Origin of the sequence: Bradyrhizobium sp. Rc2d (assembly GCF_900099855.1) — a bacterium.
Lineage (GTDB): Bacteria > Pseudomonadota > Alphaproteobacteria > Rhizobiales > Xanthobacteraceae > Bradyrhizobium.
Genome location: NZ_FNCU01000024.1, coordinates 57,672 through 115,342 on the forward strand (window position 1 = coordinate 57,672; position 57,671 = coordinate 115,342).

Here is a 57,671-nt window from a genome sequence, read left to right on the forward strand (position 1 = left end):
TCTCAATACGGGAAAGCGCTATTTTGAAATGTCTTCGGCCTGACAATTCGGTGACAAAGTTTTTCGGGCGGGTGCGGCGTCCATCTTTCGTCGGATGGCCGCCGAGGTGATCATGTTGCAGTGCAACAGAAGCGCGGAGTGACGAAACGGTGCGGCTGGCCTCTCCATCATGATTTCAGAGGATCATCTGAAGCGCATCGCCGCCTGGTCGCGCGAGCTCACGGAGGCCGAGATCGAGGTCGCACGCGCCGGAGTCAGCGAGCGGTCCTACGGCACCGGCGAGACCGTGTTCATGCGCGGCGACAGCTTCGACTATTGGGCCGGCATGGTCTTTGGCCTCGCCCGGATGGGCGGCGTGTCGCGCGACGGCAAGGAGACGAGTCTTGCCGGGCTGACGGCAGGCGCCTGGTTCGGCGAAGGCAGCGTGCTCAAGAACGAGCCGCGACGCTACGACGTGGTCGCGCTGCGCGACAGCCGGGTCGCACTGATGGAACGCAGCGCCTTCATGTGGCTGTTCGAGAACAGCGTCGGCTTCAATCGCTTCCTGGTCCGCCAGCTCAACGAGCGGCTTGGCCAGTTCATCGGCATGCTCGAGGTCAACCGCACGCTTGACGCCACCGCCCGCCTTGCCCGCAGTATCGCCTCGCTGTTCAACCCGATCCTCTATCCCGAATCGACTGCGCATCTGGAGATCACCCAGGAGGAGATCGGTGCGCTTTCCGGCATGTCCCGCCAGAACGCCAACCGCGCGCTGAACCGGCTGGAGAAAGAGGGGCTGCTGCGGCTGGAATATGGCGGCGTCACCATCCTCGCTATCGAGCGGCTGCGCAGTTACGGGGATTAGCGCGCGTTCGCGGGGGCGTGCACCGGCCAGAGGTCGGCGCGCCAGCGGACCGCGATCGCCAGCATCGCGATGATACCTGCGGCGGCATAAAGCGATCCCGTCGCGGAATAGCCGATGACATCGATCAGGCTGCCGGCCGCGAGCAATCCGAGCGGCAGGCCGTAGATCACCATCATGCGGACGCCCATGACGCGACCGCGCAGATGTGCGCTGGCCGTCCGCATCAGGATCACGGCTGCCGAGATCATCGACATGCTCTGCGCAATACCGGCGAGGACGAGGCAGGCCATCGCCACCGGCATGGTCCTGATCTCGACGAACACCAGCAGCATGGCGTACCAGGCCAGCGTCGCGCCGATCAGGAGCCGGGCAATGCGCAATCCGCCGACCAGGCTGAGCGTGATGGAGCCGGTCAGCGAGCCGACTGCGAAGCTCGCCGAGAGATAGCCGAGGCCGGTCTGGTCGGTCTGAAAGATCTCCCGCGCGATGTAGGGCAGCAATCCTCCGGTGAAAGGAAACGCGGTGAGATTGGCCAGGAAGGCGACGCATAGCGCGGCGCGCATTCCCGGGCCGTTCCAGGCGTAGACGATCCCCTCCTTGAGGTCGCCAAATAGTCGGGAAACGGCGTGGCTGTTGGCCGGGAGATCGCTCGTGGTGAGGGTCCTTTTCGGCCGGGTCAGGCAAAGCATGAGCAGCGCAGCCACGAGGTAGAGGCAGGCGATCGCCACATAAACGAGGCCGATGCCGAGGAGGGCGAACAGTCCGGCGCCCGTCAATGCTCCGGCGATGCGGGCGCTGTCCTGGGTGGTGCGCGCAACGCTGATGGCGCCGACCAGTTGCTCCGCCGGCATGATCTCGGCAAGCAGCGCCCCCCGGACGCCGAGATCGGAGGGACGAATCAGGCCCATGATCGCGACGATGATCATGACGCTCAGCGGCGACAAATGACCGGTCAACGCCAGAACCATGATGGTCGACGAGAGCACCGTGTAGGCAAGCCGCATCGCGACCAGCAGGTCGCGATGACCCATGCGGTCGCCGATCATACCGAATACCGGCGCGACCAGGGTCCCGACGAACTGGAGTGATGCCAGCACGGTGAGCAGCAGCACCGAGCCGGTCTCGACCAGGATGTACCAGCCGAGCACCAGCGTCTCGACCTCGAACGCCCAGGAGGTGAGCAGGTCGGACGGCCACTGGAAGCGATAGTTGCGGATGCGGAATGGCGCGAGCGCGGAAGGTCGTGCGGATGTGCTCAAGATGCGATGACGGGTTTCACGGCGATTCCCTGCCTTCTTTTATTTATTCTTCTGTTTGGAAGGGTAGCCCCGGCGATGGCCCTGTCAATTGATGCTACCGCATGCCACCATGCTTTGCCGACGACGTGCGGTGCGCCAGTGCGTCCGCAGCATTGCTTCGTCGCCCATGCTGAGAGGTAGACTACCGCCGCTTGCTCTTCAGGCGCGCAGAGCCCATTCTGGCCTGCATCCTGGGACCCATTCGGTAGGGGTCAGCAGATCACGCCATCGCGGCTTCCGCGAGGTCTTGAGCCATGAACTGCTCGGGTTGTGGTTTCGAGGTTCAGAGCGGCTTTGCCTTCTGCCCGAAGTGCGGCACGAAGCAGCCGAACGCGTGCCCCGGGTGCGGCTTTCCATGTGCACCGGATTTTGTCTACTGCCCGAAATGCGGCTCCCTCATCGGCGGGGCCACCAACGACGGCGGACAGGCATCGGCGCAGACGAGCCCGGCGACACTCCCAATCAGATCGTCTTCGCCACCGCTCCTGCAGACGGCTCAACACGCATTTCGACCGCAACCGGACAATGTCGATAGCGAAGCAAACCGCCGCACCATCACCGTGCTGTTTGCCGACCTCAGCGGCTTCACTGCGATGAGCGAGCGGCTCGATCCAGAGGTCATGCAGACGCTTCAGAACCAGTTGTTCGAGGAGTTGACGGCCGCGGTGCAGAGCTTTGGCGGCTTCGTGGACAAGTTCATCGGCGATGCGCTGCTCGCGCTGTTTGGTGCGCCGACTGCGCACGAAGACGACCCCGAGCGGGCGGTCCGCGCTGCCCTCGACATGATCAGCCGGACGGCGCGCCTCAGCGAGCGCGCGAAGGCCTATGCCGGTTCACCGTTGCAGCTCCATGTCGGCATCAACACCGGCCACGTCGTCGCGGGTGGGTTAGGCGTGGGCGTTGCCAAATCCTATTCGGTGACCGGCGATACCGTGAATACGGCGCAACGATTGCAGTCGATGGCGTCTCCGGACGAGGTGCTGGTCGGGCCGTTGACCCACCGTCTGACGCGGCATGCGTTCTCCTATGATTCGCTCGGAGAGATCTCGCTCAAGGGCAAGATGGGCAGCGTTCTGGTCCATCGTCTGAGGGGACCGCTCGATACGCCCCGCGCGGCACGCGGCCTCGACACGCTGGGCCTCGATGCACCACTGATCGGGCGCGACGCCGAGCTTGCGCGCGTGATCGGCAGCCTTGATCGCGCGTGCGGCGGAGCGGCTCAACTGGTGCGGCTGGTTGGCGAAGCGGGCATTGGGAAAACGCGACTGGTGAACGAATTCGTCGCCCGCATCCGCGATGAGGATCGTTTCGCAGGCGTGGCGATCCGACGGGCGGTCTGCTCGCCGCTCGGCGAACAGTCCTACGGGGCACTCGCCGCCGTGCTGCGTAGCGCCTATGGCATCGCACAGAAGGCCGGCGCCGCGGAGGCAGAGACGAAAGTTGCGGAAGCGCTATCGGAGCTCGGCCTCGCGGCCGAGGAGGCCGACCGCCTGATGCCTCTCTACTTGCACGTTCTTGGCCTTGGCGATCCCAACGCCGTGCTGAGGCACGTCGAACCGGAACAGCTCCGGCGGCAGATCTTTTTCGCGATCCGTACCGTCTTCGAACGCCGCCTCGCCTTGTCGCCGCTCCTGATCATCGTCGAGGATCTGCATTGGGCCGACGCGGTGTCGCTTGAAGCGTTGCGGTTCCTGATGGACCGGCTGGAGCGGACGCGGCTGATGCTGCTGTTTACACATCGGCCAGCGCTGGTGGATCAGTTCGGTTCGAGCAGGATCAGTCACACGACCATTCGGCTGCCTCCGCTTGGCGATGCTGACGGACGAAGGCTGCTCGCGGCGTATTTCAGTCACGGTTGGCGGGAACCGCCGGGACATTTGTTCACCCGAATCCTCGATCGCGCAGGCGGAAATCCGCTTTTCCTCGAGGAGATCATCCGCGGTCTCATCGAAGGCGGGGCCCTGGAGCGTGACGGCGCGCAGTGGCGGATGAAATCGGATGAGGTCGCTGCGGATATTCCAGCAAGCATTCAGGCGTTGTTGCTGGCGCGCCTCGACCGGTTGCCGCATCAGGTGCGCCAAGTGGCCCAGGAGGCTGCGGTGATCGGTCCGCGCTTTGATGCGGCTGTTCTCGGTGCGGCGGCAACCGAGCCGGCAAGGGTCGAAGCAGCGCTCGAACTTCTGTGCGACGCCGAACTCATCGAGGAGGTCGCGGGCTCGAGCTCGATGTCGCTGCGGACCTATCGCTTCACGCAGACCATGCTTCAGGACGTGATCTATCAAAATCTGCTTCTGCAGCGTCGGGTCGAGCTCCATGGACGGATTGGCGCCGCGCTGGAGCGGCTCTATGGCAAAGAGCCCGAGCAACTCGAAGATCTCATCTTGCTCGGACATCACTTCAGTCTGAGCGCGAGCAAGTCGAGAGGCGCGCGCTATTTGCGCGCGGCTGGCGATCGCGCACGTGCGAGCTATGCCAACGACGATGCCCTCCGTTTCTATCAGCAATCCCTCGCCGTGCTGTCGACCGCCGGCGAACGGGAGCCGGAACGCCTGATCCTGTACGAGCGCGTCGCGGACCTCTGTTGCGTGGCTGGCCGCCGACGCACCGCCGAGGAGCACTACCAGAGTGCGCTGGAGGGGCACCGCACGGCAGGGGACCGTATCGGCGAGGCGCGCATTCTTCGCAAGCTCGGCCGATTGTTGTGGGACGCCGGCAAGCGCGTCAGGGCAGAGACGCACTATGCCGAGGCGGCTGAACGGCTTGGCGGGACCAACGCGCCGATCGAATGGGCACACCTCTTGGAGTGGGCTCACCTCCAGCAAGAGCGCGGCCGTCTTGCGTTCCGCGTGGGCGATCACGTCGCCGCCGCGCGGTGGGCGGACGAAGCGCTCGGCTACGCGCGGTCGGTGCCGCCCGATGCCGGCGAGCAAGCCGGGTTCGAGGCGGCGCGCGCCATTGCGGAGGCGCTCAACACCAAGGCGGTTGCGCTGGCGCGGCTTGGGCGACACCAGGAGGCGGTGAACGAGGTGGAGCAAAGTGTCGCGGCAGCCGAGGCCGCCGGCCTCCTCAACGTGGCGTGCCGCGGCTACACCAACCTTGGCGTGCTCTACACGATCGTCGACCCGGCGCAAGCCATGGCGGTTTGCCGGCGCGGCCTCGATGTCGCGAATCGTATCGGCGATCTCGGCTTCCAGGCGCGCCTTCTGGCCAACCTTGCCGTCGCCTGTTGCACCTTCACGGACAGATGTACCGAGGAGGGGGTGCCGGCTGCCGAAAAGGCGATCGAGATCGACCGCGCGCTCGATCAGCGCGAGCATCTCCCGGTACCCTTGATCGTGCTCGGGCAGATCCATCAATGCCACTTCCGCCCCGACATGGCCGCGCGCTGCTACAACGAGGCCATCGAGGTGGCGAGCGAGACCGGCGAGCCGCAGCAGCTGTTTCCGTGCTATGATGGTCTTGCAACACTGAACCTTGATCGAGGCGACATGCCCGAGGCCGAGCGGTATTTCGCGCTGGCCCATGATGTCTGCGCCCGGCACGGGCTCGATCCCGCAGGGCTGATCGTACTGCCGTTCCTTGACTAGCCAATGTGAGGGAGTTCAACCATGTCAGACCGTCATGTAGATGGAACACTTCAGCCGGGCGATCGTGCACCGAACATCGTCCTGGACGCCATCACACGCGAAGGAAAGATCGCGCTCGAGGATTATCGCGGGCATAGTCCCATACTGGTGGGCCTGTTTCGTGGCCTGCACTGCCCGTTTTGCCGGCGCCATATCGCGGCGCAGGCGCAGCTTGATGGCGCGCTGCGCGGGAAGGGGATCGAAAGTCTCACGGTCGTCAACACGCCGATCGACCGGGCGCGGCTCTATTTCCGCTACCATCCATTGCCCAATCTGCTCGCCGCGTCCGACCCCGATCGGGTCTCGCACCGCGCATTCGGCCTGCCCAATATCGAGTTCACGGAGAACGAAACCGAGTGGCCACGCAAAGTGGGCATGGACGCGGTCATGAGCATGCAAGTGGATATGCCCGGCGAGTTGCCCAGCCCGATGAACCGGCCGGCAGCCGCGGAGTACCTGAACAAGAAGGACGGTTACGAGATGACCGAAGCCGACCAGCGTATGGCGGCAACAGGCACAGGGCAGCTGTTTGGCCAGTTCCTGCTCGACCGGGAAGGGATCGTGCGCTGGACGTTCACCGAGGTTCCCGGCGGCGGCCAACGCATGTTCGGAGCGCCGAGCCCACAGGAGCTGATGTCGGCCGCCTCACAGGTGGCAGGCTAGGCATCTTGGCGATTAACCTGCCACCCTCGGTCGTTTCTCGGCGAGCGCCGCAGCCATCGCCGAGATCAGCGGGCGCATGAAATAATGATCTTCCACCGGCGAGACGTCAGTGCGCAATCCGTGCGCGGCGAGCTCGCCCGAGACCGCCGGGCCGACTGAAGCAATCAGCGTCCGTTCGAGCCCAGCGCGTAGGCGCGCCTCGCTGCCATGCGCCTTCGCGGCCTCGAACAGTCGGCGGACCTGGCCGAGATTGGTCAGCGCGATGGAATCGATCCGCCCCTCGGCCATTTCGTCGATCGCGGCGACGATATTGGCATCTGCCGCCTTGGAATCGTAGACATAGGGCAGCACGGTATCGACCTCGGCGCCTTGCGCGGCGAGCGCGCCGGTCAGCGCGCTGTGGTCCTTGTCCGGATAGAGCTGGAGACCGAGACGGCGGCCCTTCAGGTCGAGCCTGCCCAGCATCTCGATCACGCCCTCGGTGGTCGGCTTCTCCGTGGTCTGCTGCGCATCGAGGCCAACCTCGCGCAGCGCCTTACCGGGCTTCGGGCCGCGGGTGAATTTTCGCGATTTGGCAAGCGCTGCCACGAGAGCCTGATCGAGCCCACGAGCGACGGCGAGCTTCATGATCCGACGCAGGCCTTCGCCGGTCATCAGCACGAGGTCATCGAACGGTTTGTCGATGGCGCGGCGGATCCAGGCTTCGACCGGCGCCGGGTCCGGCGCATCGTGGATGGTGAACATCGGGCACTGCACGACCTCGGCGCCTTGCTCGGCCAGAAGCTTCGCAAACTGCGCCTCCTCACGCGTTTCCAGGATCAGGATGCGGGTGCCGTTCAAGCGGTCGGCCATGGGCGTGCTCCGGTCAAAAATCGCAATGGTACGTTCATCCTGACTCTGCGCCCGGGATTGGCGCAAGAGTGGGTCAGTGCTAGAGCGGGGCGCAAATCGCGGGTCGTTCCGCCTCGTTTGCCCAAACCTTCATCAAGAGCCATGCCTTATCATCAATATGTCCTGACCCTGTCCTGTCCGGATCGTCCCGGCATCGTCTCGGCGGTGTCAACGTTCCTGGCCCACAACGGGCAGAACATTCTCGACGCCCAGCAGTTCGACGACGTCGAGACCAAGAAATTCTTCATGCGCGTGGTGTTCACCGCGGCTGATCTCGCCGTGGAACTGTCGGCGCTCCAGACCGGCTTTGCCGCGATCGCCGAACGTTTCGGCATGGAATGGCAGATGCGCGACCGCGACGCGCATCGCAAGGTGATGCTGCTGGTGTCGAAGTCCGACCACTGCCTGGTCGACATCCTCTATCGCTGGCGCACCGGCGAATTGCCGATGATCCCCACGGCGATCGTCTCCAACCATCCGCGCGAGGTCTATGCCGGGCTCGATTTCGGCGGCATTCCGTTCCACCACCTGCCTGTGACCAAGGAGACCAAGCGCGAGCAGGAAGCGCAGATCCTCGACCTCGTGGCCAGCACGGGCACCGATCTCGTCGTGCTCGCCCGCTACATGCAGATTCTGTCGGACGATCTGTCGGCGAAGCTTTCCGGCCGCTGCATCAACATCCACCATTCATTCCTGCCGGGGTTCAAGGGCGCAAAGCCGTATCACCAGGCCCATGAGCGCGGCGTCAAGCTGATCGGCGCCACCGCGCATTACGTCACGCGCGATCTCGACGAGGGCCCGATCATCGACCAGGACGTCGAGCGCATCAGCCATCGCGATACGCCGGAGGATCTGGTCCGCAAGGGCCGCGACATCGAGCGCCGCGTGCTCGCCCGCGCGATCCGCTACCATCTTAACGACCGCGTCATCCTCAACGGTCGCAAGACCGTGGTGTTCGTGGATTGAGTTGTTCACCTCTCCCCGCGTGCAGCAGGGCAATCGCATATTTGACCGATTTCGCCTGTGGCCATCCTTCGAGACGCCCGCCGTTGGCGGGCCCTCAGGATGACGACCAGGTGCGCGGCACTCGTTTCAATAAGCGCCTATGCCGCTTAGCCTCATTCTGAGGAGACCGTGAAGCGGTCGTCTCGAAGGACGAGGCGCGCGCTCAGGTCGCGCAAAGCGCCATATACGATTGCCCTGCCGCGTGCGGAAAGAGGGGGCGCACAATCTTAACGCACCGCGTTGCCCGACGTTGTCCCCGTCGCGCCCTTCTGGGCCTGCTCTTCCTTTTCGCGATCGGCTGCCGGCAGCAGCCGCTTGCGTTCGCGCTCCTTCATGTAGGCGTCGTATTGCGGCGTGCCCGGGCGCGGCGGGGCGTCGGCCGGCAGGCCACCGGCCCATTGCGGGACGTAGTCGCCCATGCCGGCGGAGAGCTTTTCGTTGACCGTGCCGCAGCCTGCAAGGTTCAAAGCCAGCAGAGCGACGACGGCAGCGATCGAAAGCGAACGGAAACGCATGAGCATCTTCTACTTCGTGCCCGATCGGGCACGTGTGATGGGACGCCGAACGGGCGCGAGCGGCGGACTGTAGTCCTCAATAAGCAAAATTGGCCTATTCGAAGACAGATTCTTTTGTATACACGAAGGTATTATAATAGGTTTACTTTGCGCCTTGAGAGGGCCATCCTAGCTGGTATGGTATACATAGCGTATTCACTAGCCGGGAGATCAGCCTGCATAACCGTGAGGGCTCAACGGCAAAAGCATTCGGGGATGTTCGAATTCTGCAAATGAGAGGCGGAATTCTCCATCACGCTGCCGTGGCGCCCTCTTAGAGCGCCGCATCAAATTCGCGGCAAACTGGCTTGAGCAACGAAGGGCTTTTTCGTTGACAAGACCATTTTATTTGTACAATCGTACAAATCTCCCTGCTGTCGTCGACGGGACCGCGCGCTTGCGCCGAATGGTCGCCCAACGTCCGATTGACAACGGGGTTGCAGAGGACGCCATGTGGCCGCACGGCATGGCTTGTCCGCGAGTTAAAGCGCGGCAAGGACCGGGCACTTGGTTCAGGGCACAAAGTCGGGAATTAAGGGGAGGGAGATCTGATGTTCGTACGCAAACCATTTTCTTGGGCCGCCGCGGTGGCTGCCATCTCGGGCCTCGCTGCCATCGCGCCTGCGAAGGCGCAGGACGCCGTCAAAGTCGGTCTGATCCTGCCGATGACGGGCGGCCAAGCCTCGACCGGCAAGCAGATTGAGAACGCGATCAAGCTCTACATGCAGCAGAAGGGCGACACCGTCGCCGGCAAGAAGGTCGAGATCATCCTCAAGGACGACGCCGCGATTCCCGACAAGACCAAGACCGCCGCGCAGGAGCTGATCGTCAACGACAAGGTCAACTTCATCGCCGGCTTCGGCGTGACGCCCGCCGCGCTCGCGGCCGCGCCGCTTGCAACGCAAGCCAAGATCCCGGAAGTCGTCATGGCGGCCGGCACCTCCATCATTACCGAGCGTTCGCCCTACATCGTGCGCACCAGCTTCACGCTGGCGCAGTCCTCCACCATCATCGGCGACTGGGCGGTGAAGAACGGGATCAAGAAGGTGGCGACGCTGACCTCGGACTACGCGCCGGGCAATGACGCGCTGAACTTCTTCAAGCAGCATTTCACCGCCGGCGGCGGCGAGGTGGTCGAAGAGGTCAAGGTGCCCTTGCAAAATCCTGATTTCGCGCCGTTCCTGCAGCGCATGAAGGACGCCAAGCCCGATGCGATCTTCGTGTTCGTGCCGGCGGGGCAGGGCGGCAACTTCATGAAGCAGTATGCCGAGCGCGGTCTCGACAAGGCCGGCATCAAGGTGATCGGACCCGGTGACGTCACCGACGACGACCTGCTCAACAACATGGGCGATGCTGTGCTAGGCACGGTCACCGCGCATCTGTACTCGGCGGCGCATCCTTCGCAGATGAACAAGGATTTTGTCGCCGCTTACAAGAAAGCGTTCGGCAACCGTCCGGGCTTCATGGCCGTGAGCGGCTATGACGGCATGCACCTGATCTACGAAGCGCTGAAGAAGACCGGTGGCGACACCAACGGCGATAAGCTGATCGAAGCCATGAAGGGTCAAAAGTGGGAGAGCCCGCGCGGCCCGATTTCGATCGACCCCGAGACCCGCGACATCGTGCAGAACATCTATATCCGCAAGGTCGAGAAGGTCGACGGCGAGCTCTACAATGTCGAGTTCGCGACCTTCGAGGCCGTCAAGGATCTCGGCAAGACCAAGAAGTGACGCGCGAAAGCGCGTCATCCTCGAGGCTCACCTCTCCCGCTTGCGGGAGAGGTCGGCGCAGAGCGCCGGGTGAGGGTTCTCTCCTCGTCGGGAGTCTCTCAGTGGAAAGACCCTCTCCCCAACCCTCTCCCGCAAGCGGGAGAGGGAGCGCAGCACGGCCCTTGGCCACACTTGAGATGACTTTCGACCCCCGATGACCGCAATCCTCACCAACCTGTTCGATGGCGTTGCCTACGGCATGCTGCTGTTCGTGCTCGCCTGCGGGCTCGCGGTCACGCTCGGCCTGATGAACTTCGTCAATCTCGCCCATGGCGCCTTCGCCATGGCCGGCGGCTATGTCTGCATGGTGTTGGTCAACCGGATGGGCTGGCCGTTCTTCGCCGCACTGCCGCTCGCCTTCGTCTCCGCAGCCGCGATCGGCATTGCGCTCGAACGCACGCTCTACCGCCACCTGTATGCGCGCAGCCATCTCGACCAGGTGCTGTTCACCATCGGCCTGACCTTCATGTCGGTGGCGGCCGTGGACTACATCCAGGGCTCCTCGCGCGTCTTCATCAATCTGCCCGCCGCGCTCCAGGGCCAGTTCGACGTGTTCGGCGTCGGCATCGGCCGCTACCGGCTGATGATCATCGTGATCTGCGGCCTGCTCACCATCGGCCTGCAGATGGTGCTGGCCAAGACCCGCTTCGGCAGCCGCCTTCGCGCCGCGGTCGATGATCCCCGCGCCGCGAGCGGCCTCGGCATCAACGTGCCGCAGGTGTTCGCCTTCACGTTCGCTTTTGGCTGCGGGCTCGCCGGCCTCGGCGGCGCGCTGAGCGCCGAGATCCTCGGCCTCGATCCGTATTTTCCGCTGAAATTCATGATCTACTTCCTGATCGTGGTCACCGTCGGCGGTTCGTCCTCGATCACCGGGCCGTTCCTGGCTTCCTTCCTGCTCGGCATCGGCGACGTCGCCGGAAAATATTACGTGCCGAAGATGGGCCCCTTCGTGATCTACACCATGATGATCGTGATCCTGATCTGGCGCCCGAACGGCCTGTTCGGCCGCACGGCCGCGCGTTGAGTTCACCGATGAGCGCTTCCTCCGACGTCGGTCATCACGCCCAACGCCAGGCTCGCTGGCACTATGGCGAAGTCGTCTTCTGGCTCATCGTGCTGGCCTGCGGCTTCGCCTTTCCCACGCGCTATCTGATCATGACCGACATTCTGCGGCTGGCGCTGTTCACGATGTCGCTCGATCTCATTCTCGGCTATGCCGGAATCGTGTCGCTCGGCCATGCCGCCTTCTTCGGCGTCGGCGCCTATGCGGCGGGACTTCTCGCGCTGCACGGCATCATCAAAGAGCCCGTGCTGGCGCTGATCGTTGCCGGCCTTGCCGCGATGGTGCTCGGCTTTGCCACCAGCTTCCTGGTGATCCGCGGCGTCGATCTGACCCGGCTGATGGTGACGCTTGGCATCGCCCTGCTGCTGGAAGCGCTGGCCGAACGCTTCTCCAACATCACCGGTGGCACCGACGGCCTTCAAGGCATCGAGATGCAGCCGATCTTCGGCGAGATCCCGTTCGACATGTTCGGTAAAGCCGGCTTCTTCTACTCGCTGGCCGTGCTGTTCCTCCTCTTCCTGCTCGCCCGCCGCGTCGTGCATTCGCCGTTCGGCCTGTCGCTGCGTGCGATCAAGAACAATCCGCTGCGGGCCGCCGCCATCGGCATCCCGGTCAACCGCCGCCTGATCGCGATCTACACGCTGGCGGCGTTCTATGCCGGCATCGCAGGCGCGCTGTTCACCCAGACCACCGCGATCGCCTCGCTCGACGTGTTCGCGTTCGAGCGCTCGGCCGATCTGATGCTGGTGCTGGTCATCGGCGGCACCGGCTATCTCTATGGCGGGCTGATCGGCGCGGTGGTGTTCCGCATGCTCCAGGAATTGTTTTCCACCATCACCCCGCAATACTGGCAGTTCTGGATCGGCCTCGTGCTGGTCGTGATCGTGCTGGTCGGCCGCCAGCGCCTGCACCGCTGGGTGCTCTATGTGCCCAACCTGATCATCAAGCAGGTGGCCGGGCGCAAGGCTGTCGTCGCCGTGCCGGAGAGCGACGCATGACCATCGCGCTCGAAACGAAGAATCTCGAAAAGCAGTTCGGCGGTCTGCGCGTCACCCGCGACCTGTCCTTGAAGATCGAGCAGGGCGCCCGCCATGCCCTGATCGGCCCGAACGGCGCCGGCAAGACCACGGTCATCAACCAGCTCACCGGCGTGCTGAAGCCAAACTCGGGGCGGATCCTGCTCGAAGGCCAGGACATCACGGATCTGCCCGTGCACAAGCGCGTGCTGCGCGGCCTGTCGCGCACGTTCCAGATCAATCAGCTCTACCCCGACCTGACCCCGCTCGAGACCATCGGCCTTGCCGTTTCCGAGCGCCTCGGCCATGGCGGCGACTGGTGGCGGCGGATGGGGACGCGCGGCGACGTCAACGGTGAGGTCGCCGATCTGCTGACGCGCTTCCATCTGCTCGACGTCATGAACGAGCAGACCGTGACGCTGCCTTACGGCAAGCAGCGTCTGCTCGAGATCGCGGTGGCGATCGCGGCCAAGCCCCGCGTGCTGCTGCTCGACGAGCCCGCCGCCGGCGTGCCCGAGAGCGAGCGCCACGACATTCTCGCAGTCGTTGGCGCACTGCCGCGCGACGTCACCGTGCTCCTCATCGAGCACGACATGGACCTCGTCTTCTCCTTTGCCGACCGCATCTCGGTGCTGGTCTCCGGCGCGCTGCTCACGGAGGGGCCGCCCGAACAGGTCGCGCGCGATCCGCAGGTCAAGGCGGTCTATCTCGGCGAGGAGGCGGTCAATGTCTGACCTGCTCGCGATCGACTCCCTTCGCGCCGGCTATGGCGAGGCGGTGGTGCTGCCCAACATGTCCTTGCGCCTCGCCGAAGGGCAGGTGCTGGCGCTGCTCGGCCGCAACGGCACCGGCAAGACCACGCTGATCAACTCCATCGTCGGGGTCACTCGCCGCTTCTCGGGTTCGGTCGCGCTTGACGGCGCGGATGTCACCTCGCTTCGGCCTGACCAGCGCGCGCGCGCCGGCATCGGCTGGGTGCCGCAGGAGCGCAATATCTTCCGCTCGCTGACCGTGGAAGAGAACATGACCGCGGTGGCGCAGCCCGGCCCCTGGACGGTCGAGAAGGTCTACGAGATGTTCCCGCGGCTGAAGGAGCGGCGGAGCAATTTTGGCAACCAGCTCTCCGGCGGCGAGCAGCAGATGCTAGCGATCGGCCGCGCGCTGACCCTCAATCCGAAAGTCCTGCTGCTGGACGAGCCGACCGAGGGCCTCGCCCCCATCATCGTCGAGGAGCTGCTCAAGGCGATCGGCACCATCACCCGGGCGGGCGGCATCTGCTCGATCATCGTCGAGCAGAATGCCCAAAAGGTTCTGGGGCTGGCCGACCGCGTTGTGATATTGGAGCGCGGAACAATCGTCCACGACGCCCCGAGCGCGGCGCTGAAGGCCGACCCATCCGTCCTGGAGCGCCACCTCGGCGTCGCCGGAGCGGCCGCCCATTAATCTTCGCCTCTCCCCGCAGGCGGGGAGAGGGAGTACAACTTGCGCCACTGAAAGTTCGGGAGAGATAACAATGCAGCGAACCAAAGCCCCCTTCCGCGCCGACGAGGTCGGCAGCCTCCTGCGTCCGGCCAAGATCAAGGAAGCCCGCAGCCGTCTGGAGAAGGGCGAGATCTCGGCCGACGATCTGCGCAAGATCGAGGACATGGAGATTGAGAAGGTCGTGCATAAGCAGGCCTCGATCGGGCTCAAGCTTGCGACCGACGGCGAATTCCGTCGCTCCTGGTGGCATTTCGACTTCCTGGCCAAGCTCACCGGCTGCGAGCTGTTCCATCCCGACACCGGCATCCAGTTCGCGGGCGTTCAGACCCGGCACGACGCGGTGCGCGTGATCGGCAAGCTCGACTTCCCCGACAACCACCCGATGCTGGATCACTTCCGCTTCCTGAAGAAGTATGCCGACCAGGCCCACGTCACCGCCAAGATGACGATCCCGTCGCCGGCCGTGCTGCATTTCCGCGGCGGCCGCAAGTCGATCTCCAAGGACGTCTATCCCGATCTCGACGCCTTCTACGAGGACCTCGGCAAGACCTATCGCAAGGCGGTGAAGGCGTTCTACGACGCCGGCTGCCGCTATCTCCAGTTCGACGACACCGTCTGGGCCTATCTCTGCTCGCAGGACGAATTGCAGAAGGCGCGCGAGCGCGGCGACAATCCCGAAGGCCTCCAGCAGATCTATGCCCGCATCATCAACTACGCGCTGGCCGAGAAGCCCGCCGACATGGTGGTGACGACCCACGTCTGTCGCGGCAATTTCCGCTCGACCTGGATCTCCTCGGGCGGCTACGAGCCGGTCGCCGAGACCCTGCTCGCCGGCACCAATTACGACGGCTATTTCCTCGAATACGACAGCGATCGCGCCGGCGGCTTCGAGCCGCTGCGCTTCCTGCCCAAGGGCAACAAGGTCGTCGTGGTCGGCGTCATCACCTCGAAGTTCGGCGAACTCGAGAAGAAGGACGACATCAAGCGCCGCCTGGAAGAAGCCGCCAAGTTCGCCCCGCCGGAGCAGCTAGCGCTGTCGCCGCAATGCGGCTTCGCTTCGACGGAAGAGGGCAACATCCTCTCTGAGGAAGAGCAGTGGGCCAAGCTCAGCCTTGCGGTGGAGATCGCGAAGGAAGTGTGGGGCAAGTAAGCTCCACGCAGCCTTGACGTGAGTGACGGAAGACCTCTCCACACTGTCACTGTCATTCCCCGCGAAAGCGGGGAATCCAGTACGCCGCGGCTTCTCGATAGGCCACGGACCTCTGACTGGCAGCGCCGCGTTCCAGACAGATGGCGGCGATCCCGCCCTCACTTCGCCGCCAGATAGACCTCACCCAGCAACGACGAATTCGACCACGGCACCTGCTTGTTCTTCGTGGTCGAGACCACCTCGGCCCGTACCGGTGTCAGCATCTGCTGCACCTCCAGCACGGGCGTGCCGATGTGGCGCGACAGCGCGGCGGAGAACGGCGAGTTCGCGCCTTCGCCGTCGAGCGCGACCTGGCCCGGCGCGGTCGCGTAGGCGATCAGCGTGCCGGCTCCCAACGTCGCGCCGGTGCCCAGGCTCGTTGGAGCTGCGAGGCCCGAGGCACCCTCGATGCCGCGATTGCCGCTGTTGGGCGCGACCTGCTGCGCCATCGGATTGTTGCGGCAGGCGTCGAAGATCAGGATGTTGGTGCGGACCTGGTCGTCGAGGCCGGCCATGATCGTATCAGTCTCGATCATCGCCTCCGTCATGTTCGCGCCCGGCTTGAGCGCGACGTCGACGGGAATGAGATAGTTGCGGCCGTCGACCTGCACACCATGGCCGGCATAGTAGACCATCGCGACCTGCGCCCGCGCTGCCTCGCGCAAGAAATCGCGCGTCACCTTCTGCATCGCGGCGCGGTCGAGGTCAATGCCCTCGGACACGGTGAAGCCGATGTCGCGCAGGCTCTTGGCGATGGCGCGCGCATCGTTGGGTGGATTGGGCAGCGCCTTGACATGTGCATAGGCGCCATTGCCAATCACCAGCGCCGTGCGCTTGCCGGGGGCGACCGGTGCGGGCGAGGGCGCCGCCTGCTGCGGAGCGGGGGTGGACGTCGGCTGCGTCGTCGGTGACGGCGCATCGCGCGGGATCGGCGCGCTCGCATCCGTCAGCAGCGACAGCCGCACCTTCGCGGTGGCCTGGTTGGTCTTGCTCCCGGCGTCCGAAGCCACGATCGCCAGCGTCGCCTTGTAGTCGTCCTTCGCGTGCGCATAGTCGCCCTTCGCCTCATAGGCGAGCGCGCGATGGATGTAGCCGGAGATCAGCACGCTGTTGGGCGGCGTCATGATGTTGACCGGCGGCCTTTCCTTGGCGAGCCGGATCGCTTCGCTGCCATCGGCGATGGCGCGATCGAGATCATCCTTGGCGCGCCAGATCGCGGTGCGGTTGATCAGCGGCTGCGGCAGCGTCGGATCCAGCCGGATCGCCTGATTGATGTCCGCAAGCGCGCCGTCGAGATCGCCGAGCGCCTCTTTCGAGATGCCGCGGTTCTGGAACGAGAACGCCGATTTCGGATCGGCCTTGATCGACATGTCGTAATCGGCAATGGCCTTGGCATAGTCGCGCTTGCCGCGCCAGGCATTGCCGCGATTGTGGAAGATGATGCCGCTGGGCGGGCCGAGCTTCAGCGCGTCGTCGAAATCCGCGATCGCGATCTCGTACTCGCCCTTGTCGTAATAGGCCGATCCCCGCAAGTTGTGGACCGCCTGGCTCGGCTGGGGCCGGATCGCTTCCGTGGCATCAGTGAGGACTTTGGCGTATTCGCCCTTCTTGTTCCACCCGACCGCACGCCAGAAGTAGACCGTTGCGAGCTGCTCGCCCCTAAACACTTTCAGCGCGATGATCCTAGTGCAGGCGTCGACCATCTGGTCTGCTGGCGTGGTCTCGGTGGTGCAGAGCGGGCCGAGCTGATTGCGGGCCTGGGCGAAGGCGGGCCCGGACCACGGCGCGACGATGAGCAGGCAGAGCGCGACGAGCAGGCGGCGCATGGCGATATCTCGTGAGAGGAGAAGCGCTTGTTTGTTGCCCGGCGGGGCGCAGGGGTTCACGGGCTCTCGCCCTGGCGCGCGCGGCCAACCGAGGCGCCTCGATCCGCTATTCCCTGAGTGGGCAGAATTTGCTAGGACACAGGACCCAATCCGTCTGCCCACCGCGTCCCACCGATGAAAAACGACGAAATCCTAAGCCAGATCACCGAGTTCTGCCGCAAGGCGGGCATGGCGGAATCGACCTTCGGTCGGCGCGCGGTGAACGATGGGAAGCTGGTGCATCGGCTGCGCGAGGGAAAGCGCATCACCATCGACACGCTGGAGCGGATCCAGGCCTATATGGCCGCATCGATGGCCAGCGGCGTGCCGCCGCCACGGGGACTTCAGGTGCCGCCGGAAAAGCGCGACCCGCGCGGCAATTTCCGCTTCTTCGAGAACCGCCAGAAGTACCTGCTGTTCGTCCACACCTGCAGCGAGAAACGGGTGATCGCAGATAGGGTCGCCTTGGAGCTAAGCTCCATCCATCCGCGCCCGCCGGCGCTGCGCCTGTTCGACGCCGGCGTCGGCGACGGCACCGTGCTGGCGCGGGTGCTGCGCGCAACGCACCAGCGCTTTCCCAACATGCCGTTCTATGTCGCGGGCAAGGAGCTCAGTCTCGAGGATCTGCGCCTGACGCTGGAGAAGGTGCCTGACCGCATTTTCGAGCATCCGGCGTCGGTGTTCGTCTTCACCAACATGTTCTACGCGGAAGCGCCCTGGCTCACGCCGGCATCGCCTGCGGCGGCGGCAGCCACCGTCTGGCACGAGGTGCCGCTCCGCGGCGCATCATCGGGCGAGTTCGAGCAGCAGATCGCGGAACTGCGGCCGTTTCTGGAGCAGAACTGGCGCGCCGCGATCAGCCCACGCACGGCTATGCCGCTCTATGAGCGGCCCGTCGTCCTCGTGCTCTATCGCGAAGACCACAGGTTCCTCTTGGATTCGACCATTCCGCGGCCGGGCCAGACCGAGGCCAATTTCGACCTCGTCATCGCATCGCAGCCCTACCGGGCCCTGTCCTCGGTCAATTTCCGGGCCAAGCGGATCATTGCACCCTTGGCGCGGGCGCTCCGGCCTGGCGGCAGGCTGATCGGAATCCACTCCCATGGCGAGGATCCGGGCATGGAATTGATCCAGGCGATCTGGCCTGGAGAAAATCCTTTCTCAGTCAGCCGTCATGAGCTACTGCGTGCGGTTAAGTATGAACTTGGATCGGTGGGCCGCGACTTAAATTTTAATGCTTACGCGGATAACCGTTCGATCTTCAGGTATGATATGGAAGCGCTGCCCAACGAGGTCACCGGCACCATCGGTACCTCGACGGCCTTTGCAGCGTGGAATGCGGCGGTGTATGTCGCTCAGATTGAGGACGACCGGTTGACAGAAATGACTCAAAACGGCCGCACTCTGGATGCCGCCAGGGACGTGCTGCGCAAGTACAATGGGCTCTGGTTTCTCGACGAATCCTACGTCATCTCGCGTCGGCGTGATTGACATCATCAAAAGTAAACATCGCAAACGCCCGCCGGCTAATGGCGGAACAAGGGGTTACTGATGCGCGCATCCTATCTCTTCACCAGCGAGTCCGTGTCCGAAGGCCATCCGGACAAGGTCTGTGACCGGATCTCCGATGAGATCGTCGACCTGTTCTATCGTGAAGGGCCGAAGGCGGGCGTCGATCCCTGGGCCATCCGCGCCGCCTGCGAGACGTTGGCGACCACCAACAAGGTGGTGATCGCTGGTGAGACCCGCGGTCCGAAGTCGGTGACCAACGAGCAGATCGAGAGCGTCGTCCGCGGCGCGATCAAGGACATCGGCTACGAGCAGGAAGGCTTCCACTGGAAGACCTGCGACATCGAGATCCTGCTGCATCCGCAGTCGGCCGACATCGCCCAGGGCGTCGATGCGCTGCAGCCGGGCGAGGTCAAGGAAGAAGGCGCGGGCGACCAGGGCATCATGTTCGGCTACGCCACCAACGAGACGCCCGACTTGATGCCGGCGCCGATCTTCTACGCCCACAAGATCCTCCGTCTCATCTCCGAAGCGCGCCACTCCGGCCGCGAGAAGGTGCTGGGCCCGGATTCCAAGAGCCAGGTCACCGTGCAATACGAGAACGGCAAACCGGTCGGCGTGCGCGAGATCGTGGTGTCGCATCAGCATCTGATCGAGGACCTCACCTCCAAGCAGGTGCGCGACATCGTCGAGCCCTATGTGCGCGAGGCGCTGCCGAAGGAGTGGATCACGCCGAAGACCATCTGGCACATCAACCCGACCGGCAAGTTCTACATCGGCGGTCCCGACGGCGATTCAGGCCTGACCGGCCGCAAGATCATCGTCGACACCTATGGCGGCGCGGCCCCGCATGGTGGCGGCGCGTTCTCCGGCAAGGATCCGACCAAGGTCGACCGCTCCGCGGCTTACGCGGCGCGCTACGTCGCCAAGAACGTCGTTGCCGCCGGTCTCGCCGATCGCTGCACGCTCCAGCTCGCTTACGCCATTGGCGTCGCGCGGCCGCTGTCGATCTACATCGACACCCACGGCACCGGTAAAGTGTCAGAGGATCAGCTCGAGAAGGCCGTCGCCAAGGCGATGGATCTCACGCCACGCGGCATCCGCACCCATCTCGACCTCAATCGTCCGATCTACGCACGCACCTCGGCCTACGGCCATTTCGGCCGCACGCCCGATAACGAGGGTGGCTTCTCCTGGGAGAAGACCGACCTTGTCGAGCCGCTCAAGCGCGCGCTCTAGTTTTAAGCGTCATCCCGGGGCGCGCGCGGTACGCGAGCGAACCCGGGATCCTTATCCATCACATCGAGATTCCGGGTTCGCCTCTTTTGGGCGGCCCGGAATGACGAGTTCAACAACAGGACACTCGCAATGAACGCGAAGCCCGGCTTCACCGATTACATCGTCAAGGACATTTCGCTCGCCGATTTCGGCCGCAAGGAGATCTCGCTCGCCGAGACCGAAATGCCCGGCCTGATGGCCACCCGCGAGGAGTACGGCCCGAAGCAGCCGCTGAAGGGCGCGCGCATCGCCGGCTCGCTGCATATGACGATCCAGACCGCGGTGCTGATCGAGACACTGGCCGCTCTCGGCGCCGACATCCGCTGGGTGTCCTGCAACATCTATTCGACGCAGGATCACGCCGCGGCTGCGATCGCGGCCGCCGGCATTCCCGTCTTCGCCGTCAAGGGCGAGACGCTGACTGAATATTGGGACTACACCGCAAAACTGTTCGACTGGCATGGCGGCGGCACGCCGAACATGATCCTCGATGACGGCGGCGATGCCACCATGCTGGTGCATGCCGGTGTCCGTGCCGAGAACGGCGACACTGCCTTCCTCGACAAGCCGGGCTCGGAGGAAGAGGAGATTTTCTACGCGCTGGTCAAGCGCCTCCTCAAGGAGAAGCCGAAGGGCTACTTCGGCGAGATCGCCAAGAACATCAAGGGCGTTTCGGAAGAGACGACGACAGGCGTGCATCGCCTCTACGAGATGGCCAACAAGGGCACGCTGCTGTTCCCGGCGATCAACGTCAACGACAGCGTCACCAAGTCGAAGTTCGACAACCTCTATGGCTGCCGTGAATCGCTGGTCGACGGCATCCGCCGCGGCACCGACGTGATGCTATCGGGCAAGGTCGCGATGGTCGCCGGCTTCGGCGACGTCGGCAAGGGCTCGGCGGCTTCGCTACGCCAGGCCGGCTGCCGCGTCATGGTCTCGGAAGTCGACCCGATCTGCGCGCTGCAGGCGGCGATGGAAGGCTATGAGGTCGTGACCATGGAAGACGCCGCGCCTCGCGCCGACATCTTCGTCACCGCGACCGGCAACAAGGACATCATCACCATCGAGCACATGCGCGCGATGAAGGATCGCGCCATCGTCTGCAACATCGGCCACTTCGACAATGAGATCCAGATCGCGTCTCTGCGCAATCTGAAGTGGACCAACATCAAGCCGCAGGTCGACGAGATCGAATTCCCCGACAAGCACCGCATCATCATGCTGTCGGAAGGCCGCCTCGTGAACCTCGGCAACGCCATGGGCCATCCGTCCTTCGTGATGTCGGCGTCCTTCACCAACCAGACGCTGGCGCAGATCGAACTGTTCGCCAACAACAAGAACGGTAAGTACGAGAAGAAGGTCTACGTGCTGCCCAAGACCCTCGACGAGAAGGTCGCCCGCCTGCACCTCGCCAAGATCGGCGTCAAGCTCACCGAACTGCGCAAGGACCAGGCCGACTATATCGGCGTGAAGCAGGAAGGTCCGTACAAGTCGGACCACTACCGGTACTGATCGCTTTCAGTTGCGACACAAGGCCCTGGAGCGATCCGGGGCCTTTTTTTGTTGGTCCGCCCTGTGATACGCTTTCAGGTGGAGCCGCAACAAGCGCGCCACCTTTTGCAGCGGGCGGCCTTTTTTCCACGTTCATTGTCAGAATGCATATGGAGGAATGCGATGTCCAGCGAAGCCAACGTTCAGCTGTTGAAGGAAGCTTATCGCCAGTGGAACGACAGCAAGGGGCAAAGCGTCGATCATTGGTTCGACAACGTCATCGGCCCGCAGATCAAGTTCGATTCGATTCCGCGGGGAGCCGAGCAGGTACCTTTCGCCAAGTATTATGACGACCGCACCGAGCTGCGCGGCTATTTCGATGGCCTGCTGGCTGAGTGGAGCATGCAGTACTACACGATGAACGAATTTGTTGCGCAGGGCGATGCCGTGGTCGCGCGCGGCGAATGCGCATGGACGAACAAGAAAACCGGAAAGGTCGCGAAGACGCCCAAGGTGGATTTCTGGCGCTTCAAGGACGGTAAGGCGATCGAATTTCACGAGTATTTCGACACTGCCTGTGTCTACGGCGCCACCATCCCCTGACCGTTGCAATTTGGCGTGGCGCTGCCATCCTGTGATCAGGAGAAGCGCCATGGCCGAAACCAAAGAACATTTCGACGTCCTCATCGTCGGTGCCGGCCTGTCCGGTATCGGCGCGGGCTATCATTTGCAGAGCAAGTGCCCGGGCAAGAGCTACGTCATTCTGGAGGGACGCGACTGCATCGGTGGCACCTGGGACCTGTTCCGCTATCCCGGCATCCGCTCCGACAGCGACATGTTCACGCTTGGCTATTCGTTCAAGCCGTGGACCGACCCGAAGGCGATTGCCGACGGGCCGCAGATATTGAATTATGTGCGCGAGACCGCAGCCGAGAACGGCATCGAGCAGCACATCCGCTTCCGTCATCGGGTCAAGCGCGCATCGTGGTCGACGCCGGAGGCGCGCTGGACGGTGGAGGCCGAGAGCATCGCGGGCGAGGGCACAACCGAACTCGTGCGCTTCACCTGCAATTTCCTGTTCATGTGCTCGGGCTATTACAAATACGAGGCGGGCTACACGCCGGAGTTCAACGGCACGGCGGATTTCCAGGGCCGCATCGTGCATCCGCAGAAATGGACCGAGGACATCGACTATTCGGGCAAACGCGTCGTCGTGATCGGCTCGGGCGCAACCGCAGTGACCCTAGTGCCGGAGCTCGCCAATAAAGCGGCGCAGGTTACCATGCTCCAGCGCTCGCCGACCTACGTGGTGTCGCGCCCCGCTCAGGATCCCGTCGCCAATAAGCTGCGCCGCAATTTGCCGACGCGGCTTGCTTATCACCTGATCCGCTGGCGCAATGTGATGTGGGGGATGTTCTTCTTCCAGCTCAGCCGGCGCCGGCCGGCGAAGGTGAAGGATCTCATCCTTAGGGGCGTGCAGATGGCACTCGGCCCCGACTACGACGTCGCGACCCATTTCACGCCGCGCTACAATCCCTGGGACCAGCGGCTGTGCCTCGTTCCCGACGGCGATCTCTTCAAGGCGATCCGCGAGCAGCGCGCCGCCGTCGTCACGAGCGAGATCGACACGTTTACGCGCGACGGTATTCGCCTGAAGGACGGCAGCGAGCTTGCGGCCGACATCATCGTGACGGCGACGGGCTTGGTGCTCCAGGTCGTCGGCGGGCTCGAGATCAGCGTCGATGGCCGCGCCGTCGATTTCGCCAACACGCTGACCTACAAGGGCATGATGTATGCCGACGTGCCGAACATGGCTTCCGCCTTCGGCTACACCAACGCGTCGTGGACGCTGAAATGCGATCTCACCTGCGAATATGTCTGCCGGCTCATCAACTACATGGACCGGCACAATTTCCGTCAGTGCAAGCCGCACAATGACGATGCCACGATCACCGCACAGCCCTCGCTCGATTTCACCTCGGGCTACGTGCAGCGCTCGATCGCCAAGATGCCGAAGCAGGGCTCGAAGCGGCCGTGGCGGCTCCGCCAGAACTACGCGCTCGATATCGTCTCCTTGCGCTTCGGCCGGATCGACGACGGCGTGATGAAGTATTCCTGATCTCCGTATGTTGCCGGAGGAACCGGTCGATCGCTTGAGGCGAGCCGCGACTTGAAGTAGTATTGTTGCGTTGCATGCAATTTAGTTCCGACAGCGCCTGAGTTCCGCGTCGCTGGCATTGATGGGAGCGCGGGACATGCGCGTGCTTGCTCTGGTCACGCAGAAAGGCGGAAGCGGTAAGAGTACGCTGGCCGTTGGGCTTGCCGTGGCCGCGATGGAACGCGAAGAGCGCGTCGCTCTCATTGAGGCGGACGCGCAGGGCACCATCTCGAAATGGAAACAGCGTCGCGAGAATTCCTTTCCTCGTGTCGAGTGCGTTGCGGATCCGGCGGAGATCGAGCCGGTGCTATCTCGGCTCCAGGCTGAAGGAATTGGGCTCGCAATCATCGACACGGCCGCCACGAATAACGCCTTGGCGCTGCGCGCCATCACCAACGCCGACCTCTGTCTCATTCCGGCGCGTCCGAGCCCGGCCGATATCGAAGCTGCCATCCCTACGCTGTTGGCCATTCGTAGGGGTAACCGCCGGTTTGCCTTCATCCTCAATCAGACGCCCACGCGGGGGTGCCGGCTGAGTGAAGCTGCCACGTCGCTCAACTCGCTTGGGGTGCTTGCGCTTCCCTTTATTGGACAGCGCAACGATCATCAGGATGCGCTCGGGGTAGGCTTGGGCGTCACCGAGTTTGCGCCGGACGGAAAAGCCTCGGACGAGATCGTTGGGCTGTGGCGCTGGATTTCGGAGCACATCTTCGCGGAGTCGAATCATCATGGGCAAGGCGCGGTCAAGACAGCCTGCTGATGGCGCACGCGCCAAACGTCGGTCGCTGGTGGATCTGACTGCGGCGGTGAGCCGTAGCATCGACGAGAGCCTCTTGCAGACGCCGCCTGATCCGGTCGCTGTCCCACGGGGCGATGGACTCCGGAGCGAGTCGGCAGCCAAGAGGCCTGCTCGAAAGACGCCTGCTCGAAAGGTGCCTGCGGAGACGACCATTCCCGCGGCAATCGACAACGTCGCGACGTGCCGGTCTACGAACGTGGAGCTGCGTTCGACGCAATTCCAAAGTGCCAGCAACACCTCCGCTCTCGCCGTGGAGATCGCCAAAGAGATGCAGACGCGTGCCCTCGAGGCAATGAAGTTAGGCGCGCATACTGCGTTCGAATATACAAAGGATATTGCCAGTCCGGAAAGCGGCGTCCTGGACGGAGCTGCCGCTGAGTGCCACGCCGTCGTGCTCGAATTGATGAAAGTGAATGCAGGCGCGACCCTGCAGTATACGCGCGAGTTGAGCCGCGTGAGAACGCTCTCGCAGTGGGTCGAGTTGTCGAGCTCACATGCGCGAAAGCAGTATGAGTTGGTGCGACAGCAAGCCGAATTGCTAAAATCATTGACACGCAATGCGAGAACGTCCGGCGCCGAATAGCGCGTATCGCGGCCCGCCCGCCGATGTTGTTTGCGTATTCGGCCGCCCATCTGAATCGGCCATCCTGCCCAACGGTTAACGCCGGATTAACGGATGGGTCCTAGCCTGTCTCGGCCGGGGTGACTCGCAAGGCCGAGGTGAGCCCAATGGAAGCCCAGAGAATCGCGGTCGACGCCGTCGTCGCGCTGACCGATTGCGACCGCGACGCCGTCATCGCCTTCATCCGCCGTCTCTACCTCGCCGGCGTCACCGATCCCAAGCGCCTGACGTTCAAGGGTCTCCAGGCGCTGTCGCGGGCGTGATTTGGGCGGTTTCGGCCCCGAGTTCCGCTCGAGGGCTCCCCCCAGCGTGATTGCAACCCGGCGGTGAATATCTTGCCGCTCGGGCCCCGTCGGGCTACACGACACCCCGGCTGGGTCACTTGGGATTGGGGAAATGCTGAAACAGCTTTTTGCGCCGCAACTTGTCATTCTTTATGTGCTGGCGGCCTCGACGATTTACGTTCACTTCCGCGGCAAGCAGCGGCTGCGCTTCGCGCGCCAGCTCGGCGATCACTCGACCTACCTCGCACCCTACAACGTGCTGATGTATGCCGGCTCGGCCGTGCCCAACAAGCCGGTGATCTCGGTCGATCAGTTTCCCGAGCTGAAGCCGCTGAGCGAGAACTGGGAGACCATCCGCGACGAGGCGGTGCGCCTGTTCGACGAAGGTTTTATCCGCGCCGCCGCCAAGAACAACGACTGGGGCTTCTATTCCTTCTTCAAGAGCGGCTGGAAGCGGTTTTACCTGAAATGGTACGACGACTTCCTGCCTTCGGCGCGCACGCTCTGCCCGAAGACGGTGGAGCTGCTCAACGCCATCCCGAGCGTGCACGGCGCGATGTTCGCGATGTTGCCGCCGGGCGGCAAGCTCGGCGCCCACCGCGATCCCTTCGCAGGTTCGCTGCGCTATCACCTCGGCCTCGTTACGCCGAACTCGAACAAATGCCGGATTCTCGTCGACGGCGTCGAATGCGTCTGGCGCGACGGCGAAGCCTTCATGTTCGACGAGACCTTCATCCACAGCGCCGAGAATGCGACCGACGTCAACCGCATCATCCTGTTCTGCGACGTCGAGCGCCCGATGAAGTTCGGCTTCATGACCGCGATCAACCGCTGGGTCAGCCATCACATCGTCAAGGCGTCGGCGACCCAGAACGTCGACGGCGAGAATGTCGGCGTGCTCAACAAGGTGTTCGGCAAGCTCTACGAGATCCATCTCGGCAGCCGCAAGGTCAAGGAGTGGAACCGCAACGTCTACTACACGCTGAAATATTCGCTGACGGCGCTGATCCTCGGCCTCATCGTGCTGTCGGCGTTGCGGTGATCGGCGCGTCGCGATGAGTTCCTTGCCGATCGCGAATACGGAGATCGTGCGGTTCTTCCGCCAGTGGCTGGACACCTTCGCGGGCTATGTCCGCGAAGTCGACTTTGCCTCGGCGCGGCCGCTCTTCCATCCGGATGTGCTCGCCTTCGGCACGCATAACGATGTCATCCCCGGCCTCGATCAATGGGTCGCGACGCAATGGGACAACGTCTGGCCGAAGACGACCGATTTTCGTTTCGTGCTCGATCAGACCTCGATCCTGGCATCGTCCGACGGCACGATGGTGACCGTGATCGCGCCGTGGACGAGCACGGGCTACCATCCCGATGGCAGCGCCTTTGCGCGGCCCGGCCGGGCAACGATGGTGTTCTCCAAGACCGCCGACGGCTGGCTGTGTGTGCATTCCCACATGTCGCTCAACCGCGGAGTGCCGCAGGCGAGCCACGCCAATCGGCCGGTAAAGGCCTGGTAGCCATCCGGCAGCGTGCGCCGCCGACTTTATTGGTCGACTAAAGTTTTACACTCTCGTTCCAGTTCGGCCGGAACCCTTGGAACCTGATCTCGTTTGTTCCTCAACGAACAACCGGTAAAAAATGCGCAACCGGGGGGCTGTCCGAGGGAAACGCTCCCATGGCAACACTCGATCTTGATGCCACCCGACTTACTGAATCCGAGCATCAGCGCCAGCTTCGTCGCGCGGTGATCGCGTCCACGGTAGGGACCGCGATCGAATGGTATGATTTCTTCCTCTACAGCACCGTCACCGGTCTGGTTTTCGCAAAGCTGTTCTTTCCGCAGTCCGACCCCTGGGTTGGCACGCTGGAGGCGTTTGCGATCTACGCAGTCGGCTTCGTCGCGCGCCCGATCGGCGCGGCAATCTTTGGACACTATGGCGACCGCATCGGACGTAAATCGACGCTGATCGCGACGCTGCTTTTGATGGGACTGGCGACCGCAGCAGTGGCCGTGGTGCCGACCTATGCGAGCATCGGCATCTGGGGCGCCGTGATCCTGACCGTGCTGCGATTCATTCAGGGCGTCGGCGTTGGCGGCGAGTGGGGCGGCTCGGTGCTGATGTCGATGGAATGGGCCCGCAGCGACCGATCCCGAGGATTGATCGCGTCATGGCCGCAATTCGGCGTGCCCTGCGGCCTGTTCCTCGCAAATCTCGCCGTGCTGGCGTTCAGCCAGATGGCGGGCGATCAGTTCCTGGCGTGGGGCTGGCGCATTCCGTTCGCGCTCAGCATCATTCTGGTCGGCGTCGGCCTTTATATCCGGCTCGGCATCCTCGAAACGCCGGTGTTCTCAAAGCTCGTGGCCGAACGTCAGGTCGACCGCACGCCGATGCTGACGGTGATCCGGGAATACCCGAAGGAGATCCTACTGTCGGCCTTCGCGCGCATGTCGGAGCAAGCGCCGTTCTACATCTTCACCGCCTTCGTCTTCTCCTACGGCATCGGCACCCTGCACGTTTCGCGCGACTTCCTGCTGACCGCGGTGCTCTCGGCTTCGGTACTGTCGTTCGTCTCGATCCCGCTGTGCGGACATATCTCCGATCAGATCGGCCGCAAGAACATGTACATGATCGGCGCTGCCGTGACTGGCATCTTCGGCTTCGTCTATTTCGCGCTGCTCAACACCGGATCGCCAACCATCATCTTCCTTGCGATCATCCTGTCGCTGATTCCGCACGACATGCAGTACGGGCCGCAAGCCGCCTTGATCGCCGAGAGTTTTACCGGACGCCTGCGATACAGCGGATCCTCGCTCGGCTATCAACTCGCATCCGTGATCGCCGGCGGCCCGGCGCCGCTGATCGCAACCTGGCTGTTCGGCACGTTCCACTCGGCAACCGCGATCGCGATCTACATCGCGATCTGCGCTATCATGACGCTGGCCGCAACCGCGATGATGACCGATTACACCGGGAAGGACATCAACGCGGTGGGCGCGCATGAGCGGCGAACTTGAGGCCGCAAAAAAGCCCCTGACGTGACGTCCGGGGCTTTTGCTTTTTCATTGATTTGAGGTCTGCCTACTCCGGCTGGCCGATCGCGACCTTCAGCGTGCCGATGCCGTCGACGCCGCATTCGAGCTTGTCGCCCACCTGGAGCTGCGACACGCCGGCTGGCGTGCCCGTCATGATGATGTCGCCGGCGGCGAGCTTCACCTGCTGCGAGAGCTGCCAGATGATTTCCGGCACGTTCCAGATCAGCTCGGTGAGGTCGCCCTTCTGCGCTTCCTTGCCATTGACCGTGAGCCAGATCTTGCCCTTCGAGGGATGGCCGATTTTCGAGGCCGGCTGCACCGCGGAGCAGGGGGCGGAGCCGTCGAACGACTTGCCGATCTCCCAGGGACGCTCCTTCTTGCGCGAGGCGATCTGGAGATCGCGGCGGGTGAGGTCGATGCCGACGGCGTAACCGTAGACGTGGTCGAGCGCCTTGTCGGCAGGGATGTTCAGCCCGCCGCTCTTCATCGCGACGACCAACTCGACCTCGTGATGCAGATCCTTGGTCAGCGGCGGATAGGGGATGGTTGCGCCATCCGGCACCAGCATGTCGGCGTGCTTGGCGAAGAAGAACGGCGGGGCGCGCTCGTCATTGCCCATCTCGCGGATGTGCTCGAGATAATTGCGGCCGACGCACCAGATGCGGCGCACCGGGTAACGGCCGCTTTCGCCGACGACGGGAAGCGAAGCCTGGGGCGGAAGCGGAATGACGTAGGAGGCGGCGTTCATGAAGCGGTCTCGCGGCTCTTGAGGTTGATAAGGAACTCTATGCGGTTGCGCTGATCGGCGCCAGTGTGCCGGCATCGTGATGTTGCAGGCGGAAGAACGAGGCGTAGCGGCCGGACCGGCGCAAGAGCTCGTCATGCCGGCCCTGCTCGACGATCTCGCCGCCCTCGACCACCAGGATGCTATCTGCGTGCATGATGGTGTGCAGGCGGTGCGCGATCACGATGGTGGTGCGGTTCCGGCAGAGATGCTCGATCGCCTCCTGCACCTGACGCTCGGACTCCGAATCGAGCGCGGCGGTGGCTTCGTCCAGGAGGATGATCGGCGCGTTCTTGATCAGCGCGCGCGCCACCGCGATGCGCTGGCGCTGGCCGCCGGAGAGCTGCGTGCCGTGCTCGCCCACCGGCGTGTCGTAACCGAGCGGGAAGCCCATGATGAAATCATGCGCGCAGGCCGCCTTCGCCGCCTCGATGATTTCCTGTTCGGTCGCGCCCGGCCGGCCGAAGGCGATATTGTTGCGGATGGTGTCGCGGAACAAATAGACGTCCTGGCCGACATAGGCGGTCTGCGCCCGCAGCGATTTGCGCGAGACCGAGTTGATCGACTGCCCGTCGATCACGATCTCGCCTTGCGTCACCTCGTAGAAGCGCAAGAGCAGCGCCAGCACGGTCGACTTGCCGCCGCCGGACGGGCCGACCAGTGCGGTGACTTTGCCCGGCTCGGCGATGAAGCTCATGCGATTAAGCACGGTCTCGCCTGAGCGATAGGAGAAGCTGACGTCGCGCAGCTCGATGCGGGCATCTGACAGCTTCAGCGCCGGCTTGTCGTCGTCGGACTGTTCGCTCGCCGGGCTGTCGACGACCTCGAGCAGCATGCGCGCGCCGACCAGCTGGCTGTTGAGGTCGATGTTGAGCCGCGCCAGCCGCTTGGCCGGCTCGGTCGCCATCAGGAAGGCGGTCATGAAGGAGAAGAACGCGCCGGGCGTGGCATTGAGCGCGACCACGGCGTAGCCGCCGTACATCAGGCAGCCGGCGACCGCGAAGCCGCCGAGCATCTCCATCAGCGGATTGGAGCGGTTGGCGACGCGGGCCATCTTGTTGGCGTTGCGCTCGACGACCGCGATGTTCTCGTCGATGCGGTTCTGCATGGTGTCTTCGAGCGTGAACGCCTTGACCGTGCGGATGCCTTGCAGCGATTCCTGCATCGTCTCCAGGATGTCGGCGGTGCCGGTGAACTGGTTATGCGCAAGGCCCTTGATGCGCTTGACCAGCTTGCGCAGCACCAGCATCGCAGGCGGCACCGCGACGAGGCCGATGAACGACATCAGCGGGTCCTGCCACACCATCACACCGATCATCGCGAGCAGCATCAACAGGTCGCGCCCGATCGCGTTGACCAGCATGTTGAGCACGTCGGTGATGGACTTGGCGCCGGCGGTCAGCCGCGCCAAAAATTCCGACGAATGCCGCTCGGAGAAGAAGCCGACGCTCTCGCGCATCAGCTTGGCGAACAGCTGGCGCTGGTTGGTGGCGAGGATGGCGTTGGAGATCTTTGTCAGGATCACCATGTGGCCGTAGGTCGCCACGCCCTTGATGAACAGCAGCACCACTGTGATGCCCGAGAACATCGCGATGCCCGGGATGTTCTTGTCGACATAGGCCTGGTTGATGACCTGGCCGAGCACATAGGTCGCGCATGCGGTTGAGCCTGCGGCGAGCGCCATCAGCGCAAAGGCGACGAGGTAGCGCCGCCAGTAGACGACCCCTTGTTCCATGACCAAGCGGCGAATCAGGACCGCTGCCGCATAGGGATCGTCGGTGATTTTCTTTGGAAACTGGGCCATCCGGTGTCCATTGACGGCGCAGGACAAAGCCTGCCCGCGCGTCAGGGATCGATGGGCCTCTGTGCCCGCTCAAGCGGGGTTTTTCAAGCCCAATTAAGGGCTTGCGCTCGGGATGATTCTAGGCCGAGACGGCGTGGCGGAGCTCGCCATGGCGCTCGCGGAACAGCTTGTCCTCCCACGCCAGCGCATGCGCGGCGATGGTCTCGAGGTCCTCGTATTGCGGCTTCCAGTCGAGCAGGCCGCGGATGCGGCTGGTGTCGGCGACCATGGTCATGATGTCGCCAGGTCGGCGCGGGGCGTATTGCACGGCGAAGCTGCGGCCCGAAACCCGGCGCACCGCGTCGATGGTCTCCAGCACCGAATAGCCGCGGCCATAGCCGCAATTGAGCGTCGTCGAGGCGCCGCCATTGCGCAAGTACGCCAGCGCGGAGCGATGCGCCTGCGAGAGGTCCGTGACGTGGATGAAGTCGCGGACGCAGCTGCCGTCCGGGGTCGGATAGTCGGTGCCGAACACGTCGATCTTGGCGCGCTGGCCGGTGGCGGCTTCCACCGCGATCTTGAGCAGATGCGTGGCGCCGACGGTGGCAAGGCCGATGCGCGCCTGCGGATCGGCGCCGGCAACGTTGAAGTAGCGCAAGGTCACATATTGCATGCTGTAGGCGGCGGCGACGTCATGCAGCATGATCTCCGTCATCAGCTTCGACGAGCCGTAAGGCGACAGCGGCCGCGTCGGCGCGTGCTCGGGCACCGGCACCAGGTCCGGATTGCCGTAGACGGCGGCGGTCGAGGAGAAGATGAAGCGGCCGATGCCGCGCTTGACCGCGACGTTGAGCAGATTGCGCGCGGTCGTGAAATTGTTGCGGTAGTAGCCGAGCGGATCGCGCATCGAATCCGGCACGACGACCGAGCCGGCGAAATGGATGATGCTCTCGATGTCGTGCTGCGCGATCACGCCTTCGAGCAGGTTCTCGTCGCCGGCATCGCCAATGAACAGCGGCACGCCTTCCGGCAGATAGGTGGAGAAACCTGTGGAGAGATCGTCGATCACGACGACATCCTCGCCGGCTTCCGCCAGCGCCAGGACCGTGTGACTTCCGATGTAGCCGGCGCCGCCGGTGACAAGCACAGTCATGATCTCACCCGTCTTCGATCAACGCGCAAAACTAGCGCTGGCGTGGTGAAGAGGGGGTATCGGCGTGGCTGAACTGGTCACTATGCTTAATGTTGCGTATAGGGGATCTGCTAAACGGAGCATGACGTGGCGAATTTCCCCGGCGATCTCGAAGTGATCGTGCCAAATCTGCACAGGCGCTATTCCGGGGTCACCGCGACCAATCGGATGGTGGCGCCGCGGCTGGCGAAACTGTATCACGCGGCGTGGTTCGGCTCGGATACGCCGGACGGGATTGCGTGCCTGAGCGCTGCGGATTTCCTGAAACTATGGCGGCGCAAGGCGCCGCTGATCTGGCATGCGCGCCGCAACAACGAGATGATCGCCGGCGTCGCGCTGCGCGCGCTCGGCTGGCCACTGAAACTCGTATTCACCTCGGCGGCGCAGCGGCATCACAGCTGGATCACGCGCTGGCTGATCCGGCGCATGGATGCGATCATCGCAACGAGCGACATCTCGGCATCTTTCCTGAAGGTGAAGGCAACCGTGATTCCGCATGGCGTCGACACCGACGTCTACGCACCGCCGACAGATCGCGCCGCTGCCTTCGCGGAAGCGGCGCTGCCCGGCCGCTACGCGATCGGCTGCTTCGGCCGCGTGCGCGCGCAGAAGGGCACCGACGTGTTCGTCGATGCGATGAGCCGGCTGTTGCCGCGCTATCCCGATTTCATCGCAGTGATCGTCGGCCAGGTCACGCCCGAGCAGACGGCCTTTGCCAACGACCTGAAGCAGCGCATCGCGGCCGCCGGTCTGCAATCGCGCATCCTCATCACCGGCGAATTGCCGATCGGCGAGGTGCAGCGCTGGTATCAGCGATTGACGATCTACGCCTTCACCTCACGCAACGAAGGTTTTGGCCTGACGCTGATCGAGGCGATGGCGGCCGGCAGCGCCCTCGTCGCCGCACGCGCCGGTGCGGCCGAGCTCGTGGTGGAGGATGGCGTCACCGGCGTGCTGGTTCCGTCGGGCGATGTCGATGCGCTGGTTGCCGCGTTGGAGCCGCTGATGCGTGATGTAATCGCGGCGACCGCGATGGGCGCGCGCGGGCGGGCAAGGGTGCTCGAACGCTTCAGCCTGGATGCGGAGGCGGCGCGGATCGGCGAGGTCTATCGGCCGCTGCTCTGAGCGTTGCTTTGGTAGGCGCAAACAATAAGTGCGAAAACAACCCCCATACACAGTAGCCGCGGTCAGCAAAATCAATGGCTTGGCTGGGAGCTCGTTTTTCTTGCGGATTTTTCGAATCGCGTTTGACTTGTCGGGCAAAACACTGGCAGGATGTCATCATTGGCGCTGCCCGCCCCGCTCACGTCGTCGCCCGCGCCCCGATTTCACCCAGCACCCGCTGCGCTATCGCCACCACCTCGCTCGCCGCGATGTCGCGCATGCAGCGGTGATCGTTCATCTTGCAGATCGTGCTCTGGCAGGGCTGGCATGACAGCACGCTCTTGTCCTGCACGACGGTCGCGGCGAGGCCATTGAGGGGGGCCCATAGGTAGGGACTGGTCGGGCCGAAGATGCCCATGGTGGGCGTGCCCAGGGCGGCTGCGATGTGCATCAGGCCGGAATCGTTGGAGATGGCGACGCCGGCTGCGGCCATGGCCAGCACGCCATTGCGCAAGTCGTTGCCGGTGAGGTCCCGCACCCCCGCGCCGCCGGCCGCGACGATTTCCTGGGCGAGGCCCTTTTCCGCGGGGCCGCCGACCACCCAGACCTCCAGGCCGCGCTCGACCAGCAATCGGGCGGCCTCGGGATAGTAGGTCCAGCGCTTTGACACGCCGACCGAGCCGGGGGCCAGCGCCACGGCCGCGCCGGCGCTGAGGCCATTGGCTTGCCGCCAGCGGACGATCTCCTCGGCCGGGACCCGCAATTGCGGCACCGGCCATTCCGGAGGCAGCGGGGCGCCGTCGGGCTGGGCGAGGGCCGCGTTCTTGTCGATGAAACGGGGCAATTTCTTCTCGCCCCAGCGCCAGTGATTGATCAGGCCGAACCGGAACTCGCCGACGAAGCCGATCCGTTCAGGAATGCCCGCCAGCGCGGGCGCGATGGCCGCCTTCCAGGTTCGGGGCAGCACCAGGGCGGTGCCGTAGTTCCGCTCGCGCAGGAGTTTTGCCAGGCTGAGCTGGCGGCCAACTGCAAGCCGGCCGCGCGGCAGGTCCCAGACGATCCCAGCGCGCACGCCGGGCATGTAATCGACCAGCGGCGCGCACAGGGAGGTGGTCAGGAGATCGACCGGCCGGTTGGGCCAGCGCTCCTTCAGGACCCGCACGACGGTGTGATTCCGGACGAAATCGCCGATCCACATATAGGGAATGATCAGAATCGGGCTTGTGTCGTCCCGGTCTGCATGTCCACTAAGTTGAGAATCTATATTCATTTGTTAATAGGGCCGAAGGCGAGCTGTATGGCCGTTCGGTTAGCCGCTCCGGGCCGGCAGGTAAAGCCGGCTGAGGACCGATCCCAAAACCGCTTACACTTTGGCGGATCATGCGCTACGGCAGGACCGGGCTTTCAGAAATCGGGCAGGTAGGTGGAATGTTGCTGGTGACCGGCGGGGCCGGTTTTATCGGATCGAATGTCGTCGCCGCGCTCAACGAGGCCGGCCGCAGCGACGTCGTGGTCTGCGATCTCCTCGGCTCTGACGGCAAATGGCGCAACCTCGCCAAGCGGCAGCTTGTGGATATCGTCCCGCCGGCCGAACTGATCGACTGGCTGAAGGGCCGCAAGCTCGACGCCATGATCCATCTCGGGGCGATTTCCGAGACCACAGCGACCGATGGCGATCTCGTGATCGAGACCAATTTCCGCCTGTCGATGCGCCTCTTGGACTGGTGCACGGCGAATGCGGTGCCATTCATCTATGCCTCGTCGGCGGCGACCTATGGCGATGGCACGGACGGCTTTGACGACGACGCCTCGCTGCCGGCGCTGAAAAAACTGCGGCCGATGAATCTGTACGGCTGGAGCAAGCACCTGTTCGACCTCACTGTTGCCCAGCGCGTCGCGAATGGCGATCGGCTGCCGCCGCAATGGGCGGGCCTGAAATTCTTCAACGTGTTCGGCCCCAACGAATACCACAAAGGCTCGATGATGAGCGTGCTGACGCGCCGCTTCGACGACGTGAAAGCGGGCCGCGTCGTGCAGCTGTTCAAGTCGCATCGTGAAGGCATCGAAGACGGCGACCAGCGCCGCGATTTCATCTATGTCGACGACGTCGTGCGCGTCGTCATGTGGCTGCTCGCGACTCCGTCGGTCTCCGGCCTGTTCAACGTCGGGACCGGAAAGGCGCGCAGCTTCAAGGACCTGATGCTGGCAGCCTATGCCGCGCTCGGCAAAAGGCCCAACATCGAATACATCGACATGCCCGAGGCGATCCGGGGCAGCTATCAATACTTCACCCAGAGCAAGGTCGATCGTCTCCACCGCGCCGGCTATAACGGCGGCTTCACGACGCTCGAGGACGCGGTCAAGGCCTATGTCGGGGATTATCTCGACCGGCCCGACCGCTTCCGCTGAGGCCCCTCGATCATGCCGACACCCATTCTCGATTTCGATGCCCTCGCACAAGCCATCGGCGGCCGCACGGTGCTGTGTATCGGCGACATCATGCTGGACGAGTTCGTCTATGGCGAGGTGTCGCGGATCTCGCCGGAGGCGCCCGCGCCGGTGATCTCGGCACAGCGCAGCGAGATCCATATCGGCGGCGCCGGCAACGTCGCGCGCAACGTCGCCTCCCTCGGCGCGCGCTGCATCTTCGTCGGCCTCGTCGGCGAGGACGATGCGGGCAGGCGGCTCGCCTCGGCGCTGGCGGAGTACGCCGGCATCGACAGCGTTCTGGTGACCGACTCCTCGCGCCCGACCACGCGAAAAGTCCGCTTCGTCTCCGAGCATTTTTCCACGCACATGCTGCGTGCGGATTGGGAGCAGGCGGGGCCTGCCTCCGATGCCACCGAGACGAAACTGATCGAGGCGATCCTGCCGCAGATCGCGCGCGCCGACATCGTGCTGCTGTCCGACTACGCCAAGGGCGTGCTGACCGCACGCGTGATCCGCCACACCATCGACGCCGCGCGAAAGCTCGGCAAGCCCGTCATCGTCGATCCCAAGAGCCTGAACTGGGCGATCTATCGCGGCGCGACGCTGCTCACGCCCAACCGCAAGGAATTTTCGGAGGCGACGCGGAGCCGCGCCGACACCACGCAGAGCATCGTCGATGCCAGCGAGGACGTGATGCGGCTCGCCGATTGCGAGGCGATCCTGGTCACGCTGGGCGAGCACGGCATGACGCTGGTGCCGCGCAGCGGCGAGGCCGTCCATGTTCCGGCTTTCCCGGTGAAGGTGCGCGACGTCTCCGGCGCCGGCGACACCGTCGCCGCCGCGCTTGCGGTGTCGCTCGCAACGGGCGCGGACTGGGACGCGGCGCTGCGCATGGCCAATGCCGCCGCCGCCGTCGCCGTCGGCAAGCAGGGCACCGCCACCGTGAGCGCGGCCGAGCTGCGGCGAAAGATCCTGCCGCACGCCTATCTCGCCGCCGAGGAGAAGATCGTGCTCGAGCCGGGCGTGCTGGACGCGCAACTCGCCGAATGGAAGCGGCAGGGCCAGCGCGTCGGCTTCACCAATGGCTGTTTCGACATCCTCCATCCCGGCCACGTCAAGGTGCTGACCGCGGCGCGCGCCGCCTGTGACCGCCTGATCGTGGGTCTCAACAGCGACGCCTCGGTGCGGCGGCTGAAGGGCGCCGATCGCCCGGTCCAGGACGAGCGCGCGCGTGCCGAGGTACTGGCTGCACTGGAGGCCGTCGATCTCGTCGTCATCTTCGAGGAGGACACGCCGATCGAGGTTATCACCAAGATCAAGCCCGGCGTGCTGGTCAAGGGCGGCGACTACACCCGCGAGCAGGTCGTCGGCCACGAGGTCGTCGAGGCCGCGGGCGGGACGGTCGTGCTGGTCGATATCCTCCAGGGCTTCAGCACCACCGCGCTGGTGCATCGCGCGCGGGGAGGGGACAAGTGACGGCGTTCGCCCGCGAGACGGCGGGCCAGATGCTCGGGCGGCGCCTGCGCAGCCCGGCGGCCTGGCGCGAGACGGTCGACATTTTCGCGGTGCTGACCGCGGCTTCGCTGCCATGGTCGACCTCGCTTGCGGGCATCTTCAATGGCCTGCTGCTGCTCTGCATGGTGCCGTTTCTCGACCTCCGCGCGTTCCTGCAATCGCTGAAGCGCCCGATCTGCGTTGCGCCGATCGCGCTGGTCGTTCTTGCGCTGGTCGGGACGCTGTGGTCGGATGCGACCTGGGGCGCGCGCCTGTATGCGGTCAATCCGACCGTCAAGCTGCTCGTGCTGCCAATCCTGCTCTACCATTTCGAGCGCTCGCAGCGCGGGCATTGGGTGCTCGTCGCCTTCCTGGTGTCCTGCGCGCTGTTGTCGGTGATGTCGTGGCTGGTCGCCTTCTATCCCAACCTCGCGCTCAAGACCGATGCGCCCGAACGCGGCATCTTCGTCAAGAACTACATCGACCAGAGCCAGGAATTCACGATTTGCGCGGTCGCGCTCGCCTATCCGATCGTGATGCTGCTGCGTGAGAAGCGTTACTGGTTTGCCGGGCTGCTCACGGCGCTGGCGCTCAGCTTCTTCGTCAACATGGCCTTCGTGGTGGTGTCGCGCACGGCGCTCGTCACCATTCCCATCATGTTCGGCGTGTTCGCGCTGCTTCATCTCAAATGGCGCAGCATTGCGATCGTCGCCGCCGCTCTGCTCGCCGGCGCCGTTGTAGCCTGGCAGGCTTCGCCACATTTGCGCCAGACCGCTGAGAGGTTTACCGACGACTATACGCACTATGTGGAAAGGGGCGAGCCGACCTCTCTGGGCCTGAGGCTCGAATTCTGGCGGAAATCGCTCGGCTTCTTCGCGGAGGCACCGGTCGTGGGGCACGGCACGGGCTCGACGCGCGGATTGTTCGAGCGGGTCGCGACACCCAGTGGCCAGTACCAGGCGTCCGCCGAAGTGATCGGTAATCCGCATAACCAGACACTGAACGTCGCCGTGCAATGGGGCGTCATCGGAATCGCCGTTCTCTACGCGATCTGGATCCTGCACCTGCTGTTGTTTCGCGGCGATGGGTTCGCCAACTGGATCGGACTCCTGGTGGTGGTGCAGAACGTCTTCACCTCTCTGTTCAACTCCCACCTGTTCGACTTTCACGAGGGCTGGATGTACGTCATCGGCGTCGGCGTTGCCGGCGGCATGGTGATCCGGGCCCAACGGGCCGAGGCGAAGCCGGAAGAGGACGGTTCCTGAACGGCCCTCGCGGCCGTGGCGAGCGTCACCTCGCAAGCCTTCTCTGGCATGTCCTGCCGAGATGGGTTATCAGCGCGGGTAGGTTGCATCTAACTGGGTTTTCATCGGTCGGCGGATGACGCGTCTTTCGCATCTCACTTTGCGCAATTTCCTGATCGCGCTCCACGACTTGCTGGCGACCACGGCGGCGCTTTTTGCCGCCTTCTATCTGCGATTCGAGGGTGGCGAAGGCTTCTTCGAACGCTTGCCGCTGCTGTTCCAGATCCTGCCCTATTTTCTTGCCTTCAGCGTGGTCGTGTTCTTCGTCTTAAATCTGACCACGACGAAATGGCGCTTCATCTCGCTGCCGGACGCGCTGAACATCATTCGCGCGGCGACCGTGCTGACGGTTGCCCTGCTCGTGCTCGACTACATCTTCGTCGCCCCCAACGTTCGCGGCGCCTTCTTCCTCGGCAAGGTGACGATCGTCCTCTACTGGTTCCTGGAGATTGCCTTCCTGAGCGCGCTGCGCATGGCTTATCGCTATTTCCGCTATACGCGGGTGCGGCGTCATGCGAGGTCCGATGATGCCGCGCCGACGCTGCTGATCGGCCGCGCCGCGGATGCGGAGGTGCTGCTGCGCGGCATCGAAAGCGGAGCGATCAAGCGCATCTGGCCGGTTGGCGTATTGTCGCCGTCACTTGCGGATCGGGGCCAGTTCATCCGCAACCTGCCGGTGCTGGGCGGCATCGACGATTTCGAGGACGTCATCGCGGATTTCGCCAAGCGTAACAAGCCGATCGCCCGCCTCGTGATGACGCCGTCGGCGTTCGAGCCGGACGCGCATCCGGAATCGATCCTGATGCGGGCGCGCAAGCTGGGTGTGATCGTCAACCGCATGCCCTCGCTCGAGAGTGGCGACACGCCGCGGCTTACGGCTGTCGCCGTCGAAGACCTCCTGCTGCGGCCGAGCGAGAAGATCGACTATCTGCGCCTCGAAAGCCTGATCAGGGGCAAGGCGGTGATCGTCACCGGCGGCGGCGGCTCGATTGGCTCCGAGATCTGCGAGCGCGTCGTCGCCTTCGGCGCCGCGCGTCTTCTGATCGTGGAAAATTCCGAGCCGGCGCTCTACGCGGTCACCGAAGCGCTCGCCGCGCATTCGGCGGCCCAGATTGAAGGGCGGATCGCCGACATTCGCGACCGCGAGCGCATCATGCGCCTGATGGCCGAGTTCAAGCCGGACATGGTCTTCCATGCCGCGGCGCTCAAGCACGTGCCGATTCTCGAGCGCGACTGGAGCGAGGGCGTCAAGACCAACATCTTCGGCTCCATGAACGTGGCCGACGCAGCGCTCGCCGCCGGCGCGGAAGCCATGGTGATGATCTCGACCGACAAGGCGATCGAGCCGGTGTCGATGCTCGGCCTGACCAAGCGTTTCGCAGAGATGTACTGCCAGGCGCTCGACCGTGATCTTGCGGCAGCGAGCGGCGGTGCCAAGCCGCCGATGCGGCTGATCTCGGTCCGGTTCGGCAATGTGCTGGCCTCGAACGGCTCGGTGGTGCCGAAATTCAAGGCCCAGATCGAGGCTGGCGGCCCCGTGACCGTGACGCATCCCGACATGGTCCGCTATTTCATGACCATCCGCGAGGCCTGCGATCTCGTCGTCACGGCGGCAACGCACGCGCTCGGAGCGCAGCATTCGGACGTCTCGGTCTACGTGCTCAACATGGGCCAGCCGGTGAAGATCGTCGATCTCGCCGAGCGCATGATCCGGCTCTCCGGGCTTCAGCCGGGCTACGACATCGATATCGTGTTCACGGGCATGCGGCCGGGCGAGCGCCTGCACGAGATCCTGTTTGCCTCCGAGGAGCCGACCCGCGAGATCGGCGTCCCCGGCATCATGGCCGCTCAGCCGAACGAGCCGCCGATGCAGACCCTGCGCAAATGGATTGCGGCGCTCGAGCAGGCGATCGCGCGCGACGATCGCGCCACCATCAGGACCATCCTGAAGGATGCGGTCCCCGAATTCGGGTCGACCGCGGCCTGACCATGCAGCCTCGAGGCAAGATCGTCGTCGCCTGTGCCGCTCTGGTCGACGGATTGTTGCGCAACGCTGTTCCGGCGGGGCAATGATGAGCGAGATAAAGCCGGTCGCGCTGGTGACGGGGGCGAACGGCTTCCTTGGCCGCCATATCGTGCCTGCGCTGGCGCGGGAGGGATGGTCGGTCCGCCGCGCGGTGCGCAGCCCGGAAGGCACCGACGGCGAGGTCGTGATCAACTCGATCGGCCCCGAAACCGACTGGCAGGCCGCGCTTGAAGGCGTCGACGCCGTCGTCCACCTCGCCGCGCGCGTGCATTACAAGAACGAGGAGCACGCGGTCCAGCTCTACCGCGACGTCAATGTCGACGGCACACTGCATTTGGCACGCTACGCCGCGACGGCCGGCGTGCGTCAGTTCATCTTCATCAGCACCGTTCTCGTTCACGGCCGCAGCAATGACGGCCGTGCACCGTTCAGCGAGAGCGATGTCCCGACGCCGCGCGGTCTGTACGGCACATCCAAGGCTGAGGCCGAGGCGGGCTTGAGGGCGCTAGCGCGCGACAGCGACATGAAAATCTCGGTGATCAGGCCGCCGCTGATCTATGGCGCGGGCGCCAAGGGCAATTTCGCGCTGCTGACGCGCGCGGTCAGGCGGGGACTGCCGCTGCCCTTTGCGGCGATCCGCAACCGCCGCAACTTTCTTTCCGTGCAGAACCTGTCGTCGTTCATCCTGCACCGGCTCGGCCATTCCGACCCGGCGAGCAATTTCGAGATCTTTCTGCTGGCCGACCGGGAGCGGGTCTCGACGCCTGAATTCATCGCGTGTCTGGCGAGAGCCTCCGGCAAGAGCGCCCGCCTGTTCGGCATACCGCCAAAGCTGCTCAGCGCGGCCCTCCGCGTGACGGGCCGTCAGGATATGCAAGACGGCCTGATCGGCTCGCTCGAGCTCGACATCTCGAAGGCGATCGCAACCGGTTGGCAGCCGCAGGTCACCCTCGAGGAGGGCTTGCGCCTGGCGGTGTCGGATCAGGAGCCCTGAGGCCGGGAGAAGCGGCGCAGCGCGATTCCGACCGCAATCGCGCCGGCAACAAGCGCGACCACGGTGATCGCGGGCGCGGCGGCGCGGATGGTGAGGATGGCGAGCCCGGCGAGCGCGAGGTTGAGCAGGAAGACCTCGCCGATCACTTGCGGCACCGTGAAGCCGTTGTCGGTGGCGCGCTGGTAGAAATGCGAGCGGTGCGCCGACCAGAACGGCTCGCGCCGCGCGATCCGTCGAAACAGCGTGATGGTGGAATCGGCGAGATAATAGGCGGGCAACAGCAGCGCCGCGGCCGGCTGCCCGCGAAAGGCGAGCTCCAGCAGGCACCAGCCGAGCAAGAGGCCGATCGGCAGGCTGCCGACATCACCCAGGAAGACTTTTGCGACCGGGCGGTTGAACGGCGCGAAGCCGAGCATGGCGCCGCACAGCGCCGTCGCGATCAGCGCGGCCGGCCACGGCAGCTCACCGAGCCATCCCAGCAGCAGCAGCGCTGCGGTCACCGGCACCACTTCTGCTGCCGTCATCAGGTCGAGCCCGTCCATGAAGTTGACGAGGTTCACGAACCAGACTCCTGCGAGCAGGATGAGACCGCGCTCCAGCGCAAGCGGCAGCGCCGGAACGATGCGCGCAGTCTCGGGCGCGGTGAACACCACCGCACCGACGGCCGCCGCCTGCAGCACCAGCCGCAACAGCACCGGCAGCGACACGATGTCGTCGGCGAATCCGACCAGCGCGATCAAGATCGTCGCACCGACCAGCGCCGGCGGGATCGCGACGTTCGCGACGATTGCCCAGAGCAAGGCGACGATCAGCGTCGCGGCGATCACGGCGATGCCTGCACCCTGTGGGGTCGGGATGCGATGCGAGGACCGCGCGTTCGGCCGCGCCAGCGCGTAGCGCTGGAGCAGGGGACGGCTGGTCCAGGTGATGAGCGCCGACATCAGCGCGGCGATTGCGACGGCAAGCAGCGATGGCATGGCGGCGAGGGCGTCGGTGGACGGGCTCACTCGGGCACCCCGATCGGCGCCGATCCTTGCGCGGCCTTCTCCGCGCTGAGGATCCAGACCAGGCCGCCGATCGCCCCGACGATGAAGAACACCGCACCGAACAGCAGCGAGACGTTGACGCCCTCGTTTGCTGCGAGTCCGGCGAAGCCGAACGCGAGGCCCATCGTGGCTTCACGCACGCCCCAGCCTGCGATCGAGATCGGCATCATGGTGATCAGCATCACCGGCGGGACGAGCAGGAAGATCTGGCCGAAGCTGATCGGTGCCGCGATCGACTGCACCACGCACCAGGCGATGACGACGGCGAGCACGTGAACGAGGACCGACAGGATCGCGACGATCGGTCCGCGGCTGCGGTTGAAGATCACGCGATTGGCGACCACGGCACAGGCGTGGATGTGATGCGTGGCCCACCAGGTCTTCAGCCAGCGCCATTTCAACGCGCCGAAGACCAGAAAGCCGAGGCCGCCCGCCAGCGCCGCGAAGTCGAGGAGCAGCAGCGCCGAGCGCCCGTTCGGATCGGTGATGAGGGTGTAGCTCCAGGGCAGGCTGGCGACGATGAGAACCGCGAGCGCGATCAAGCCGATCGCGCGATCGACGAAGATCGAGTAGGTCGCCGCGCGCCAGCCGGCGCCGGCACGCGCGACCAGCCACAGCCGGACCGCATCGCCGCCGATCGCCGACGGCAGGGTCTGGTTGAAGAAGGCGCCGATCACGTTGTAGCGCATGGCCCGGCTGAGCTCGAGCGGCGCGCCGCATTCGGCGCTGATCTCGCGCCAGCGCAGCACGCCGACGAAGATTTGCAGGAACGTGACCGCGATCGCCACGCCGATCCAGACCAGGCTGGTCACCGTGAAGCGCGAGAACAGTTCGGACAGGTCCACCTTGCGCAGCGCCAGATAGAGCAGCGCCGCGGAAATCAGGATCTTGGCCGCAGAAAGCAGGATTCGGCGCATCTCGCCCGCATGGACAGGGTTTGCGAAGATTGGAGGCAACCCGACGCGAGGCGCCGAATTCGGCCGCTTTGGTATGGTTTTGGCGCCAATCTTGCAATAGCCGTGTGTAGTCAGCCGTATGTAAGCCGTGCAGTGGCGTCTTGAAGGGTCCTCATGAGGAGCGGCAGGCCTATTGCGGCCTCCACGATGCGGCGGCTAAACAGGTTCAGCGGGCAAGGGATCTCCGGGGAACAGGATGACGGATCAGGCGATTTTGGTCACGGGCGCTGCCGGCTTCATCGGCTTTCACGTCGTCCGGCAGCTCCTGGCCGAGGGCCGGTCCGTCGTCGGGCTCGACAATCTCAACAGCTATTACGATCCCGCGCTGAAGCGAGCACGCCTTGCACTGCTCAGTAACGAGTCCGGCTTCTCCTTCGTCGAGGCCGACCTCGCCGACCGCGAGACGATCGCGGCGCTGTTTGCGCGACATCAATTTGCCAAGGTCGTGCATCTCGCGGCCCAGGCCGGCGTGCGCTACTCGATCGAGCAGCCGCATGCCTACGCCGATTCCAATCTCCAGGGCTTTCTCAACGTGCTCGAAGGCTGCCGCAACAATGGCTGTCGTCACCTCGTCTACGCCTCGTCATCCTCCGTTTATGGCGCCAACACAAAAATGCCATTTGCCGTGCAGGATCGCACCGACCATCCCGTGAGCTTCTACGCCGCGACCAAGAAGGCGAATGAATTGATGGCGCAGTCCTACAGCCATCTCTACCGGCTGCCGGTCACGGGCCTGCGCTTCTTTACCATTTACGGCCCGTGGGGACGGCCTGATATGGCCATGTTCCTCTTTGTAGATGCCATCATGGCGGGCAGGCCGATCCGGCTCTTTAACCATGGCAGGATGCGCCGCGACTTCACCTATATTGATGACGTGACGCGTGTGGTATCCAAGCTGATCGATCTTGTGCCTGCGGACGATCTGGCTGCCGCAAATGCGCCGTCAAAGCTCTACAACGTCGGCAACCACCATCCGGAGGAACTGATGCACGTCGTCGGTCTTCTGGAGCGGGAGCTGGGCCGGACGGCGATCAAAGAATTGCTGCCGATGCAGCCGGGAGATGTGCTGGAAACGTTCGCGGATGTCGAGGACCTGATGCGCGACACCGGCTTTGCGCCGTCAACGCCGATCGAGCATGGGGTCCATAACTTTGTCAGCTGGTATCGGGACTATTTCAAGGTTTGAGATGACGATGGACAAACGCATAATCCCCCTGATCATGTGCGGCGGTGCCGGCACGCGGCTGTGGCCGGCTTCGCGCGAGGTGCGCCCCAAGCAATTCCTGCCGCTGTTCGGCACCCGCTCGACCTTCCAGGACACGCTGCTGCGCGTCTCCGATCCCTCGCTGTTCGACCGGCCGATCGTCATCACCAATGCGGCCTATCGCTTCATGGTGCTGGAGCAGCTCGCCGAGATCGGGATCGAGGCCGATGTGATCCTCGAGCCGATGCGGCGCGATTCCGGACCTGCGATCGCCGCTGGCGCGGTGTTCGCGCAGAACCGCGCCAATGAGGCCATCGTGTTCGCGCTCGCCGCGGATCACGTGGTGCGGGACAATGCCGCTTTCGTCGCCGCGTGCCGCGAAGGCCTTGCGGCTACGAATGCCGGGCGCATCGTCACCTTCGGTGTCAAGCCGGAGCGGCCGGCGACCGAATACGGCTATATCAACCCGGGCGAGGTGATCACCGGCGAGGTGCTCGCGGTCGCGCGCTTCGTCGAGAAGCCGGATGCGGTGAAGGCATCGGACTATGTCAATTCCGGCTATCTCTGGAACAGCGGCAACTTCATGTTCCCGGCCGCCGTGCTGCTCGACGAATATCGCAGGGTGGATGCGGCGAGCATCGAGGCTGTCACGAGCGCCGTCACCAATGCCGGCCGAGATCTCGGCTTCGTCACGCTGGAGCCCCAGGCGTTCGGCTCGGCGAAGGCGATCTCGATCGACTATGCGGTGATGGAAAAGACCTCGCGCGCAGCCGTCGTGCCGGTGTCCTGCGGCTGGTCCGACGTCGGCTCCTGGCTCGCGGTGTGGGAGCTCTCGGAGAAGGACGCGCAAGGCAACGCCGCGCACGGTACTGCGGTGTTCGAAGACTCCCGCAACTGCAACGTCACCACCGATTCCGCGCTGGTCGCGCTCGAAGGCGTCGACGATCTCGTGGTGGTCGCGACCGCGGATGCGGTGCTGGTTTCGCGCCAGAAGGATGCCAACGGCCTGAAGCGTCTTGTGACCAAGCTTAAGGCGGTCGCGCCCAAGGTCACCGAGGAACACCTCAAGGTGCACCGGCCCTGGGGCAGCTATCAGTCCGTCGACAATGGCGAGCGGCATCAGGTCAAGCGCATCGTGGTGAAGCCGGGTGGGCGGCTGTCGCTGCAGAAGCATCACCATCGTGCCGAGCACTGGATCGTGGTGCGAGGCACGGCACAGGTGACTGTCAACGACACCGTGAAAGCGGTGCACGAGAACGAGTCGATCTACATTCCGATGGGCGCCGTTCACCGGATGGAGAACCCCGGTAAAATCATGCTGGAGCTGATCGAGGTCCAGACTGGAAGCTATCTCGGGGAAGACGACATCATCCGGATTGAAGACGACTATCAAAGGTCGTAACCAGCAAACTCCGAATCACGCGCCCCGGGCCCGAAGAGCGGTAACTTTTCCGGCTTAAGGCCCGGGGAACGTGTAATTTTTTGAATCAAATCGTGTCCGGACCGCTAGCGCGTCATTCGCCACAAATGTGGCGCCCGTGCTAGAAGCGGCGCCGGGGATTTGGGTTGAATCGGGGTTCCATCAGATGAGTTCCAAAGGATCTGCACCGGCAAAGGCCGGCCTGCGCGTCGGTGTCATTGGCGCGGGCGTGATGGGCAGCAACCACGCGCGCGTGCTCGCGGGTCTTCCCGGCGTCAGCCTGGTCGGCATCGTCGATCCTTCGCCGACGCACCGCACCCGCACCACCGAGCTTGCGAGCTGCCAGGGTTTTGAGACGCTCGATCAGCTCTTCGCCGAGGGTGTCGATGCCGTCACCATCGCGGCGCCCACCCATCTGCATCACGAGGTCGCGCTCGCCTGCATCGCCAAGAACATCCACGTCCTGGTCGAGAAGCCGATCGCATCCACGGTCGAAGAGGGCCGGGAGATCGTCGCCGCCGCGCGAAAGGCCGGCGTCACGCTGATGATCGGTCATGTCGAGCGCTTCAATCCGGCGGTCGCCGCGGTCAAGCAGGCGATCGCGGGCGAGGACATCCTGTCGATCGCGATCACCCGCGTCGGCCCGTTCCCGCCGCGCATGTCCAATGTCGGCGTCGTCATCGACCTCGCCGTGCACGACATCGATTTGATCCGCTGGTTCACCGAATCCGACATCGTCGAGGTGCAGCCGCAATTGTCGAGCGCCGTCGCCGAGCGCGAGGACATCGCGCTGTTGCAGTTCCGCACCGCCAACGGCGTGCTCGCCCATATCAACACCAACTGGCTGACGCCGTTCAAGGCACGCAGCGTCACGGTCGCGACGCGCGACAAATACGTGATGGGCGATCTGTTGACGCGCCAGGTCACCGAATGCTTCGGCTTCAAGCCCGATGGCAGCTATTCGATGCGGCATCTGCCGGTCGGCCATGACGAGCCGCTGCGCGCCGAGCTGATCGCGTTCTTGAAGGCAGTGGCTAACGGCGAGACGCCGGCGGTGACCGGCGACGAAGGCGTCGCCAGCCTCGAGATCGCCACGCAGTGCCTGGAGGCGCCGTCGCGGCCCGCAGCCGCGGCGCCCGCCCGCAAGGGTCCGCGCCGCGTCGCCGGCTGATCTCTTTCCATGTCGGCTTCTCAAACTTCGCGAGAAAATCAGCAAAGCGCCATGAACCAGCATCTGCGTTCCGATCCCATTCCCTTCATCGATGTCGGCGCGCAGCGCCGCCGGCTCGGCGCCTCGCTCGATGCAGCCGTGAAGCGGGTTCTCGACCATTGCCAGTTCGTCAACGGACCTGAGGTCTTTGAGCTGGAGAAGCAGCTTGCGGCCTACAGTGGTGCCAAGCACGTCATCGGCTGCGCCAGCGGCACCGACGCAATTTTGATGGTGATGATGGCAAAGAATGTCGGACCCGGCGATGCCGTGCTGTGTCCGTCCTTCACCTTCATCGCGACGGCGTCGCCGGTGGCGCGGACCGGTGCGACGCCTGTTTATGTCGACGTGGACGAGGCGACCTTCAACATGAGCCCGGAGTCGCTGAAGCGCGGCATCGCGGCCGCCCGCAAGGCCGGGCTCAAGCCGGTTGCCGTCATTCCGGTCGACCTGTTCGGCCAGCCCGCCGATCACGACACTATTGCCGAGATCGCCAGGGACGAGGGCCTGTTCGTGCTGGACGACGCCGCGCAGGGCTTTGGTGCGAGCTACAAGGGCCGCAAGCTCGGCACGCTCGGGCACGCCACCGCGACCAGCTTCTTTCCCGCCAAACCGCTCGGCTGCTTCGGCGACGGCGGCGCGATCTTCACCGACGATGACGAGCTCGCGGCCACGCTGCGCAGCATCCGCGTGCACGGGCAGGGCGTCGACAAATATGACAACGTCCGCCTCGGCCTGACCGGCCGGCTCGACACCATGCAGGCCGCAATCGTGATCGAGAAGCTGAAGATCTTTGACGACGAGATCGCCGCCCGCAACAAGGTTGCGGAACGCTACGCGCGTGGCCTGTCCAACGTCGTCACCGTGCCGCGTCTGTTGCCCGGCAACACATCGGTCTGGGCGCAGTACACCATCCGCTTGCCCAAGGGTACCGACCGCGACGGCTTTGCCGCCGCACTGAAGGCCCAGGGCGTGCCGACCGCGATCTATTACGGCAAGTCGATGCATCAGCAGACCGCCTACAAGCACTACCCGGTCGCAGACGGCGGCCTGCCGGGATGTGAAAGCCTGTCGCAGGACGTCATCAGCTTGCCGATGCACGCTTATCTGACCGAAGCCGACCAGGAGCGGGTCATCGCCGCCGTGCGCGGCGCGCTTTCAAGCTGATCTCGCGATTCTTCCCCTCTCCCCTTGTGGGAGAGGGTGGCTCGCCGCGATAGCGGCGAGACGGGTGAGGGGTCTCTCTCCGTACGGAAAACGCGGAGGGAGACCCCTCACCCCAATGGGTTCGTGTCTACTCGCGGCGCTGCCCTCTCCCACAAGGGGAGAGGGCACAGCAATGGGCATCGCAACATGCAATCGACCTCCGTCCGATAAGCCTCTAGAACAGTCCGCATGCTCGGACGCATCTTCACGGTTGGCGGATATACGCTGCTCTCGCGGGTGACGGGATTTGCCCGCGACATCATGCTCGCGGCGATTCTCGGCGCCGGCCCGGTGGCCGACGCCTTCTTCGTGGCGCTGCGGCTGCCCAACCATTTCCGCGCGATCTTCGCCGAGGGCGCCTTCAACGCGGCCTGGGTGCCGGCCTACGCGCATGTCCATGGCGAGAAGGGTGAGGGGGCGGCACGCCTGTTCGCCGACCGCATCTTCACGCTGCTGCTGGCCTCGCAAATCGTGCTGCTGGTCGTCGCCTGGCTATTCATGCCGCAAGCCATGAGCATTTTGGCGCCCGGCTTTTCCGAGGACGCCGAGCAACGCAAGCTCGCGATCGAGCTCACGCGAATCACCTTTCCTTATCTGCTGCTGATCACGCTGGTGACGCTCTATGGCGGCATGCTCAACGTGATGCAGCGCTTCGCCAGCGCCGCGGCCGCCTCGATCTTCCTCAACGTCGCGATGATGATGACGCTGGCGCTGGCCGCCTGGTTTCCAACCGCGGGCCACGCCGCGGCCTGGGGCGTGCTGATCTCCGGCTTCCTGCAATATTTCCTGCTCGCCGGCGATCTGGCGCGTCATGGCGGCCTGCCCCGCTTTGCGCCCTTGAGGCTCGATGAAGACGTCCGCGGCTTCTTCAAGGCGTTAGGGCCGGCGACGCTGGGCTCGATGGGTACACAGGTCGCGCTGTTCGCCGACACCATCATTGCGACCTTCCTGCCTGCCGGCGCGCTGTCGGCGCTCTATTACGCCGATCGCCTCAACCAGCTCCCGATCGGCGTGATCGGCATCGCCATCGGCACGGTGCTGCTGCCGGAGATGTCGCGGCGCATCACCGCCAACGACCACGACGGTGCGATGAAGGCGCAACGCCGTGCCTTCGATTTCACGCTGCTGTTCTCGGTGCCGTTCGTCGCGGCCTTCATCACCGTGCCCGAGGCGATCATGCGCGCGCTGTTCGCCCGCGGCGCGTTCTCGAAGGCGGACGCTGCCGCCGCCGGCGCGACGCTCGCCGCCTATGCCATCGGCCTGATCCCCTTCGTACTGATCCGCAGCGCGGTCGCGACTTTCTATGCGCGCAAGGATACGGCAACTCCGGTCCGGGCGTCGCTGACCGGCATCGCGGTCAACGTCGCCCTGAAGGTCGCGTTGATGGGATCGCTCGCCCAGATCGGCCTCGCGCTCGCAACAGCCGTCGGTGTCTGGACCAACCTCTTGCTGGTGCTCTTCTTCGCGGTGCGGCGAGGCTTTCTCGTGCCGGACCGCGGCTGGCTGATGTCGCTCGCCAAATTCCTGCTGACCGGACTGATCCTGTCTGCCACCTTCTGGCTGATAGCGCACTTCAGCGCGGCCATTTTGGCCTCCATGCAGGCCTTCCGGGACGAAGTGACGCTGGCCCTCTTGGCCATCGGGGGCACGATCGTGTACGCGCTCGCGATCCTCATCCTGTTCGGCCGCAACTGGCTGATTTCGCTGGTGCGAGGCTAGGCGTTACCCGCCGTCACCGTGCCGTGCGATGCCCGCCTGGGCCTTTCATGCGGTTCGCCGATCGTGATACGATCTTTGCATATTCAGGTGACGTCCTCGGGCAACAAGGCGATGAGGCAGTGACCATGACATTCCGCTCTCCCTGGCCCACATCTCAAATTGACAAGTTCGCCACCAGCAATGCCGACCTGCTAATCCTGATTGGCCGCATCCTGCTTGCATGGGTCTTCGTTGGAAGCGCCTACGGAGCACTTACGAACTTCAGCGGCTCAGTGGGCTATTTTCGGTCGCTGAACCTTCCAGTGCCCCAGCTGTTCACGGCAATAACCGTCCTGCTGGAAATACTGATATCGGTTGGTTTGATACTCGGCCTTGGAACGCGCTACTGCGCAATTTTGGTTTTGCTATTTGTAGTCGCGGCTACTGCAATCGCACATCGTTACTGGGAATATCCCGCCGGTGCGCAACAGATTGGACAGTACAATAATTTCCTGAAAAACATCTCGATCTTGGGAGGCGCTCTGTTGATCTTGGTCACCGGAGGGGGACGGTTGTCGCTCGATCGGAGGCTGGCAGGCTAGCAGCGTTGTTCGTTTCTCAGCGTCAATAGCCAATAATTTTCCTGAACTGCCTGGAGGCGCAAGCATCGTCGCTCCCTCGCAGAGCTGAGAGAGTGCGGCCGCACGATGTGCGCGCTTTGGGTTCGTTCGCCCTTGCGTCATCAGGCGACGCGCAGCCCTGCCAGTTTGGCAGCTGCCAAGCCGCGCCTTAAGGCCACTGCCTTAAGCCCACTATTGCGTCACTTCGCCCTCAGCCTGAACGTAACCTCGAGCAGATGGCTGAGGAGTTTTGAGAGAGGCTTCAAGCGCTCGGCGGTGATTCCGAAGAAAAGCATCAGCCACGTCGCCAGTGCGGCACACCACAATAGACTTTCCAATGTTTCGGGCATGAGGACACCCCTTCAAAACAAGTACTTGAAATGGGAGCAGTCTTGCCGAACGAAACCCGCGTGGCAAGTCCTCCAATAAGTGGCAAGACACCGAAATACTCGGAAGAGCGTTAGCTCGCCATGACATTCGCCAAAGCACTGCATCTGGGGGTGCGCCGGGGAAGCAAAACCAATCTGCTGCTGGTGCTCTTCTTGGCGGTGCGGCCAGGCGAATTTTCAGAGACGAATGCGGAGCGAAGGGCTCGCGTCTAGGATGCAACCGACAGCGGCGCATCCCTTGATTTTACACGATTGTTGTGGTACGAGCGCCTCATGATCAAATCCGTGCGCACCGTCAACTTCATGCACATGACCCGCTTCGGCTGGGCCGTGAGAGGAGTCGCGCGCTAGGAATTCGACGACGACATCTTTTCCACCAGGCCCCGCCGGCATCGGACGGGGCCTTTTCTTTGGCCACGCTCCCTGCCGGCTCAACAGCAGGAGCATCCGATGCCACCCCATCAGACGATCATTACATCCGAGACCGAGCGCGATGCCGCGGCGCTCCGTCTCGACCTTCCCATTGCACTGGAAAAGGATATTGCTGAACCAGCGGCCACTTCGGCGCAAAGCGTCTTAGGCCTGCTCAAGCAGTGCTGGCGAGCGTTTCAGCGGCGGCGCCAGCGCCAGGGCTTACGGGTCACTTTGCAGGAGCTCAGTGACAGGGAGCTGATGGACATCGGCTTGACGCGTAGCGAGATCGACTACATCACATCTCAACGAGCCATCGAGACGCTTAGAGACAGGGCGACGCATCTATGGAGCCGTGGTGTGATGTGACTGATAGGCATCAGACGCGGACATGCGCTTTGCGAGCAAGCGGCGGTCAGTACGGCCGCTTGTTCATGGGAATGTGCTGCGGGTTAGTTCGGCAACTATCATGCCAATAGCCGGACCGATCTTCACGGGGAAATGACCGAGCTGCGACCTTTCGCGCCCATCCGCTCTAACAGGCGAGGGCAGCGAACAACTTTCGCGGACTCCGGGTGCCTAAACCCGTTTGCCTTGCAAGTTTTTCCACGGCAATATGCCGACAAAACAACCATGAGAACGGGAAGACAAAATGGCGGCTCCCATCAAATTCGGCGTTGGCCAAAGCGTGCTGCGGAAGGAGGATGACGCGCTCATCCGCGGCAGGGGCCGCTATACCGACGATTACACGCCGCAGGCCGCGCTCCGCTGCTTGATGCTGCGCTCGCCGCACGCGCATGCCAAATACACCATTGATGCGAGCCGTGCCCGCGGCTTACCCGGCGTCGCGCTGATCCTGACTGCCGATGACGTCAAGGATCTCGGCAATCTGCCGTGCCTGTTCAATCTCGAGACTGATCCCTTCACCGGCCCGCCATACCCGATCCTCGCCAAGGATGAGGTGCGTCATGTCGGCGATGCCGTCGCCTTCGTCGTCGCCGAGACCATCGATCAGGCCCGTGACGCGATCGAGGCAATCGACGTCAAATGGAGCCCGCTGCCGGCGGTGACCGGCGTCGTCAACGCCGTGAAGCCCGGGGCCCCGCAGGTCTGGCCGGACAAGCCAGGCAACGTGCTGTTCGACGTCTCGATCGGCGACAAGCAAGCGACCGAAGCCGCCTTCGCCAAGGCGCATGCGGTCGCCGAAATCTCCATCGTCAATCCGCGCGTGGTCGCGAGCTTCATGGAGACGCGCGCGGCCGTCTGCGAATACGACGTCAAGCGCGACCATCTGACGCTGACGGTCGGCAGCCAGGGCAGTCATCGCCTGCGCGACATCCTCTGCCAGAACGTGCTCAATATCCCCACCGATAAGATGCGGGTGATCTGCCCCGATGTCGGCGGCGGTTTCGGCACAAAACTGTTTCCGTATCGGGAATACGCCCTGATGGCGGTCGCGGCGCGACAGCTGAAGAAGGCGGTGAAGTGGGCGGCCGATCGCTCCGAGCATTTCATGGGCGACGCGCAGGGCCGCGACAACGTCACCACCGCGAAGATGGCGCTGGCCGAGGATGGCAAGTTCCTCGCGATGGATTGCGACCTAATGGGCGACATGGGCGCGTATCTGTCGACCTTCGGTCCCTACATTCCGCATGGCGGCGCCGGCATGTTGCCGGGCCTCTATGACATCCAGGCCTTCCATTGCCGGGTGCGCACCATCTTCACCCACAGCGTGCCGGTCGATGCCTATCGCGGTGCGGGGCGACCCGAGGCAGCCTACGTCATCGAACGCCTCGTCGACGCCTGCGCGCGCAAACTCGACATGACGCCGGATGCCATCCGTCGCAAGAATTTCATCCCGCCGAAGGCACTGCCCTACAAGACCGCGACCGGCAAGGTCTACGATTCCGGCGACTTCGCCGCGCATCTGAAGCGCGCGATGGAGATCGCGGAATGGAAGGAGTTTGGCAAGCGCGCCAAGGCGGCCAAGAAGCAGGGGCTGATCCGCGGCATCGGCCTTGCGAGCTATGTCGAGATTTGCGGCGTGATGGGTGAGGAGACGGCCAACGTCCGCCTCGATCCCAATGGCGATGTCACCGTCCTGATCGGCACGCAATCGAGCGGGCAGGGCCATCAGACCGCCTATGCGCAGATCGTCGCCGAACAGTTCGGCCTGCCGCCGGAGCGTGTGCATATCCGCCAGGGCGACACCGACGAGATCGCGACGGGCCTCGGCACCGGCGGTTCGGCCTCGATTCCCACCGGCGGCGTATGCGTGGAGCGTGCAGCGGGCGATCTCGGCAAGAAGCTGAAGGAGTTCGCAGCGCAGGCGCTGGAAGCGAGCGCGGGCGACCTCGAAATCACCGACGGCGTGATTCGGATCGCCGGCACCGACCGCTTGATCTCCTTCGCCGACCTCGCCAAGCGGCCCGGCGCCGATCCGTCGAAGCTGAACGGCAGCGCGACCTTCGCCAGCGCCGACGGCACCTATCCCAACGGCACGCATCTGGCGGAGGTCGAGCTCGATCCGGCCACCGGCATCATCAAGATCGTCAACTATGTGATCGTCGACGATTTCGGCAAGACGCTCAATCCGCTGCTGCTGGCGGGGCAGGTGCATGGCGGCGCCATGCAGGGCATCGGCCAGGCCTTGATGGAGCAGGTGGTCTATGGCGCGAGCGACGGCCAGCTCATCACCGCGACCTACATGGACTACGCACTGCCGCGCGCGGCGGACGGGCCGGCCTTCGTGTTCGAGACCAACAACGTTCCCTGCAAGACCAATCCGCTGGGCGTGAAGGGGGCGGGCGAGGCCGGCGCGATCGGCTCCTGTCCGGCCGTCGTCAACGCCATCGTCGATGCGCTCTGGCGCGAATACAAGATCGACCACATCGACATGCCGGCAACGCCCGAGCGGGTGTGGATTGCGATCAACGAGCATCACCGCCGTCACAGTCTCTAGGCCCGGAACCTCCCGCGCGGGAATAAACGCCCTGCGCGGGGTTCTATTCATGATGGCCGAATTCCCCCAACCGCCTCGGAGACACAAGCCGATGAGACGAACGATGATTGTCGCGGGTACCCTGCTGCTGGGTGTGGGCGCCGTGACGGCGCAGCAGGAGATCGCCGTTCATCAGGACAATCTGATGCGTTCGCAGGCCAAGAGCCTGTACTCGGTCATTCAGAAGATGACCAAGGGCGACATCCCCTACAACCAGAAGGCCGTCGACGAGGCGATTGCCAATCTGGAGGCCGATGTTGCCAAGATCGCCAAGACCTTCGAGGTCAATCCCAAGCAGGATGTGGTGAACGCGACCTACGGCGCCTCGCAAAAGGTCTGGCAGAACAAGGCCGATTTCGACTCCAAGATCCCTCCGGTGCAGAAGGCGATCGCCGACGTCAAAGGCAAGATCCACAATGTCGCGACGCTGAAGACGGCCTACACCGCGATCAACGACCGCTGCAACGATTGTCACGAAACCTATCGCTTGAAGTTGAAATAGCCGGGCGACGCGGAATTAGTAGCGGCGGTTGCGAAAGCAGCCGCCTTTTTTGCGTGGCCGCGAGTCGCAGCACGGCAGAAATTCCGTCCGCAAGGCCTGACGGATCGCTGCCGGAGCAGCTATCTTTGCACCAACGGCCGTGGCGTTGATGCGAGTCGGCACATCTCCTTCCCGACAGCCTCACGAGGTCGGGGGGTCCAACGCGCGGCAGGCAGCTGAACCAGCAGCGAGATAGGCCATGGCAAAACCGTTCCCGTCGAAGACCCACATCGGCAACCATATGCTGCATCCGGAAACGCTGATGCTGACCTATGGCTATGACCCGCAACTGTCGGAAGGCGCCATCAAGCCGCCGGTGTTCCTGACCTCGACCTTCGTGTTCAAGACGGCCGACGACGGCCAGGACTTCTTCGACTACGTCGCCGGCCGGCGCGAGCCGCCGGAAGGGATGGGCGCAGGCCTGGTCTATTCGCGCTTCAATCATCCCAACAGCGAGATCGTCGAGGATCGGCTCTCGATCTACGAGCGCACCGAGAGCTGCGCTCTGTTCTCGTCCGGCATGGCGGCCATCGCAACCACGATCCTGGCTTTCGTGCGCCCCGGCGACGTCATTCTGCACTCCCAGCCGCTCTATGGCGGGACGGAAACGCTGCTGACGAACACGCTTGCGCGTCTGTCGATCGGCGCCGTCGGCTTCGCCGATGGCATCGACGAGGCGGCAGTCAAGCAGGCCGCGGAGGAGGCCATGCGCAAGGGCCGGGTGTCGATGATCCTGATCGAAACTCCCGCCAATCCGACCAACGGGCTGGTCGACATCGCGATGATGCGCCGTGTCGCCGAAGTCATCGGAAAGGCTCAGGGACACACGCCGATCATCGCCTGCGACAATACGCTGCTCGGACCGGTGTTTCAGCGACCGATCGAGCACGGCGCAGATATTTCCTTGTACTCGCTCACGAAATATGTCGGCGGTCATTCGGACCTGATCGCGGGCGCCGCGCTCGGCTCGAAGGCGCTCATGAAGGGGATCAAGGCGCTGCGCGGCGCCATCGGCACCCAGCTCGATCCGCATTCCTGCTGGATGATCAACCGGTCGCTCGAGACGCTGAGCCTGCGCATGGAAAAGGCCGATGTGAATGCGCGCCTCGTCGCGGATTATTTGCGCGATCACCCCAAGGTGGCGAAAGTCCACTATCTCGGTCATCACGAGGACGCATCGCCAGCCGGACGGGTGTTCACGGAACAGTGCTCAGGCGCCGGCTCCACCTTCTCGTTCGATATCGTCGGCGGCAAGGAAGCGGCCGTCAAATTCCTCAACGCGCTCCAGATCTTCAAGCTCGCCGTGAGTCTCGGCGGAACGGAATCGCTGGCCAGCCTGCCGGCGACGATGACCCATTCCGGCGTTCCCGCCGACATCCGCCGGAAAATCGGTGTCCTCGATTCCACGATCCGGCTGTCGATCGGAATCGAAAATCCGTCGGACCTGATCGCCGATCTCGCGCAGGCGCTGAACGCGGCTTGAGCAGGGTCAGAGTCGTAGATCTCGTAGCCCGGATGGAGCGCAGCGAAATCCGGGGGAGACCTATCCACACGCGCAGGCTTCCCGGATTGCGCCATCGGGCGGCGCTTCGCGCCGACCCGTTGGCTCCATCCGGGCTACGAAGTTCAACTGCTGTGGAATCGAAAAGGCCGGACGCTCCCTCCCAGCGTCCGGCCCTTCCGCGACGAAGCAGCGTTTGCGCTTACTTCGTCACCTGGCCGCGGATCTCGCCGCCCGGGTTCGCCGCCGTGTGGATGTTGATGTAGTACTTGCCGCCGAGCAGATCGGCGGCCTGCGCGTCGGTGAGCGTCGCTTCGCCCTTGGCCGGGCTCGAGGCCGCATTCGGGATCGCGACCGCAACGCCGGCGTTCTTGCCGGCCTCGGCCGGGCCATGGAAATGAGCCGCGGTGGCAGGGCCAGAGAGCCCGGAATAGGTGACGGTCCAGGACAGTTTCTTGCTGGCGGCATCGTAATTCAGATCGGCCGTTCCGGTGCCGCTGGTGGTCGTTGCGGGTACCTCGGACTTGCCGTCGAGCGTTGCTTTCAGCTTTTCGGCGCAGGCCGGGCCTGCAAAAGCGACGGCACCGAGCGCGCACATGGCGATGACGGTCTTGTTCATGACATTCTCCCTGCAAAACCCGTTCGGGCTGGCTAACTTTCAACAGTCGGCATTTCAGTTTATTCCCGTTTCCGGCCAGGGCGGGCTAAATTCTTTGTGGTTGGAGCCGCACGGAGATCGGTCATAGGTTCGCCGCAACGAATGAATGGATCAGCATGTTGCAACGAACAATTTTCGTGGCGCTACTCGTCGCGGTCGCCGCTACGGGCATCTATTGGTGGCTCAGCGCGCCGGTGGTGGCGGCTGCGAGCACCACGCCGCCGCCCCATGCGCCTGATCTTGCCAATGGCGAGGTGATGTTCAA

The 57,671-nt window shown here is 64.0% G+C and carries 49 protein-coding genes (1 of these 49 only partly in view); 38 read left to right on the plus strand and 11 right to left on the minus strand.

The genetic code is table 11. The features are described from left to right. Positions 1-169 precede the first annotated feature (169 nt). A complete protein-coding gene (locus BLV07_RS26690) occupies positions 170-844 on the plus strand; it encodes a Crp/Fnr family transcriptional regulator (protein WP_091891868.1) in 675 nt (224 codons plus the stop codon). On the opposite strand, the gene BLV07_RS26695 is transcribed toward BLV07_RS26690, so the two are convergent. Next, entirely contained in the window at positions 841-2,103 is a 1,263-nt protein-coding gene (locus BLV07_RS26695) for an MFS transporter (protein WP_091891871.1), read from the minus strand. The genes BLV07_RS26690 and BLV07_RS26695 overlap by 4 nt on opposite strands. A gap of 293 nt (positions 2,104-2,396) precedes the next feature. Between BLV07_RS26695 and BLV07_RS26700 the strand changes: the two genes are divergently transcribed. Both BLV07_RS26700 and BLV07_RS26705 read left to right on the plus strand, forming a co-directional pair. Continuing rightward, positions 2,397-5,729: an adenylate/guanylate cyclase domain-containing protein gene (locus BLV07_RS26700; protein ID WP_091891874.1), complete on the plus strand. Its 3,333-nt coding sequence runs from the start codon at positions 2,397-2,399 to the stop codon at positions 5,727-5,729. 21 nt (positions 5,730-5,750) lie between these two features. After that, positions 5,751-6,431: a peroxiredoxin-like family protein gene (locus BLV07_RS26705; RefSeq protein ID WP_091891877.1), complete on the plus strand. Its 681-nt coding sequence runs from the start codon at positions 5,751-5,753 to the stop codon at positions 6,429-6,431. A gap of 12 nt (positions 6,432-6,443) precedes the next feature. On the opposite strand, the gene BLV07_RS26710 is transcribed toward BLV07_RS26705, so the two are convergent. Beyond that, the gene (locus BLV07_RS26710) at positions 6,444-7,283 is read right to left on the minus strand and encodes a uroporphyrinogen-III synthase (RefSeq protein WP_091891881.1); all 840 of its coding nucleotides are present in this window, start codon (positions 7,281-7,283) and stop codon (positions 6,444-6,446) included. A 141-nt stretch (positions 7,284-7,424) separates the two neighbouring features. On the opposite strand from BLV07_RS26710, the gene purU reads away from it, so the two are divergent. Next, entirely contained in the window at positions 7,425-8,288 is an 864-nt protein-coding gene (purU, locus tag BLV07_RS26715; protein WP_091891884.1) for a formyltetrahydrofolate deformylase, read from the plus strand. 266 nt (positions 8,289-8,554) lie between these two features. Here purU and BLV07_RS26720 read toward each other — a convergent pair whose 3' ends face one another. Beyond that, a complete protein-coding gene (locus BLV07_RS26720) occupies positions 8,555-8,848 on the minus strand; it encodes a hypothetical protein (RefSeq protein WP_091891887.1) in 294 nt (97 codons plus the stop codon). Between the two features lie 584 nt (positions 8,849-9,432). On the opposite strand from BLV07_RS26720, the gene BLV07_RS26725 reads away from it, so the two are divergent. The 6 genes from BLV07_RS26725 (at position 9,433) to BLV07_RS26750 (ending at position 15,361) form a co-directional block, all read left to right on the plus strand. Continuing rightward, positions 9,433-10,611: an ABC transporter substrate-binding protein gene (locus BLV07_RS26725; RefSeq protein WP_091891890.1), complete on the plus strand. Its 1,179-nt coding sequence runs from the start codon at positions 9,433-9,435 to the stop codon at positions 10,609-10,611. Between the two features lie 193 nt (positions 10,612-10,804). Beyond that, positions 10,805-11,674: a branched-chain amino acid ABC transporter permease gene (locus BLV07_RS26730; protein ID WP_091891893.1), complete on the plus strand. Its 870-nt coding sequence runs from the start codon at positions 10,805-10,807 to the stop codon at positions 11,672-11,674. An 8-nt stretch (positions 11,675-11,682) separates the two neighbouring features. Further along, positions 11,683-12,711 (plus strand): branched-chain amino acid ABC transporter permease, encoded by a 1,029-nt coding sequence (locus tag BLV07_RS26735; protein ID WP_091891896.1) that lies wholly within the window; start codon positions 11,683-11,685, stop codon positions 12,709-12,711. Beyond that, entirely contained in the window at positions 12,708-13,463 is a 756-nt protein-coding gene (locus BLV07_RS26740) for an ABC transporter ATP-binding protein (protein WP_091891899.1), read from the plus strand. Before BLV07_RS26735 ends, BLV07_RS26740 begins: the two co-directional genes overlap by 4 nt. Next, entirely contained in the window at positions 13,456-14,172 is a 717-nt protein-coding gene (locus tag BLV07_RS26745) for an ABC transporter ATP-binding protein (RefSeq protein WP_091891901.1), read from the plus strand. Before BLV07_RS26740 ends, BLV07_RS26745 begins: the two co-directional genes overlap by 8 nt. Positions 14,173-14,242: 70 nt before the next feature. Then, complete coding sequence (locus tag BLV07_RS26750) at positions 14,243-15,361, plus strand: cobalamin-independent methionine synthase II family protein (RefSeq protein WP_091891906.1); 1,119 nt, start codon at positions 14,243-14,245, stop codon at positions 15,359-15,361. A 158-nt stretch (positions 15,362-15,519) separates the two neighbouring features. Here the strand turns inward: BLV07_RS26750 and BLV07_RS26755 are convergent, their stop codons facing one another. After that, positions 15,520-17,226: a caspase family protein gene (locus BLV07_RS26755; RefSeq protein ID WP_091891908.1), complete on the minus strand. Its 1,707-nt coding sequence runs from the start codon at positions 17,224-17,226 to the stop codon at positions 15,520-15,522. A gap of 174 nt (positions 17,227-17,400) precedes the next feature. Here BLV07_RS26755 and BLV07_RS26760 point away from each other — a divergent pair, with 174 nt between their 5' ends. From BLV07_RS26760 to BLV07_RS26810, 11 genes are all read left to right on the plus strand, one after another. Further along, positions 17,401-18,756 carry a hypothetical protein gene (locus BLV07_RS26760; RefSeq protein WP_091891911.1) on the plus strand — a complete coding sequence of 452 codons (1,356 nt, stop codon included), beginning with the start codon at positions 17,401-17,403 and terminating at the stop codon, positions 18,754-18,756. A gap of 60 nt (positions 18,757-18,816) precedes the next feature. Next, on the plus strand, positions 18,817-20,013 hold the full coding sequence (gene metK, locus BLV07_RS26765) for a methionine adenosyltransferase (RefSeq protein WP_091891914.1): 1,197 nt from the start codon (positions 18,817-18,819) through the stop codon (positions 20,011-20,013). A gap of 129 nt (positions 20,014-20,142) precedes the next feature. Further along, on the plus strand, positions 20,143-21,564 hold the full coding sequence (gene ahcY / locus BLV07_RS26770; protein WP_091891916.1) for an adenosylhomocysteinase: 1,422 nt from the start codon (positions 20,143-20,145) through the stop codon (positions 21,562-21,564). A 162-nt stretch (positions 21,565-21,726) separates the two neighbouring features. After that, positions 21,727-22,146, plus strand: coding sequence for a nuclear transport factor 2 family protein (locus BLV07_RS26775; protein ID WP_091891919.1), 420 nt, complete (start codon positions 21,727-21,729; stop codon positions 22,144-22,146). Between the two features lie 49 nt (positions 22,147-22,195). Continuing rightward, a complete protein-coding gene (locus BLV07_RS26780) occupies positions 22,196-23,662 on the plus strand; it encodes a flavin-containing monooxygenase (RefSeq protein WP_091891922.1) in 1,467 nt (488 codons plus the stop codon). 136 nt (positions 23,663-23,798) lie between these two features. Continuing rightward, positions 23,799-24,461 carry a nucleotide-binding protein gene (locus BLV07_RS26785; protein WP_091892017.1) on the plus strand — a complete coding sequence of 221 codons (663 nt, stop codon included), beginning with the start codon at positions 23,799-23,801 and terminating at the stop codon, positions 24,459-24,461. Continuing rightward, complete coding sequence (locus tag BLV07_RS26790; protein ID WP_176945771.1) at positions 24,430-25,083, plus strand: hypothetical protein; 654 nt, start codon at positions 24,430-24,432, stop codon at positions 25,081-25,083. Before BLV07_RS26785 ends, BLV07_RS26790 begins: the two co-directional genes overlap by 32 nt. 146 nt (positions 25,084-25,229) lie before the next feature. After that, on the plus strand, positions 25,230-25,385 hold the full coding sequence (locus BLV07_RS47750) for a hypothetical protein (RefSeq protein ID WP_007612486.1): 156 nt from the start codon (positions 25,230-25,232) through the stop codon (positions 25,383-25,385). Between the two features lie 133 nt (positions 25,386-25,518). Next, positions 25,519-26,448, plus strand: a complete 930-nt coding sequence (locus tag BLV07_RS26800; protein WP_091891928.1) for an aspartyl/asparaginyl beta-hydroxylase domain-containing protein — start codon at positions 25,519-25,521, stop codon at positions 26,446-26,448. A gap of 13 nt (positions 26,449-26,461) precedes the next feature. Further along, positions 26,462-26,920, plus strand: a complete 459-nt coding sequence (locus BLV07_RS26805) for a YybH family protein (protein ID WP_091891931.1) — start codon at positions 26,462-26,464, stop codon at positions 26,918-26,920. A 158-nt stretch (positions 26,921-27,078) separates the two neighbouring features. Beyond that, entirely contained in the window at positions 27,079-28,419 is a 1,341-nt protein-coding gene (locus BLV07_RS26810; RefSeq protein WP_091891934.1) for an MFS transporter, read from the plus strand. 64 nt (positions 28,420-28,483) lie between these two features. On the opposite strand, the gene BLV07_RS26815 is transcribed toward BLV07_RS26810, so the two are convergent. The 3 genes from BLV07_RS26815 to galE all read right to left on the minus strand — a co-directional run bounded on the left by BLV07_RS26815 (position 28,484) and on the right by galE (position 32,157). Next, the gene (locus BLV07_RS26815) at positions 28,484-29,185 is read right to left on the minus strand and encodes a fumarylacetoacetate hydrolase family protein (RefSeq protein ID WP_091891937.1); all 702 of its coding nucleotides are present in this window, start codon (positions 29,183-29,185) and stop codon (positions 28,484-28,486) included. 37 nt (positions 29,186-29,222) lie between these two features. Beyond that, positions 29,223-31,025 carry an ABC transporter ATP-binding protein gene (locus BLV07_RS26820; protein ID WP_091891939.1) on the minus strand — a complete coding sequence of 601 codons (1,803 nt, stop codon included), beginning with the start codon at positions 31,023-31,025 and terminating at the stop codon, positions 29,223-29,225. A gap of 118 nt (positions 31,026-31,143) precedes the next feature. Further along, positions 31,144-32,157: a UDP-glucose 4-epimerase GalE gene (gene galE / locus BLV07_RS26825; protein ID WP_091891942.1), complete on the minus strand. Its 1,014-nt coding sequence runs from the start codon at positions 32,155-32,157 to the stop codon at positions 31,144-31,146. Between the two features lie 126 nt (positions 32,158-32,283). Here galE and BLV07_RS26830 point away from each other — a divergent pair, with 126 nt between their 5' ends. Continuing rightward, on the plus strand, positions 32,284-33,321 hold the full coding sequence (locus BLV07_RS26830) for a glycosyltransferase family 4 protein (RefSeq protein ID WP_091891944.1): 1,038 nt from the start codon (positions 32,284-32,286) through the stop codon (positions 33,319-33,321). A 178-nt stretch (positions 33,322-33,499) separates the two neighbouring features. On the opposite strand, the gene waaF is transcribed toward BLV07_RS26830, so the two are convergent. Continuing rightward, a complete protein-coding gene (gene waaF, locus BLV07_RS26835; RefSeq protein WP_091891947.1) occupies positions 33,500-34,570 on the minus strand; it encodes a lipopolysaccharide heptosyltransferase II in 1,071 nt (356 codons plus the stop codon). A gap of 158 nt (positions 34,571-34,728) precedes the next feature. Between waaF and rfaD the strand changes: the two genes are divergently transcribed. From rfaD to BLV07_RS26860, 5 genes are all read left to right on the plus strand, one after another. Next, positions 34,729-35,709, plus strand: a complete 981-nt coding sequence (rfaD, locus tag BLV07_RS26840; RefSeq protein WP_091891950.1) for an ADP-glyceromanno-heptose 6-epimerase — start codon at positions 34,729-34,731, stop codon at positions 35,707-35,709. Positions 35,710-35,721: 12 nt separating this feature from the next. Then, positions 35,722-37,206, plus strand: coding sequence for a D-glycero-beta-D-manno-heptose-7-phosphate kinase (gene rfaE1 / locus BLV07_RS26845; RefSeq protein WP_091891953.1), 1,485 nt, complete (start codon positions 35,722-35,724; stop codon positions 37,204-37,206). Then, positions 37,203-38,489 (plus strand): O-antigen ligase family protein, encoded by a 1,287-nt coding sequence (locus BLV07_RS26850; protein ID WP_091891956.1) that lies wholly within the window; start codon positions 37,203-37,205, stop codon positions 38,487-38,489. The genes rfaE1 and BLV07_RS26850 overlap by 4 nt, the downstream gene beginning before the upstream one ends. Before the next feature lie 115 nt (positions 38,490-38,604). Beyond that, positions 38,605-40,515, plus strand: coding sequence for an SDR family NAD(P)-dependent oxidoreductase (locus BLV07_RS26855; protein WP_091891959.1), 1,911 nt, complete (start codon positions 38,605-38,607; stop codon positions 40,513-40,515). 85 nt (positions 40,516-40,600) lie between these two features. Continuing rightward, entirely contained in the window at positions 40,601-41,548 is a 948-nt protein-coding gene (locus tag BLV07_RS26860) for an NAD-dependent epimerase/dehydratase family protein (protein WP_091892021.1), read from the plus strand. Here BLV07_RS26860 and BLV07_RS26865 read toward each other — a convergent pair. Then, complete coding sequence (locus tag BLV07_RS26865) at positions 41,536-42,555, minus strand: MraY family glycosyltransferase (protein WP_091891962.1); 1,020 nt, start codon at positions 42,553-42,555, stop codon at positions 41,536-41,538. The two genes, BLV07_RS26860 and BLV07_RS26865, sit on opposite strands and share 13 nt — an antisense overlap. Further along, positions 42,552-43,511 (minus strand): lysylphosphatidylglycerol synthase transmembrane domain-containing protein, encoded by a 960-nt coding sequence (locus BLV07_RS26870; RefSeq protein ID WP_091891965.1) that lies wholly within the window; start codon positions 43,509-43,511, stop codon positions 42,552-42,554. Before BLV07_RS26870 ends, BLV07_RS26865 begins: the two co-directional genes overlap by 4 nt. A gap of 235 nt (positions 43,512-43,746) precedes the next feature. Between BLV07_RS26870 and BLV07_RS26875 the strand changes: the two genes are divergently transcribed. From BLV07_RS26875 to BLV07_RS26920, 10 genes are all read left to right on the plus strand, one after another. Next, positions 43,747-44,736, plus strand: a complete 990-nt coding sequence (locus tag BLV07_RS26875; protein ID WP_091891968.1) for an NAD-dependent epimerase — start codon at positions 43,747-43,749, stop codon at positions 44,734-44,736. 7 nt (positions 44,737-44,743) lie between these two features. Then, positions 44,744-46,156 carry a mannose-1-phosphate guanylyltransferase/mannose-6-phosphate isomerase gene (locus tag BLV07_RS26880; RefSeq protein WP_176945772.1) on the plus strand — a complete coding sequence of 471 codons (1,413 nt, stop codon included), beginning with the start codon at positions 44,744-44,746 and terminating at the stop codon, positions 46,154-46,156. A 184-nt stretch (positions 46,157-46,340) separates the two neighbouring features. Next, positions 46,341-47,345 (plus strand): Gfo/Idh/MocA family protein, encoded by a 1,005-nt coding sequence (locus BLV07_RS26885; RefSeq protein WP_091891974.1) that lies wholly within the window; start codon positions 46,341-46,343, stop codon positions 47,343-47,345. Positions 47,346-47,396: 51 nt separating this feature from the next. Continuing rightward, a complete protein-coding gene (locus BLV07_RS26890; protein WP_176945773.1) occupies positions 47,397-48,548 on the plus strand; it encodes a DegT/DnrJ/EryC1/StrS family aminotransferase in 1,152 nt (383 codons plus the stop codon). A 228-nt stretch (positions 48,549-48,776) separates the two neighbouring features. Next, on the plus strand, positions 48,777-50,306 hold the full coding sequence (gene murJ, locus BLV07_RS26895) for a murein biosynthesis integral membrane protein MurJ (protein WP_091891978.1): 1,530 nt from the start codon (positions 48,777-48,779) through the stop codon (positions 50,304-50,306). A 47-nt stretch (positions 50,307-50,353) separates the two neighbouring features. Further along, complete coding sequence (locus BLV07_RS26900) at positions 50,354-50,887, plus strand: DoxX family protein (RefSeq protein ID WP_091891980.1); 534 nt, start codon at positions 50,354-50,356, stop codon at positions 50,885-50,887. A gap of 857 nt (positions 50,888-51,744) precedes the next feature. Continuing rightward, positions 51,745-52,074 carry a DUF1127 domain-containing protein gene (locus BLV07_RS26905; RefSeq protein WP_091891981.1) on the plus strand — a complete coding sequence of 110 codons (330 nt, stop codon included), beginning with the start codon at positions 51,745-51,747 and terminating at the stop codon, positions 52,072-52,074. A gap of 283 nt (positions 52,075-52,357) precedes the next feature. Then, on the plus strand, positions 52,358-54,667 hold the full coding sequence (locus tag BLV07_RS26910; protein ID WP_091891983.1) for a xanthine dehydrogenase family protein molybdopterin-binding subunit: 2,310 nt from the start codon (positions 52,358-52,360) through the stop codon (positions 54,665-54,667). A gap of 91 nt (positions 54,668-54,758) precedes the next feature. Next, the gene (locus tag BLV07_RS26915) at positions 54,759-55,208 is read left to right on the plus strand and encodes a cytochrome c (RefSeq protein ID WP_091891985.1); all 450 of its coding nucleotides are present in this window, start codon (positions 54,759-54,761) and stop codon (positions 55,206-55,208) included. A 238-nt stretch (positions 55,209-55,446) separates the two neighbouring features. Next, a complete protein-coding gene (locus BLV07_RS26920) occupies positions 55,447-56,730 on the plus strand; it encodes a cystathionine gamma-synthase family protein (RefSeq protein ID WP_091891988.1) in 1,284 nt (427 codons plus the stop codon). Positions 56,731-56,950: 220 nt separating this feature from the next. On the opposite strand, the gene BLV07_RS26925 is transcribed toward BLV07_RS26920, so the two are convergent. Further along, a complete protein-coding gene (locus BLV07_RS26925; RefSeq protein WP_091891990.1) occupies positions 56,951-57,367 on the minus strand; it encodes a CHRD domain-containing protein in 417 nt (138 codons plus the stop codon). Positions 57,368-57,522: 155 nt separating this feature from the next. Here BLV07_RS26925 and BLV07_RS26930 point away from each other — a divergent pair, with 155 nt between their 5' ends. Further along, on the plus strand, positions 57,523-57,671 hold the 5' portion of the coding sequence (locus tag BLV07_RS26930; protein WP_091891992.1) for a cytochrome c. It continues 781 nt past the right edge of the window; only the first 149 of its 930 coding nucleotides appear in the window; the start codon lies at positions 57,523-57,525; the stop codon falls past the right edge of the window.

What these genes read in the sequence shown, in the direction of transcription:
- BLV07_RS26915 (WP_091891985.1), top strand. Translation starts at nt 54,759, where the DNA reads ATGAGACGAACGATGATTGTCGCGGGTACCCTGCTGCTGGGTGTGGGC.
- BLV07_RS26880 (WP_176945772.1), top strand. Translation starts at nt 44,744, where the DNA reads ATGGACAAACGCATAATCCCCCTGATCATGTGCGGCGGTGCCGGCACG.
- BLV07_RS26870 (WP_091891965.1), bottom strand. Translation starts at nt 43,511, where the DNA reads ATGCGCCGAATCCTGCTTTCTGCGGCCAAGATCCTGATTTCCGCGGCG.
- BLV07_RS26885 (WP_091891974.1), top strand. Translation starts at nt 46,341, where the DNA reads ATGAGTTCCAAAGGATCTGCACCGGCAAAGGCCGGCCTGCGCGTCGGT.
- BLV07_RS26875 (WP_091891968.1), top strand. Translation starts at nt 43,747, where the DNA reads ATGACGGATCAGGCGATTTTGGTCACGGGCGCTGCCGGCTTCATCGGC.
- BLV07_RS26810 (WP_091891934.1), top strand. Translation starts at nt 27,079, where the DNA reads ATGGCAACACTCGATCTTGATGCCACCCGACTTACTGAATCCGAGCAT.
- BLV07_RS26735 (WP_091891896.1), top strand. Translation starts at nt 11,683, where the DNA reads ATGAGCGCTTCCTCCGACGTCGGTCATCACGCCCAACGCCAGGCTCGC.
- BLV07_RS26700 (WP_091891874.1), top strand. Translation starts at nt 2,397, where the DNA reads ATGAACTGCTCGGGTTGTGGTTTCGAGGTTCAGAGCGGCTTTGCCTTC.
- BLV07_RS26705 (WP_091891877.1), top strand. Translation starts at nt 5,751, where the DNA reads ATGTCAGACCGTCATGTAGATGGAACACTTCAGCCGGGCGATCGTGCA.
- murJ (WP_091891978.1), top strand. Translation starts at nt 48,777, where the DNA reads ATGCTCGGACGCATCTTCACGGTTGGCGGATATACGCTGCTCTCGCGG.
- BLV07_RS26925 (WP_091891990.1), bottom strand. Translation starts at nt 57,367, where the DNA reads ATGAACAAGACCGTCATCGCCATGTGCGCGCTCGGTGCCGTCGCTTTT.
- galE (WP_091891942.1), bottom strand. Translation starts at nt 32,157, where the DNA reads ATGACTGTGCTTGTCACCGGCGGCGCCGGCTACATCGGAAGTCACACG.
- BLV07_RS26890 (WP_176945773.1), top strand. Translation starts at nt 47,397, where the DNA reads ATGAACCAGCATCTGCGTTCCGATCCCATTCCCTTCATCGATGTCGGC.
- BLV07_RS26805 (WP_091891931.1), top strand. Translation starts at nt 26,462, where the DNA reads ATGAGTTCCTTGCCGATCGCGAATACGGAGATCGTGCGGTTCTTCCGC.
- BLV07_RS26775 (WP_091891919.1), top strand. Translation starts at nt 21,727, where the DNA reads ATGTCCAGCGAAGCCAACGTTCAGCTGTTGAAGGAAGCTTATCGCCAG.
- BLV07_RS26760 (WP_091891911.1), top strand. Translation starts at nt 17,401, where the DNA reads ATGAAAAACGACGAAATCCTAAGCCAGATCACCGAGTTCTGCCGCAAG.
- BLV07_RS26905 (WP_091891981.1), top strand. Translation starts at nt 51,745, where the DNA reads ATGCCACCCCATCAGACGATCATTACATCCGAGACCGAGCGCGATGCC.
- BLV07_RS26780 (WP_091891922.1), top strand. Translation starts at nt 22,196, where the DNA reads ATGGCCGAAACCAAAGAACATTTCGACGTCCTCATCGTCGGTGCCGGC.
- BLV07_RS26900 (WP_091891980.1), top strand. Translation starts at nt 50,354, where the DNA reads ATGCGGTTCGCCGATCGTGATACGATCTTTGCATATTCAGGTGACGTC.
- BLV07_RS26910 (WP_091891983.1), top strand. Translation starts at nt 52,358, where the DNA reads ATGGCGGCTCCCATCAAATTCGGCGTTGGCCAAAGCGTGCTGCGGAAG.
- BLV07_RS26690 (WP_091891868.1), top strand. Translation starts at nt 170, where the DNA reads ATGATTTCAGAGGATCATCTGAAGCGCATCGCCGCCTGGTCGCGCGAG.
- BLV07_RS47750 (WP_007612486.1), top strand. Translation starts at nt 25,230, where the DNA reads ATGGAAGCCCAGAGAATCGCGGTCGACGCCGTCGTCGCGCTGACCGAT.
- BLV07_RS26820 (WP_091891939.1), bottom strand. Translation starts at nt 31,025, where the DNA reads ATGGCCCAGTTTCCAAAGAAAATCACCGACGATCCCTATGCGGCAGCG.
- BLV07_RS26720 (WP_091891887.1), bottom strand. Translation starts at nt 8,848, where the DNA reads ATGCTCATGCGTTTCCGTTCGCTTTCGATCGCTGCCGTCGTCGCTCTG.
- BLV07_RS26815 (WP_091891937.1), bottom strand. Translation starts at nt 29,185, where the DNA reads ATGAACGCCGCCTCCTACGTCATTCCGCTTCCGCCCCAGGCTTCGCTT.
- BLV07_RS26740 (WP_091891899.1), top strand. Translation starts at nt 12,708, where the DNA reads ATGACCATCGCGCTCGAAACGAAGAATCTCGAAAAGCAGTTCGGCGGT.
- ahcY (WP_091891916.1), top strand. Translation starts at nt 20,143, where the DNA reads ATGAACGCGAAGCCCGGCTTCACCGATTACATCGTCAAGGACATTTCG.
- BLV07_RS26790 (WP_176945771.1), top strand. Translation starts at nt 24,430, where the DNA reads ATGGGCAAGGCGCGGTCAAGACAGCCTGCTGATGGCGCACGCGCCAAA.
- BLV07_RS26800 (WP_091891928.1), top strand. Translation starts at nt 25,519, where the DNA reads ATGCTGAAACAGCTTTTTGCGCCGCAACTTGTCATTCTTTATGTGCTG.
- BLV07_RS26725 (WP_091891890.1), top strand. Translation starts at nt 9,433, where the DNA reads ATGTTCGTACGCAAACCATTTTCTTGGGCCGCCGCGGTGGCTGCCATC.
- BLV07_RS26750 (WP_091891906.1), top strand. Translation starts at nt 14,243, where the DNA reads ATGCAGCGAACCAAAGCCCCCTTCCGCGCCGACGAGGTCGGCAGCCTC.
- rfaE1 (WP_091891953.1), top strand. Translation starts at nt 35,722, where the DNA reads ATGCCGACACCCATTCTCGATTTCGATGCCCTCGCACAAGCCATCGGC.
- BLV07_RS26730 (WP_091891893.1), top strand. Translation starts at nt 10,805, where the DNA reads ATGACCGCAATCCTCACCAACCTGTTCGATGGCGTTGCCTACGGCATG.
- BLV07_RS26755 (WP_091891908.1), bottom strand. Translation starts at nt 17,226, where the DNA reads ATGCGCCGCCTGCTCGTCGCGCTCTGCCTGCTCATCGTCGCGCCGTGG.
- purU (WP_091891884.1), top strand. Translation starts at nt 7,425, where the DNA reads ATGCCTTATCATCAATATGTCCTGACCCTGTCCTGTCCGGATCGTCCC.
- BLV07_RS26860 (WP_091892021.1), top strand. Translation starts at nt 40,601, where the DNA reads ATGAGCGAGATAAAGCCGGTCGCGCTGGTGACGGGGGCGAACGGCTTC.
- BLV07_RS26745 (WP_091891901.1), top strand. Translation starts at nt 13,456, where the DNA reads ATGTCTGACCTGCTCGCGATCGACTCCCTTCGCGCCGGCTATGGCGAG.
- BLV07_RS26710 (WP_091891881.1), bottom strand. Translation starts at nt 7,283, where the DNA reads ATGGCCGACCGCTTGAACGGCACCCGCATCCTGATCCTGGAAACGCGT.
- waaF (WP_091891947.1), bottom strand. Translation starts at nt 34,570, where the DNA reads ATGAATATAGATTCTCAACTTAGTGGACATGCAGACCGGGACGACACA.
- BLV07_RS26855 (WP_091891959.1), top strand. Translation starts at nt 38,605, where the DNA reads ATGACGCGTCTTTCGCATCTCACTTTGCGCAATTTCCTGATCGCGCTC.
- BLV07_RS26920 (WP_091891988.1), top strand. Translation starts at nt 55,447, where the DNA reads ATGGCAAAACCGTTCCCGTCGAAGACCCACATCGGCAACCATATGCTG.
- BLV07_RS26785 (WP_091892017.1), top strand. Translation starts at nt 23,799, where the DNA reads ATGCGCGTGCTTGCTCTGGTCACGCAGAAAGGCGGAAGCGGTAAGAGT.
- rfaD (WP_091891950.1), top strand. Translation starts at nt 34,729, where the DNA reads ATGTTGCTGGTGACCGGCGGGGCCGGTTTTATCGGATCGAATGTCGTC.
- metK (WP_091891914.1), top strand. Translation starts at nt 18,817, where the DNA reads ATGCGCGCATCCTATCTCTTCACCAGCGAGTCCGTGTCCGAAGGCCAT.